Below are 48085 nucleotides of genomic sequence, written 5' to 3'. Positions count from 1 at the left end.
AAGCGAGGGAATAATCTCGTTGAGTTCGTTTGCTATTTGATTTCATTACACTCTCCAAATTAAGTTTGAAAAGTGTCAACGCTATTTAGGACGGGTCATGAAGCTAAAAAAAGCGGCCTAAGAGCCGCTTTTTTATTGTTTATAACAACATTAGGTTACAATACATCCATTCAGGCTTTATCGAGTAATTCTATGCTTTCACAAGATACAATCGTTGCTCAAGCCACCGCGCCAGGTCGTGGTGGTGTGGGTATTATTCGTGTTTCTGGCAGCCAAGCAAAGCTGGTCGCAGAGCGCATTTTAGGACGCTGCCCACGTACCCGCTACGCCGAATACCTGCCTTTTAATGACCTGCAGCAACAACAGTTGGACCAGGGCATAGCGCTGTTCTTCCAAGGCCCACATTCTTTCACCGGCGAAGACGTGCTAGAACTACAAGGCCATGGCGGCCCTGTGATTCTCGACATGTTGTTAAAAGAGATTAGCCAACTTGAGGGCGTACGCTTAGCCAAGCCCGGTGAGTTCTCAGAGCGCGCTTTTCTCAATGACAAGCTTGATTTAACCCAAGCCGAAGCCATTGCCGATTTAATTAATGCAACCTCAGAACAAGCGGCTAAAAGTGCCCTGCACTCACTACAAGGCGAGTTTTCAAAGCATATTGAAGAGCTGGTGGAGCAGGTTATCCACTTGCGCATGTATGTGGAAGCGGCCATTGACTTCCCTGATGAAGAAATTGATTTTCTTAGTGATGGTAAGGTCGGCAACGACTTGCAAGCTATTCTCGATAAAGTCGCGGCAGTAAGCAAACAAGCGAAGCAAGGCAGCATTATTCGTGATGGTATGCGCGTGGTCATTGCTGGTCGCCCTAATGCCGGTAAATCAAGCTTGCTTAACGCCCTTGCTGGGCGTGATGCCGCCATTGTCACTGATATCGCAGGCACCACTCGTGATGTATTAAAAGAGCATATCCATATTGATGGGATGCCTTTGCATATTATTGATACCGCAGGACTACGTGAAAGCCCAGATAAGGTCGAGCAAATAGGAATAGAACGCGCTTGGGAAGAAATCAACCAAGCCGATCGTGTGCTGTTTATGGTTGATGCCACGGAAACGGATGCAACCACTCCAGAGCAAATTTGGCCAGAGTTTACCGCTAAGCTGCCCGCCAATATGGGCATTACCGTGATCAGGAATAAGGTCGATCTCAGTGGCGAGCAACCAGGGTTTGATGACCACCCTACTCATCCGGTTATTCGCCTCAGCGCCAAACAAGCACAAGGCATTGACCATGTGCGAGAGCACCTTAAATCATGCATTGGCTTTGAGGGCACCCAAGAAGGCAGCTTTATGGCTCGCCGCCGTCATTTAGATGCATTAGAGCGAGCGCAGCAACACTTGTATACCGGTCAAGAGCAACTTGAAGCCCATGTTGCCGGGGAGATCTTGGCAGAAGAGCTGCGTTTAACCCAGCAGTATTTAAGCGAGATCACCGGCGAATTCACCTCTGACGATCTACTCGGCAAGATCTTCAGCTCCTTTTGTATCGGTAAATAGATTAATAACGTCTAGCGAGCCCACCTTTGTGTGGGCTTTTTTTCAGCTCCCTCTCAGTAACCCAACACTCCAAAAAAACGCTTATCATTAGAAAAGCAAAGCTCGGATCACCTAATAGTCAACAACTCAATCCAAAAATGACAGCTATCAGGGCAAAACGAACGCATAAGTGAGCTCGTCGCTCCCTAATTTATAGGCAATAAGCAACGCTAACCTAGCGTTAAATAAGCTCTCACCGATGCTAGGTGCCCACAGCAACAACATGGTGATGATGCATATTTGCGACAAATATCGGCGCTATTTTGTGTGAATATTGGCTACCAGCGACTCGTTACTAAGCAATTTTTATAGCGATCAATTAAAAACTGACATGTATATCTGCACCAAAAATAGTGATTAACAGTGAAAATATCTGTCACACATAGCTAGTTTGGGTAGCAGTCATTCATGCGTTTTAACATTAACAAAGCATTTGAGGCTGGAGACTTGGCACATTAAGGGCATCAGATCCAAAAATACGGGCACTCACAAAAGAAATGAAGGCAATAAACAGAAAATTTATAGAAGTATTGGATCTATTAAATGAGTTTTATAGATCCAAAAATACGCCGAGATAATCTCTATTGATCATTATCCACAAGCAAAGCATACACACCCATGCAATTTTTCTTTATCAGTAGAAAATAGTGTGAAATTACCCAGTTATGATGAACGGGTATGGCTTTTTAACCTAAGCTTATCGACTTTTTATCAACAGCTTTAAAAATAAAAAAATCTAAATTTATCATGACTATATATTTATTTTAAACAGCTATTGATGTTCAGAACTACACACAGGGATTAAGATCAATTGAGCCTAACCACAGATCAGGTATCATGGGCGCAACAACATTTAGGCGTAGTAACAATGAGCCAGCTCGAAATTATTATTGGTAGTCAAATGGGCGGCACTGAATATGTGGCCGAACAGTTAAGTGACTTAATGGAAGATCAAGGCATAAGCTGTACTTTACATGAGCAACCTGATCTTAAGGATATGAAAATGGAGGCTGCGTGGTTGATTTGCACATCAACCCATGGCGCTGGCGACTATCCTGATAATTTGCAGCCTTTTGTTGAAGATCTCAATGCCCTCACTAATCTCGACAATATTCGCTTTGCGATCATTGGTATAGGAGATTCTAGTTACGATACCTATAACTATGCGGCCAAAAACATCGAGCAATTGTTGCTGTCAAAACAAGCTCAGCCACTCTTACCTCGCTTGGAGATAGATGTTCTTGGCGAAGATCTACCTGAAGATACGGCTGAACGGTGGTTACCAGAACTATTAAAACACTTGTAAGAAAACGATCTTACTAAAAAAGTTATACACATATTTATTGTTTTTTCGATCGGTATGTGGATAAAAGCTTGGTATCTTGCGATCTTAACCATGATTATACACTTGATAAGATCGAAGCGAATCTTGCCTGTGTATAAAAGGGCCTTTTGATCAGATGTTCTCCCCTACTAGATCCGATCATACTCACAATAACTTAGATCACTTAATTTATTGTTAATCATACGTTTTATAGGGTTATCAACAGAAAAGTAGGATCCTAATAGTAAGATCAATAAAAGATCTCTTTAAAAGATCCTTTTATATATAAGATCTCTTTACCTTGAGTGAACATTATTTAACCATTTCCCTTAAGCTAATTTCTAGGTAGAATACGCCTCCTCTTAATATTTCACTGGTTGTAGGAAGCATTAAATGATTTTTCATGAGCACTTTGATGTCATTGTCGTTGGCGGCGGTCACGCTGGTACAGAAGCCGCTTTGGCCTCTGCACGGATGGGCATGAATACGCTATTGCTAACGCATAATATGGACACCTTAGGGCAAATGTCATGCAACCCTGCAATCGGTGGGATCGGCAAAGGCCATTTGGTAAAAGAGATCGATGCCCTTGGCGGTGCCATGGCAAAAGCGATCGACAAAGGCGGGATCCAATTTCGAACATTAAACTCATCGAAGGGCCCTGCTGTACGTGCAACTCGTGCCCAAGCTGATAGAGCGTTGTACAAAGCGGAAATACAAGCGATTCTGCAGCGCCAAGAAAACTTAAAGATCTTCCAGCAATCCTGTGATGATCTGATTGTAGAGGGTGACAAAGTTACAGGTGTTGTCACCCAGATGGGATTGAAGTTCAGTGCGCCATCCGTGGTACTTACCGTAGGAACCTTTTTAGGCGGCCAAATCCATATTGGCTTAGAAAACTTTAAAGGTGGCCGCGCTGGGGATCCGCCTTCAATTGCGTTAGCACAGCGCTTACGTGAATTACCTTTTCGCGTTGATCGTCTAAAAACAGGCACGCCTCCACGAATTGATGCTCGCACCGTCGACTTCAGCAAAATGCAAACACAACCTGGTGATACGCCTACACCTGTGTTTTCGTTTATGGGTAAGGTGGAAGATCATCCGCAGCAGATCCCCTGTTATATCACCTACACAAACGACAAAACGCACGAGATTATCAATGAGAATCTGCACCGATCGCCTATGTATTCAGGCGTGATTGAGGGGATCGGTCCGCGTTACTGCCCATCGATTGAAGATAAAATAGTTCGTTTTGCTGATAAAGATAAACACCAGATCTTTGTTGAACCAGAAGGGTTAACCTCTTATGAGCTATACCCAAATGGTATTTCCACGAGTTTGCCATTTGACGTACAGATGCAAATAGTCAACAGCATCGCTGGATTTGAGCAAGCCCACATCTGTCGCCCTGGTTATGCCATTGAGTATGACTTTTTCGACCCTCGGGATCTTAAGCCGTCATTAGAAACCAAGTTTATTCAAGGGCTTTTCTTTGCTGGGCAAATAAACGGCACCACAGGCTATGAAGAAGCCGGAGCACAAGGGCTTATTGCTGGTATGAATGCCGCGTTGCAAGTACAAGGTAAAGAGGCTTGGACTCCACGCCGTGATGAAGCATACACAGGGGTATTAATTGATGACTTAGCCACGCTAGGTACCAAAGAGCCCTATCGCATGTTTACTTCACGTGCCGAATACCGATTACTACTTCGCGAAGATAATGCTGACTTGCGCCTTACCGAGAAAGGTCGAGAACTGGGCTTGGTCGATGACCAGCGTTGGGCTGCATTTAATGAAAAATTAGAAGTGATGGAACAAGAAACACAGCGTATTCGTTCCACCTGGATCCATAAAGATCACCCAGCACAGGAAGCAGTGAACGCGTTATTAAAATCACCGATGACCCGTGAAGCCAGTTTAGAAGAGTTGATCCGTCGTCCTGAGATCAATTATCGCGATCTTACCGCTATCGAAGGTTTAGCGAGTGAATCAGACAACCAGCAAGCACTCGAACAGGTAGCGATTCAAACAAAGTATGCTGGGTACATTGCTCGTCAACAAGACGAGATCGCAAAGCAGTTGCGCCATGAGCAAACTATTTTGCCAACGGAGTTTGATTACAGCCAAGTATCTGGCTTATCAAATGAGGTTGTTGCCAAGCTTAGCGAAGCTCGCCCGGACACCATTGGCCAAGCGTCGCGTATTTCTGGTATTACTCCAGCGGCGATTTCGCTATTATTGGTGTATCTGAAAAAGCAGGGCATGTTACGCAAATCAGCGTAACCACAAAACACATCCATGTTAGAAAAAAAATTTACGCAGTTATTGGCCGCAGCCAATATCTCTCTAAGCGAGCAACAAATTAATCAGTTGCTCGCTTATGTTGCTTTATTAAACAAGTGGAACAAAGCATACAATTTAACGTCTGTTCGCGACCCTAATGAGATGCTGGTAAAGCATATTATGGATAGTTTGGTGGTAGCTGAACATTTAGAGGGTAAACACTACATTGATGTTGGCACCGGCCCAGGTTTACCGGGTATGGTATTAGCCATTGCCCTACCCGACACGGAATTTGTACTACTGGATAGCCTTGGCAAGCGTGTGACTTTTCTTAAGCAAGTAAAACATGAGCTTGGCCTAAAAAATGTAACCGCCGTACAGAGTCGAGTTGAAGATTATCAGCCAAGTGTTAAATTAGATGGAGTGCTTTCTCGTGCCTTTGCCTCCATTGATGATATGTTGCATTGGTGCGCACATTTAATTGATCAAGATGGACGTTTTATAGCTTTGAAAGGCCAATATCCTGAGCAGGAACTTGCCAACCTCCCTGCTGGATTTTCGTTTACCCAGGACATTGAGTTATCAGTTCCAGAGCTTCAGGGCGAACGTCATCTTATAATTCTAAAAAAAGCTTAATTGGCAGAGGATCACCGTGGCTAAAGTCATTGCAATTGCAAACCAAAAAGGAGGCGTGGGTAAAACCACCACAGCCGTGAATTTGGCGGCCTCTATGGCTGCGACCAAGCGTAAAGTTTTACTTATCGATCTCGATCCTCAAGGCAATGCGACCATGGGTAGCGGCGTTGATAAGTACGATGATGTCGCTACTATTTATGACTTACTCATTGAAGAGCAGCCTTTTGATGACGTTGTCATCCAGCAAACCTCGGGTGAATACCACTTAATCGCCGCTAATGGCGATGTGACTGCCGCTGAAGTTAAGCTTATGGAATTGTTCGCACGCGAAGTGCGCCTGCGCAACGCGTTGGAGAAAATTCTAGAGCAATATGATTATATCTTCATCGATTGCCCACCCTCACTGAACATGCTGACCGTCAATGCCATGGCCGCCGCTGATTCGGTACTTGTGCCTATGCAGTGTGAGTACTATGCCCTTGAAGGAATTACAGCGCTGATGGGAACCATCGAGCAATTGGCGCAGTTAGTGAACCCGAAATTACAGATTGAAGGCATCTTGCGAACCATGTACGATCCGCGCAACCGCCTTGCCAATGATGTTTCTGAGCAATTGAAACAGCACTTTGGCGATAAGGTCTACCGAACCGTTATTCCGCGCAATGTTCGTCTCGCAGAAGCCCCTAGCTTTGGTGCGCCGGCCATGTATTATGACCGAGCCTCTGCAGGCGCCAAAGCCTACCTTGCCTTGGCCGGTGAAATACTGCGCAGAAAAGAAAAACAAACACCTGCAGTCGCCTAAACGTAGAGGTAAGCCAACCAATGTCTGCTAAAAAACGTGGATTAGGACGGGGTCTAGACGCCCTACTGACGTCATCTAAGCCAGCTCCTGGCCCAGCGCCAAGCGCAGATGCACCTGTTGAAGAACACTCACAAGCGCAAGCGAATGCGCAAAGTGGTGAGTTGCAAAAGTTAGCGATCGAATTTTTACGTCCTGGAAAGTATCAGCCGCGAAAAGATATGTCGGAGGAAGCGTTAGAAGAACTTGCTTCCTCCATTCGTGCACAAGGTATTATTCAGCCCATCGTGGTGCGCCAAGTTGCACCTGACAGCTATGAAATCATCGCCGGTGAACGCCGTTGGCGCGCCGCCCAGTTAGCTAAACTTGATGTGGTGCCTTGCCTTATCAAGGCAGTTCCGGATGAAGCCGCAGTTGCTATTGCGTTGATTGAAAATATTCAACGTGAAGATTTAAATGCTATGGAAGAAGCCATCGCTTTGGGTCGACTGGTTGATGAATTTGAGTTAACGCACCAGCAAGTGGCTGATGCCGTTGGCAAGTCACGCACCACTGTCACCAACTTATTACGGCTCAATAACCTTAACGATGATGTTAAAATAATGTTAGAGCATGGCGATATTGAAATGGGTCATGCTCGGTGTTTATTAGCGTTAAGTGGCGAGTTGCAGTCTGAAGCGGCACGCACTGCCGTAGCTAAAGCGCTAACCGTGCGTGAAACCGAAAAACTCGTGCGTTCTATTCTAGAGCCTGTAGAAAAGCCGCAGAAGAAAGAAAAAGATCCAGATGTCATACAGTTAGAGCAAAAGCTCGAAGATAATCTCGGCGCTAAGGTAGAAATTAACTACAACCAAAAAGGTAAAGGTAAGTTGGTGATTTCTTATACAAATCTCGAAGAGTTAGACGGAATTCTTCACCGTATTGACCCACAGTTTAAAGATTAGTCGCTAAGGCGCTCTCACCCCCGTTTCGCGGGGGTGAAATTCCCCCAAATCGCACTGACTCAAGTTGCAAATCAGCCAAAAACAAGTATAATTTCGCCAGTTTTCACACCCTAATAAAATTTAACGTTATTAAGGTTAATAAAAAGTGACGCAAAGGTTAGCAGGCCCGTATCGCCGCGCCGCATTTAAGGGCGTTCTTTTTCAGGGTGTCGTAGCAACAATCGCTGCAGTAATAGTTTTAGTAGGTTGGGGAGTAGAAGCCGGTCTCTCAGCATGGCTTGGAGGCTTGACTGTTGTACTCCCTAATTTTGTATTTGCCGCTTATGCATTTAGATATATGGGCGCAAGCAAATCAGAACAAGTCCTAAGCTCGTTGAAACGAGGAAAGGCGTTAAAGTTTTTGCTCACTGTGTGTATGTTCGTACTGGCTTTTAAACATTTTTTATTGCTTCCAGTACCTTTTTTTAGCGCTTATGTGCTGATATTTGCCACACAGTGGATAGCACCGATTTTTTTTAATCATTAACTTTTGGGATAAAACATGGCTGCAGAAGAAGTGACTCTATCGAGCCATATTCAGCACCACTTGACCAATGCAAAGATGTGCTCAACCGATGCCGGTATTGAGTTCAACAAAGCATGTGCGGACAGTGGCTTCTGGACATGGCATGTAGATACCCTCGCATGGTCAATCGGATTAGGTCTTATATTCTTATGGATCTTCCGTGGCGCCGCTAAAAAAGCACACACAGGTGTACCTGGTAAGTTTCAATGTTTCATTGAGATGATTGTTGAGTTTGTTGGTGACAACGTACGCGACACTTACCACGGTAAAAGTAAGTTAATTGCCCCCCTTGCCTTAACGATTTTCGTTTGGGTATTCCTAATGAACCTTATGGATTTGATCCCGGTTGATTTCCTTCCTGCATTTGCAGGCTGGGTGGGTGAAACAGCATTTGGTATGGACTCTCATGACGTATACATGAAAATCGTACCAACCACTGACTTGAACATGACTGCAGGTCTTGCCATTGGCGTATTCTTGCTAATGATTGGTTACTCAATTCGCATTAAAGGCATCGGTGGTTTCCTTGCTGAGTTAACGCTGCACCCGTTTAGCACTAAGAACAAACTAGCAATGGTGTTCTTAATTCCATGTAACTTATTACTAGAAACAATCGCTTTGGTTGCTAAGCCTTTCTCTTTAGCACTGCGTTTGTTCGGTAACCTGTATGCAGGTGAGATGATCTTCATCCTCATCGGTGCGATTGGCCTTATGCAGTTGCCATTGCACTTTGTTTGGGCGGTATTCCATATCTTGGTTATCGTATTACAGGCATTCGTATTTATGATGCTGACCATTGTTTATCTAAGCATGGCTAGCTCAGACAATCATTAATTTATTGTTTTTAAGAAATATTTTTTAACTTTAACTTACTATTTAAACTTTGGAGATAAAAATGGAAATCGCAGTTGCTATTAAACTAATCGCTGTTGCTCTACTAATCGGCTTCGGTGCTATCGGCACAGCAATCGGCTTTGGTAACATGGGTGGTAAATTCCTAGAAGCGTGCGCGCGTCAGCCTGAGCTTGCACCTTCACTACAGGTTAAAATGTTCATCCTTGCCGGTCTTATCGATGCCGTAGCTATGATCGGTGTTGGTATCGCTATGTACATGTTGTTCGCACTTTAATTCGCTAGTAGCTCTTAGAACAACTGTCAATAAGGAGGAGCGGTCGTGAATATTAACGCCACTCTTATCGGTGAATTAATCGCATTTACGGTGTTCGTGCTGTTCTGTATGAAGTACGTATGGCCACCGCTAAATAGTGCGATTGAAGCTCGCCAAAAGAAAATTGAAGATGGTTTAGCTGCCTCTGATAAAGCTGAGAAAGACTTGGAACTGGCTCGTCAAAAAGCCACGGAACAGTTGAAAGAAGCGAAAGCTCAAGCTGCTGAAATCATTGAGCAAGCTAAAAAGCGTGCCTCGCTTATTGTTGACGAAGAGACAACTCGTGGTCAGCAAGAGCGTGAAAACATCATAGCTCAAGGTCACTCTGAGATTGAAGCAGAGCGTAACCGTGTGAAAGAAGACTTACGTAAGCAAGTTGCTACTCTAGCAGTAGTCGGTGCTGAGCGTATTCTTGAGCGCGAGATTGACCAAGCCGCACACAGCGACATCGTTGAAAAACTTGTCGCAGAGCTGTAACTAGGAGGGTATGAGCATGTCTGAATTGACTACCATCGCTCGCCCATACGCTAAAGCGGCTTTTGAGCTTGCCGTTGAGAAAAGCGCGGTTGCCCAATGGCATGAAATGCTGCACTTCGCTGGCCAAGTGGCCAGCGATGAGCAGGTTAATGCAGTCATTGGCAGCCTGCCGTCTGTGTCTGACCAAGCCGATGTAATCATCAAGGTTTGTGCTGACCAACTCAACGAACAGGGTCAAAATCTTATCAAGCTAATGGCCGAAAATGAACGTTTAGCCGCCCTGCCTGACGTTGCCGAACTATTTGCCGAGTTTAAGGCTGAGTTCGACAAAGAAATCGAAGTCACAGTGATTTCTGCAACGGAGCTTGCTGCAGCGCAGCAAGAGAAACTAGGCGCGGCACTCGAACAACGTTTCGCACGCAAAGTTAAGCTGAATTGTAGTGTTGATGCCTCCGTCGTTGGCGGGTTGGTAATTCGTGCCGGTGACACCGTAATCGACGGGTCTATACGTGGCCAAGTTGACCGCTTAGCGGCCACACTACAATCGTAATTGGGAAAAAGAGCATGCAACTTAATTCCACAGAAATTTCTGCGCTGATCAAGCAACGCATTGAGCAGTTTGAAGTTGTAAGTGAAGCACGTAACGAAGGTACTATCGTATCTGTTACTGACGGTATCATCCGCATCCACGGTCTAGCTGACTGTATGCAAGGTGAGATGATCGAGCTTCCTGGCAACCGTTATGCTATCGCATTGAACCTTGAGCGTGACTCAGTAGGTGCAGTAGTAATGGGTCCTTACGCTGACCTTAAAGAAGGCGTAAAAGTTAAATCAACAGGTCGTATTCTTGAAGTACCAGTCGGTAATGGTCTTCTAGGTCGTGTAGTAAACACCCTAGGTCAGCCTATCGATGGTAAAGGTGCACTGGACAGCGAAGGTTTCGAGCCAATCGAAAAAATCGCCCCAGGTGTAATCGACCGTCAATCAGTAGATGAGCCAGTTCAAACTGGTTATAAGTCTATCGATGCCATGATTCCAGTTGGTCGCGGCCAGCGTGAATTGGTTATCGGTGACCGTCAAACTGGTAAAACTGCATTAGCAATCGACGCTATCATCAACCAAAAAGACACAGGCATTAAGTGTGTGTACGTAGCGGTTGGTCAAAAAGCATCGACTATTGCTAACGTGGTACGTAAATTAGAAGAGCACGGTGCCCTAGAGAACACGATTGTTGTTGTAGCATCTGCTTCTGAATCTGCAGCCCTACAGTACTTAGCACCGTTTGCTGGTTGTACTATGGGTGAATTCTTCCGTGACCGTGGTGAAGACGCGCTTATCGTATACGATGACCTGTCTAAGCAAGCGGTAGCGTATCGTCAGATTTCACTTCTACTTAAGCGTCCACCGGGCCGTGAAGCATACCCAGGTGACGTTTTCTACCTTCACTCACGTCTTCTAGAGCGTGCAGCACGTGTAAACGCTGACTACGTTGAGAAGTTCACCAATGGTGAAGTGAAAGGTCAAACAGGTTCATTGACGGCATTGCCAATCATTGAAACTCAAGGTGGTGACGTTTCTGCCTTCGTACCAACCAACGTGATTTCAATCACCGATGGTCAGATTTTCTTGGAAACTGACTTGTTTAACTCAGGTATTCGCCCTGCAGTTAACGCCGGTATTTCTGTATCGCGTGTAGGTGGTGCTGCGCAAACTAAGATCGTTAAGAAACTAGGTGGTGGTATCCGTCTAGCGCTTGCTCAGTATCGTGAACTTGCGGCGTTCTCGCAGTTCGCTTCTGACCTTGACGAAGCAACACGTGCTCAACTTGAGCATGGTGAGCGCGTAACCGAGCTAATGAAGCAGAAACAGTACACGCCAATGTCTGTTGCGGAAATGTCTCTATCACTTTTCGCTGCTGAAAAAGGCTTCCTTGCTGACATCGAAGTAAGCAAAATCATGGACTTCGAAGCAAGCCTAATCGGCTTCGCTAAAAGCGAGTACGCAGAGCTAATGGCGCAAATCAATGAAACTGGTAACTACAACGCCGAGATTGAAGCACAGTTGAAAGAACTTCTTGAGAAGTTCAAGTCAACGCAAACTTGGTAATTTAGTTATCTAAGGTGAGTGCATTGCACTCACCGAGATTCGGAGAGAGAGTCATGGCCAGCGGAAAAGAGATTAAAAGCAAGATCGGGAGTATTAAAAATACTCAGAAGATCACCAGCGCAATGGAAATGGTTGCCGCTTCAAAAATGAAGCGTGCACAGGAGCGTGTTGCTTCTAGCCGTCCATACGCTGAGAACTTACGCAAAGTGATCGGTCGTATTGCTCAAGCGAATCTTGACTTTAGTCACGCTTATTTAGAAGAGCGTGATGTAAAGCGAGTTGGTTATATTGTTATCTCTACAGACCGTGGTCTGTGTGGCGGCTTGAACACTAATGAGTTCAAGAAAGTCTCACAAGACGTAAAGGCTTGGAAAGAAAAGGGCGTTGACGCTACTTACGCAACCCTAGGCAGCAAAGCTGCTGGGTTCTTCCAAAGCTTTGGTGGTCAGCTTGCCGCGAAAAAGGCAGGCCTTGGAGATGCCCCTTCAGTTCAGGACGTAATTGGTCCTGTGAAAGTAATGCTCGATGAGTTCGCTGAAGGCAAAATTGACCGTTTGTTCGTGGTATATAACCATTTCGTTAATACCATGAAGCAAGAGCCAGTAATCGATCAGTTATTACCTTTGCCAAAAGCTGAAGAAGAAGTATCAGCCCACGCTTGGGACTACTTGTACGAGCCAACACCAGAGGCCATTTTGGAAACTCTGTTGGTGCGTTTCATTGAGTCACAAGTTTATCAAGGTGTGGTTGAGAATGCTGCCTCTGAGCAGGCCGCCCGTATGGTTGCAATGAAAGCTGCAACTGATAATGCCGGCGACCTGATGGATCAGTTGCAATTGCAGTACAACAAAGCGCGTCAAGCAGCAATCACACAAGAGATCAGTGAGATTGTGAGCGGTTCGGCAGCGGTTTAACGCTTCGGCAAAGTTTAACGAGAGGAATTGACATGAGTTTAGGTAAGGTCGTCCAAATTATCGGCGCCGTTGTGGACATCGAGTTTCCACAAGACAACGTGCCAGCCGTATATGACGCACTAAAAATTACAGAAGGCGACCTAGCAGGTTTGACACTAGAAGTGCAACAGCAGCTAGGTGGCGGTGTGGTACGTGCTATCGCACTAGGTACTACTGACGGTCTACGTCGTAGTACAGCAGTAGAGAATACTGGCGAGCCAATCATGGTTCCAGTTGGTACTAAGACCCTAGGTCGTATCATGGACGTATTGGGTAACCCAATTGATGAAGCTGGCCCAATCGGTGAAGAAGACCGTATGTCTATCCACCGAGCTGCACCTTCATACGAAGAGCAGAGCAACTCAGTTGAACTTTTAGAGACTGGTATCAAGGTAATCGACCTTGTATGTCCATTCGCTAAAGGTGGTAAAGTTGGTCTATTCGGTGGTGCCGGTGTAGGTAAAACCGTAAACATGATGGAGCTTATCCGTAACATCGCAATCGAGCACAGCGGCTTCTCAGTATTCGCTGGTGTTGGTGAGCGTACGCGTGAGGGTAATGACTTCTATCACGAAATGAACGACTCAAACGTACTCGATAAAGTATCGCTAGTATATGGTCAGATGAACGAGCCACCAGGTAACCGTCTACGTGTTGCATTGACTGGTCTAACTATGGCTGAGAAGTTCCGTGACGAAGGTCGTGACGTACTATTCTTCGTAGATAACATCTATCGTTATACCCTAGCCGGTACTGAAGTATCAGCACTACTAGGTCGTATGCCATCAGCAGTAGGTTATCAGCCTACACTTGCTGAAGAGATGGGTGTACTACAGGAGCGTATCGCGTCAACCAAAACCGGTTCAATCACTTCAATCCAAGCGGTATACGTACCAGCGGATGACTTGACTGACCCGTCACCAGCAACGACGTTCGCGCACTTGGATGCAACAGTTGTACTATCTCGTGATATCGCATCACTAGGTATCTACCCAGCGGTTGACCCACTTGACTCATCTTCACGTCAGCTAGATCCGCTTGTTATCGGTCAAGAGCACTACGACATCGCGCGTGGCGTTCAAACCGTACTACAGCGCTATAAAGAGCTGAAAGACATCATCGCCATCCTAGGTATGGACGAGCTGTCTGATGAAGATAAGCAAGTAGTATCACGTGCACGTAAGATCCAGCGTTTCCTATCTCAGCCGTTCTTCGTTGCTGAGGTATTTACAGGTGCGCCAGGTAAATACGTTTCATTGAAAGACACTATCGCAGGCTTTAAAGGCATTCTTGACGGCGAATACGATGAGCTACCAGAGCAAGCGTTCTACATGGTAGGTTCAATCGAAGAAGCTGTTGAAAAAGCGAAAAGCATGTAACTAGGAGGGGAGTATGGCAGCTATGACCGTACATCTTGATGTTGTAAGCGCTGAAGAGATGATTTTCTCTGGCCGCGTAGAATCACTTCAAGTGACAGGTAGTGAAGGTGAGCTTGGTATTATGCCTGGCCACGCACCGCTACTAACTGCCCTCAAACCTGGAATGGTCCGTTTAGTAAAGCAACTAGGTGGTGAAGAAATCATCTATGTTGCTGGCGGTACATTAGAGGTACAACCTCATAATGTAACTGTCCTTGCAGATACCGCTTTACGAGCTGAAGAGCTTGATGAACAAGCGGCAGAGCAGGCTAAGCGTGAAGCGCAAGAGCAAATGGATAAAGCTGGCAGTGGCGAGCTTGATTACCATAAAGCTGCGATTCAACTCGAAGAGGCGCTTGCGCAGCTTCGTGTTATTCGTCAATTGCGTAACAGCTAAACGCTTCCAACCTCATAGGTTTGTAAAAACCCGCGCTTAAAGCGCGGGTTTTTTTATGTCTGTTCTTTCTATGTTCACACTGTTGCAGATACAATGGTCGGTATTGTCGATAGCCATACCAGAACATCGCTGGCGGCTTTTTAGTCAGCTGTGTTCGGACACAGGATGTGCCAACTTAAAGCGTGAGCTGAGTGTGCGCTGTCACGTCGCGAAAAAAGGATATTAGAATGAATTTAACGACTGTAATTTTAGCTGCGGGTAAAGGTACACGCATGCGTTCTAAGTTGCCTAAGGTGCTGCATCCGGTTGCTGGCAGGCCGATGGTTCAACACGTCATTGATAATGCTAAGGCCTTAGGGGCCACCAGCACCAACCTAGTTTATGGCCATGGTGGCGAGTTGCTTAAACAACAACTCGGTCATAATGAGGTCAATTGGGTGCTACAAGAGCAGCAGCTAGGCACGGGCCATGCTGTCGCGGTAGCCAAAGAACATATTGGCGATGACGATAGAGTACTGATCTTATATGGTGACGTGCCACTGACCAAGCAAGAAACCTTAGAAGGGTTATTAAAAGCCACTCCTGAGCGTGGCCTAGCAGTGCTTACCGTGGATTTGGCCGACCCTAATGGCTATGGGCGTATGCTGCGCGATAATGGCAAACTGGTGGGCATTGTCGAGCAAAAAGATGCCAGTGAAGAGCAACTGAAAATTACCGAAATTAATACCGGTATCATGGCCTGTCATGGCGGGTTGTTGAAAAAGTGGTTGGGCAATCTATCGAACAGTAATGCTCAAGGCGAATACTACCTTACCGATATTGTCGCTATGGCCCACTCAGAAGGCGTTGAAATCAGTTCAAGCCAACCATCGCACCCTATGGAAGTTGAAGGCGCTAACAATCGCGTACAGCTCGCTCAGTTAGAGCGTGCCTATCAAGGTTGGCAAGCCGAACAGTTGATGATTAACGGTGCGAGTCTAGCCGACCCGGCCCGCATCGATGTACGTGGCACAGTGACCACAGGTCAGGATGTACACATTGATGTTAATGTCATCTTTGAAGGTCAGGTAGAGCTCGGCGACGGTGTTGTTATCGGCCCGAACTGCGTATTAAAAGACTGCAAAATTGGTGATGGTGTGGTGATTAAGGCCAATACCTTGATTGAAGATGCTAGTGTCGCGGCGAAGTGCACATTAGGCCCGTATGCGCGCCTACGCCCCGGGGCAGTTATGGAAGAAGACTCTCATATCGGCAATTTTGTGGAAATGAAAAAGTCCCGTCTAGGAAAAGGCTCAAAAGCCAATCACCTGACCTACTTGGGCGATGCACAGATAGGCGAAAAGGTGAATATAGGCGCCGGCACAATCACCTGTAATTACGATGGCGTTAATAAGTCGCAAACTATTATCGGCGATCATGCCTTTATTGGCTCTAACTCTTCGCTGGTGGCTCCGGTAGAAATTGGCGCCACTGCCACAGTGGGTGCTGGCTCAGTCGTGACCACCAATGTGGGCGATAAGCAGCTGGCGGTAGCGCGGGGCAAGCAGCGTAATTTAGACGGCTGGCAACGGCCTACAAAAAAGAGCTAAGCTGTTAAGCACTCGCCAAGTGATAATAAAACAAGCCGCGCTATGCGGCTTGTTTTATTTTTACGCAGCCCCATGAACTAAATCGTCGTATCTGCAGTCCTTATAAGGTGATGTTATTTATGTAGCATAGGGATATGTTTTTACGCGCCTTACTCATTTCAATTACTTGCCATATGCTAATTCTTGGGTATGTGTTGAGCACCGCCACTCCGGCGGTAATGCGAGCGCATCAGGAAGAGCCACCGGCAACAATGCAGGTGGTGATGATTCGCTTGCCTGCGCCAGAAAATAAGAACCAGCAGCCCGTGCATGCGCCAGAGCCGATTAAGCCGCAGCGCTCAGTAAATAATGACTCACACTCAGCCGCGCCCGTTCAAAAAGAGGAAGGTGAAGGAAAAGCTAATCAGCACAGTGAAGCTCTAAAAAGCCGAGCTGCTGCTGAAAAAGCAGACAAAACCCCGGTGAGAATAAACCCTTATGCGCACTTTGAGCAACGCGTCACTCGTGCGTTTGCAAAAACGCAGTCATCAGCTGGGATGGGCAAGGTACAGCTTGATGAGCTTCCTCGTTACTCCGGTCCAGATATCACATCAATGCAGCAATCAACAGGCGCGATGCAGGTGCTCGCCGGTGACAAGGTGACGGGTAACTATCTGTTACGCCAAGATGGCCGCTGTTTTGTCATGGATGCTTCTTCACCGATGGCGCAAGCGGATATGCCCACAGGTGAGGTCACTTGCCCGCATCTCAACCAAAGAAAGCAGGCCGCCTTTGATGCGGCCATGAGTAAATGGTTGCAGGATTAACTGCGTGATAGAAACACAGTGAGGGTGTCGCCAACCTGTAATATATTGCTTGAAAGGTTGTTCCACTGTTTTAATTTGGCAATGCTCACTTGGTAATGGCGGGCAATTTTCCATAAGCTTTCACCCGAGCTGACCTTATGTTCGATTTGCTCATCGGCTAATACTGGTAAAATCAGCTTATCACCAATGCGAATACGATCGGAGCTAAGGTTATTAAACGTCTTTAGCTGTTTAACACTAAGGGCATAACGCTCGGCAATAACACTTAAACTATCCCCCTTGGCAATGGTGTAATGCTGCCATTGGCTGTAATCACTACTTTGTTGTTTGGCAATGGCCTGCTGCCAGTGTTGCTGTTTAGCCTTGGGTACGACTAAATGCGGAGCATCGATGATCGCAGGAAAGCGGATTACGCCATGATTGAGATCTTGCACATCTTGCCATTGCGACTTATCAGCTAAAATAACCGCGCCTTTGATGGGGAGAGGCGAAATGGCTGGGCTGTTATCAATTGCTGGGAAGTCCATTTTTTCATGTTTTAGCAAATGCACTGCAGCAAGCAGTTTGGGCACATATTTACGTGTTTGTTTGGGCAGTTTGAGCGCGAAAAAGTCCGTGCTTTTCCCAGCTTTTTTATTGGCCGCAATAGCATTGCGCACTCGGCCTTCACCAACATTGTATGCAGCAATAGTATGATACCAGTTGCCATCAAAACGCTTATACAGGTACTCAATAAAGTCCAGCGCCGCCGCTGTGCTGTCGAATACATCTTGACGGCCGTCGTACCAAGGCGTGATTTTAACGCCAAAGTATTGAGCAAGTGAAGGCGTTAACTGCCATAGGCCGCTAGCATGCTTGTGAGAGTAGGCGCTGGCATCAAAGTCACTCTCAATCAGCGGCATTAGCGCTAATTCTATTGGCAGGTTTCGCGCTTCCACCTCTGTCACTATATGATACAAGTAAGGCTCGGCACGACGGCTTATTTCATCCATATAATTAGGATGTGATAAATACCAGTCAACGCGTTTCATCACATCCGGGTGAGTCGAGTCTGCAAAGCTCAATTGTATACGGATACGTTGCCATACATCGTCCACTTGTTGCGGTGTTTGTTGAGGTTGTTGCGGCTGTTTCGGTTGCACTGACGGCGGTACCGCCTTTTCACTTACACTTGGGGACTGAGCCTCGGTTTTTATGGTGTCATTGTTTACAGGGGGCTGGGGCTTCGAGCTCATGCTCTGGCAACCCGCGAGGAACAAAAAAACTAATAGCGCTGAAATTCGATACATAAATGCTACTTAAATAATAAACTGAATTCGGTCATTTTCGGCGAATCAGCTTAGCGTTGGCACCTTAACATAAGGTGAGCTAAATCTGAGCGGCCGCTGAAGCGAGGGCTTGCTAACTGCGCCCTCAGAGCCCATTGGCGTTAGCCAAAGACGCAGCGTAAACATGCCCCTTGGGGTTGTTCATGGTAGGTTAGGTCGCCACCATGGCTAACCATAATTTGTTTGCTTAGCGCTAAACCTATCCCTGAACCTTGCTGTTTAGTGGTGAAAAAAGGCACAAACATCATTTCTTGAGCTTGTTTACTGATGCCACCACCGGTATCACACACGGCAATGTATAACTGCCCTTGGCTATTTTTATCAACAACCATAGACAAGGTTTTTTCGGCACAGTTCACACTCATCGCTTCTATGGCATTTTTGATCAGGTTAATTAATACCTGCTCAATTTGCTGGGCATCACACATCACTAAAGTGTCGCTGTGGGTTTGTAGCTTTAGAGCAATACGCTGCTGCTCCAAGTCTGTTTTGAATAGCGCGCAACAACGTGTTACCACATCTGCAAGAGATTGCGCCTTGAGATCTGGCTTGGGCAGATTACTGATGGATCGAAAACGTGCGATAAAGGCGCTTAACCCTTCAGTGCGGCTATGCAGGGTTTGTAAGGCGAGTGCTAAGTCTTCTTTATCTTCGCTATCGGTAAAACTCAGTCCTTGTGGCAACAGACCGGTGCAGGTGTGTGCTAATGATGACAGTGGGGTAATCGAGTTGGCAATTTCGTGCGTGAGAACGCGCGTTAAGCGCTTATAGGCTTGTTGTTCTTTCAGTAGTAATTGCTCATGAATCGACTGCAAAGTCACAATTTTTAGCTCTTGCCCTTGGATGGTGGCCAAACTTATTTGTATAGACAAGGTGTCCTGCTGTTCTCCTCGCTGCCATAGAGCTGTTGATTGACACTGACTTTGTGCTTCGCTAATAAACTCACCGAGCTGCGCTAACGATTGCAGGTCTTTCACGGGAGCCCCGAGCAGCCTTGCGACAGCCGGGTTTTGTTCAATAATATTGCCCTGCGCATCGAACACTAACACCGCCATATCAATATGGATTAGCAGGGTTTGCATAAACTGGGCTTGTTGCTCCGCAGCCAACCGGGCTTGCAATATTTGCTCTTTAACTTCGTTATACTGTACCCGCATAGGATGGTTGCGAGGCAACCCTAGGCTACTATCCCCGTTAGCCAGGGCTTTAAGTGCTAATTGCGCTTGGCGGCTTTGGCGTTTAAACAGCACTAAAATACTGCAGATGCAGGCCAGTGCGACCAATACCATGCCTGTGGTTAGCGCCGGTAATTGTAAGCTGTACCAACTATATTGGGCGCCTAATGCCGTGAGTATAACGCCAGCTAACAATAACGACAGTTTTGTATTTGCAGACATCAGTGTTAAAGCCCGTATTTTTCTAAGCGTCGATACATGGCACCACGAGTCAGCCCTAATGCTTTAGCGGCGTGGCTCACATTACCTTGGAAGTGAGTGAGTGCAGCGCGAATTGCGCGATGTTCCAGCTCTTCTAGGTTGAAGGTATCATAATGCTCACCTTGCTGTGGTGCTACGCTACCGGTGTTCGCAGGTGCGCTAATAACTGAGCCAATATCTAGCTCAGTGCCGGTAGAGAGGATCACCGCTCGTTCTATTGCATGCGCTAGTTCGCGTACATTGCCTGGCCATTGATAGCTACTTAACGCCTGCATGCTGGAGTTGCTAACGCTAAGTTCGCGTTTGTATTTTTGGCCAAAATGGTTGAGGTAGTAGTCAACCAGTAAAGGAATGTCCTGATGACGCTCGCGCAGCGGCGGCAGGGCGATTTCCACGGTATTGATTCGATACAGTAAATCTTGGCGAAAACGGCCTTCGCCGACCGCCTCATGTAAATTATCATTGGTGGCGCTGATTAAACGAATGTCGACATCGATGGTTTTGCTGCCGCCAATGGGCGTGATTTGCCGATTTTGCAATGCTGCCAACAGCTTCACTTGTTGCTCCAGCGGCAAATTGCCCAGTTCATCCAAGAATAAACTGCCACCGCCAGCGAGTTCGAAGCGGCCAACGCGGTCTTCTTTGGCATCAGTGAAAGCGCCTTTTTTATGGCCAAATAATTCGCTCTCCATCAGTGATGCGCTCATGGCTCCCATATCAACGCTAATAAAAGGGCCGCTATGACGTAGGCTTTGCTGGTGGATAGCATGGGCGGTGAGTTCTTTACCGGTACCACTTTCACCGGTGATAAGAATATTGGCGTCGGTTTGGGCTGCTCGTTCGATGGTATCGAATACTTTTAACATCGCATCGCTTTGCCCTAAAAAGGCAAACTTATTGCTATTTAATGCATCGTTTAAGCCTTGGGTTTGGCGTTTGAGCTGACCCACTTGGCGCTTATCTTTGGCGTGGCTAAAAGCAGCAGCGACACTGGCTAACAGCTGGTCGTTTTGCCATGGCTTGGCGATAAAATCTGCGGCACCAGCCTTTATTGCATCTACAGCCAGTTGAATGTCGCTGTATGCGGTCATAAGCAGCACCACGATAGTGGGGTCTTGCGCGGCGATTTTTTTTAGCCAGTAGAATCCCTCTTGGCCACTGATGGAGTCTTGGGTAAAGTTCATATCCAATAAAATCACATCAATGGGCTGGTCAGCCTGTTGTTGCTCGTTAACAATCCCTTCTATATCAAAAGGGTTGTCCGTGGTTTTAACGCTTTGATAATGCTGTTTAAGTAATAAACGCGCGGCGATAAGAATATCGGGGTTGTCATCAACCACTAATATAGAGCCTGCCTGTTTCATATCCCTGCCTTGGCTTTTTCTTTTAAGCCTACCCCAGTTATTCATTCCCTGTCCACAAATGGGCACTGTAAAGAATTGAGGTGTTCTATAAGCGGACACCTCATTGCTCAGAACAATTTCGAACTTAATCTAAGTGGCTGAAATTTATGGGAATTAAATTTTGGCACGGAGCTTGATAGTTACCCCTTATATAGCGAACACATATATTGGGTGACTGAGATGGATAGAAAAATAGAATCATCAGGCTTAAAAAAGCACGCGAAGAAAGTCGCAATGTCGGTTATTGCTCTTAGTGTTGCGGCCGCTGCTTACGGGTTTAGTCAAAGCTCTTCACAAGGTCGTAGCCAAACGGTTAATGCCAGTAATTTAACGGTAAGCACCGTGAACCAAGGCGAATTTGTCGATGCATTAAGTTTACGTGGACAAGTAGTACCAAAAACCACCATCTACCTCGACACTATTGCCGGTGGTCAGGTGGAAGAGCGTCTTGTAGAGCAGGGTGAGTTTGTCAAAAAAGGTCAGCCTCTGGTGCGTTTAAGTAACACCAATTTGCAACTTGATGTAATGAGCCGGGAAGCACAAGTTACTGAGCAACTTAACTTTCTGCGTAACACCCAGATGAATATGGAGACCAGCCGCTTAAACTTACGTCGAGATTTATTAGAAATTGAACTGAAAATCACTCATCTAACTCGCCGCCTTAAGCAAACTGCGCCCTTGGTAGAAAAAGGCATGCTTTCTCAAGAGCAGCTCTCTGAGCTAAAAGAAGACTTAGCTTATTATCAAGCGCGTAAAGAGCTCACCATTGAGCGTCAACAGCAAGAGAAAAGCATTCGTGAAGTGCAGTTGGCACAGCTACAAGATAGTGCTGAAATGCTCGAGAAAAACCTTCAGTTTGCGCGCCGCAACCTCGATAACTTGCTGATCACTGCCCCGGTGGACGGGTATTTGAGTGAGTTGGATGTTGAAATTGGCGCATCAAAGAGCCGTGGTGCGCGTTTAGGTCAGATTGATATACCCAACGAGTACAAGCTAGTGATCCGCTTAGATGAGTTTTATCTCAGCCAAGTACGCTCTGGTATGGAGGTCATTATTGAGCTTGAACAAGGGGATGTCAGCGCCACAGTCACCAAAATAGACAGTCGCGTGCAGCAATCACAATTTCAAATTGAAGTCGAACTGCCAGAGCAAGCGAGCAACATAAAGCGGGGACAGAGCTTGGATGTCGAGCTGATGCTTGGCGGCAGTCAAGATAATGCGCTGTTGTTGTCGCGAGGCGCATTCTTTAGCAGCTCAGGCGGTAACTGGGTGTATGTCATGAATGATGATAACAGTGGCGCCGTTCGCCGCGATATTCGCCTAGGTCGAAAAAACCAAGATTATTACGAAGTGCTCAGCGGTCTTGAGCCCGGTGACAAAGTGATCACCTCAAGCTACAGCAACTTCGATAAAGCACAACAATTACAATTTTAAAGGAACAATGATGATCAAGCTAACTAACTTATCGCGCGTATTTCGTACTCAAGACGTTGAAACAACTGCACTTAATGATATTAACCTCAGCGTTAAAGAGGGTGATTTTTTGGCCATTATGGGCCCTTCAGGGTGTGGTAAATCTACCTTGTTATCTATCCTTGGCATGCTTGATTCGCCAACTAGCGGACAGTTTGAGTTTCTGGGTGAGGACATTGCTGGCTACAACGAAAAGCAATTAGCACAGCTGAGAAAAGCCAGCATCGGCTTTGTGTTCCAAAGCTTTAACCTTATTGATGAGCTCACCGTGTATGAAAACGTTGAGCTGCCGCTGCAATATCAAAAAATAGATAAAGCTGAGCGCAAGCAACGTGTTGAAGCTATTTTAAAGCGCGTAGGCATCGATCACCGTGGCGACCACTTACCGCAACAGCTTTCCGGTGGTCAGCAGCAGCGCGTTGCCGTCGCGCGAGCACTGGTAATTAATCCTAAGCTGATCCTCGCCGATGAGCCCACCGGTAATTTGGACTCTAAAAACGGGGATGAAGTCATGACCATGCTGCGTGAACTTAATCGCGAGGGCACCACAGTGATCATGGTGACGCACTCAGAGAAAGAAGGAAACTATGCCGACCGCCTAGTTCGCCTGCTTGATGGCCAAATCATGGTAGATAAAGCCAATGCCGCTAATCCTGCGGTTAATACAGAGGTGGCATAGCCATGATCTTAAGTTACATAATTACGGCGCTGCGTGCTTTTAAGCTACAAAAGCAGCACTTCGCGCTCAACGTGTTTGGTTTGAGCGTGGGCTTAGCCGCAGCTATTTTGGTAGCGCTTTTTGCCGTCAATGAGCTTTCCTATGACGCGCAGCAGCCTGACGCTGAGCGGGTTTATCGCGTGGGCCAAGACTTTAGCAAACTTGGCTTGGCGGTGATCCCTATCTCTAACTACACGCAGGCGAAAAATGCGCAAAGTTACAGTCAAATCGAGGATGTGTTTGCCCTAACTTTGTCAGAACAAACTCAGGCTACCCCTGCCAATGTGACCTATCGCTCTCAAGGTTATAAGTTGGATGGCTTGTTTGGCGCCACCGCTAATATTGAGCGTTTTATTGCCTTGCGCACCTTAGATGGCTCATTAAGTCAGGCGTTGAATACGCCAAATGGCTTGGCATTGAGCGAATCCGAGGCACTGCGTATCTTCGGGAAGGTGAATGCGGTGGGCGAAACCTTGATGCACGAGCATGGCCAGTACACCGTGCGAGCCGTGTTCGCCGATTTGGCCGACAACACCCATTTTGCCTTTAAGTCCCTGGCCTATTTTGAACATAACCCGGAAAACCTGCGTGCCAACCACAGCTATGTGTATTTAAAGCTGGCTCCTAACACCGACACCCAGGCTCTGGCGAAAACGCTCACAGAGCAGTACTTCGCTAACGATGAAAGCTATCAGGTGAGCATTGAGTTACACCCACTGCGTGATCTGCATTTAACTGCCAAATCACCGTTTGAAATGAAAACGGGGGGTGCTAAACAGGTGGTAGTGATTTGTGCAGGGCTGAGTGTATTGCTGATACTTATCGCTGGCTTTAACTTTATTAACATGACCGTGGCGCAATCGGCTAAACGCGCCAAAGAAGTGGGCGTGCGCAAGGCCCTAGGTGCAAGTAAAGCTCAGCTTGTGACGCAGTTCTTATCAGAGTCGGTGTTGGTATCGTTGCTGTCTATGGTGCTCGCATGCATTGCCGTTGAGCTTATTCTCCCTAGTTTTAATGCCTTGGTAGATAGAGAGCTGGTGGTTAACTACGCCTCTATGTTTAGCGTTGTGGTGCTGGCAGTGGCCGTAGCGGTGGGCTTACTTGCAGGGCTGTATCCTGCCTTCTTTATTTCGTCATTTAGCGCGAAACGGGTGTTAAGTGGCGATTTACAGCGAGGTAATACAGCAATATTTGTTCGTAAGAGCTTACTTACCTTACAGGCCTCGTTATCTATAGCTTTAATTATCGCCACTGTGACTTTGCAGCAGCAATTAGCCTACTTACAAAGCTTACCTTTGGGGTATGAAACGCAACAGCGCTTAGTTATCTCTGAGTTGCCGCGCAAAATGGTGCTGACCAAAGAGCGCAGTGCCTTAGTTAAAAATCTCGCTGCAATTGAAGGCGTAAACAATGTCAGTGTGGTGGATACTCAGCTCACTGTCTCAATCAATAATACCGTGGCACCGGTGTGGCCTAATGGTGAGAGCACCGAAGGCTTAACGCCAATTATAGGTACCGATTTTAACGTTGTTGAAACCTTAGGCCTTAAGCTCTTTGCTGGTCGTGGTTTTAGCGCCGAGTATGCTGGTGACTGGGCGCAACGAATTAACGGTACCACTCAGGTTGGCACCTTGGTAACCGAATCTATTGCTAAGCAAGCAGGGTATTCACAGCCGAGTGAAATGGTGGGTAAAACTATTACCACTCAAGGGCAAGGGATAGCAATGCGAGTGGTCGGCGTGGTAGCCGATGTAAAAGTGGGCAATGCCCAAGATGCCAACTCGAACATCATGTTCCTATGTGGGCTGAGTTATGGCCCTGTGGCTGAGGTGATAATGAATATCGATCAGCAAAACTTGCCATACATTCAGCAGCAATTAACAACGGTATTAGCCAATCATGCCAAGATTTATGAGCCTAAAATCAGTTTACTTTCAGAGGACTATAAAAACTTACTGCGTGGCGATGAGCGCGTGTCGCAAGTGGTGTTTATATTCACTGCGTTGGCCGTGTTCTTAACCTGCTTGGGTACCTTTGGTTTAGCGTCATTCGCAACCATTCGTCGACAAAAGGAAATTGCTGTACGCAAAGTTCTTGGCGCCTCTCGAACCAGTATTATCAACATTTTAGCTAAAGAATTCTTACTGCTAGTGACGCTGAGTATTGCTATAGCCTATCCAGTGACCTACTGGCTGGTGGGTGATTGGTTAGCAAATTTCAACGACCGTATTGAGCAGGCTATCTGGGTGTATGGCATCGCCGCTCTCGCTGTTGCCGGTATTACCTGGCTGACGGTTGCGGGGCTAGCCTTTAAAGCGGCCAGTACGCGCCCTTCGTTAACACTGAGATACGAATAGGGCATCGCCGCAAAAAATCACAATGATAAAAAACATATGCAATATGCTGGCGAACAACAATAACGACTTCGAAGTGGCGAACAATAGCGCGCGAAGCAGACAGATATTGGCATTACTCAGCTTGTATATACATCAGCAGGAGTGCTCCTATGCTCACTAGTTACTTATCGGCTGCGCTACGCGCATTCGTAACCCATAAACAACATTTTCTATTAAACGTATTTGGCTTGGCGGTGGGCTTGGCTGCGGCTATTTTAATGGCACTGTTTGCCCGTTTTGAGGCCAGTGTAGACGCGCATCAGCCCCACTTTGAGCACACTTATCGGTTATCGCAACACTTTCGTGAAATGGGAGTGAATGCGCCGATTACTAATTACTACGCAGCGCAAGAAGTGGCAAAAAATGGTGCGGTAGAGGATATCTTTGCCTTGAAAATGCACCCTCGGCTATCTGGAGATTTTAGTGCCCATGGCAACTATTACAAAATGAAAGATTTATTTGCTACAGGCACCAATATCACCGACTTTGTTACCCTCGATGTGCTTTTTGGTGATTTGCAGCGCACGCTGAGCGCACCGAACAGAATCGCGTTGAGCGAACATGAAGCCATACGTATTTTTGGCCAGGCTAATGCCATTGGTGAGACCTTAAGCAAAGGGCAAACGACCTACACAGTTACCGCCGTATTCGCCGATTTGCAAGATAATACCCACTTTGCTTTTTCCGGGTTAGTGGCAATGCAGGACGAAAACCCCAATTACCAGCTCAATAACTTTTATGTGTATGTACGCTTTGCTGCCGACGCTGATATCAAAGCCGAGCAAGCACGTTTTGCCGAGGCTTACCCTGAACTTGTTTACCCAGATCAGCCGCTCGGTTTCGTGACCTTATCCTTTGAGCACCTACCTGGCATTCACCTGCATTCCGATAGCCGTTATGAGCTTAAAGAAAATGGCTCGTACACCGTGGTGTTGATCAGCTTTTCGCTGAGTATTCTATTAATCGTGTTGGCGGCTTTTAATTTCATTAATATGAGCATCGCGCAGTCGGCTAAACGAGCCAAAGAAGTGGGTGTGCGTAAGGCGCTGGGGGCGAGCAAGGCGCAAATTATTAATCAATTCCTAGTGGAATCCTTATTGGTAACTAGCGTGGCAGCGGTGCTTGCGTGCGCGCTACTGGAATTAGCATTACCAGCGTTTAACCAATTGGTAGGACGCACCTTGGTGATCAACTATTTTTCAGAGTTTGGCATTATTTTAGTCGCGGTCGTGGTATCGGTGGGCGTGTTAGCTGGCGCGTACCCCGCATTTTTTATGTCGGCCTTTAGCGCGAAACGCGTGCTCAGCGGTGATATTCAGCGCGGTCGTACTGCTATTTTGGTGCGCAAGTTGTTGCTGACTTTGCAAGCCTCTTTATCTATTGCCCTGATCATCGGTGCATTCTCCTTGCATCAGCAACTTAGTCACTTGCAGTCACTGGCGGTTGGCTATGAAAAACAATACCGTTTAGAAGTGGATGATATCCCGGCTAGGCAATTGTACTTCAAGCACAACAATGTCTTGAGTCAGCGCATCAATGCTGTACCTGGCGTGATCTCTAGCAGCATTACCGATGCCTCTTTTACCTCGTCATTCAACACCAGCTTTACTGTGACTTCGGATAACGGTGAGTTAAATGATGCTGTGATCCCTTTTATTGGCGTGGGCTTTAATATTGCTGAAACCGCTGGGCTAGAGGTTATCGCTGGGCGCGACCTGAGCGCCGACTATGGCAGTGATTGGCATAGCCTGGGCGACGATGGCAACGGCCGGGCTGGGGTGCTGGTATCGCAATCATTCGTTAAAGTGGCCGGTTATGACAGTGCTGAGCAAGCCATTGGCAAAGAGCTTTACAGCAACTCCGGAGACAACCAGGAAGTGCTCAAAATTGTGGGCGTGATTAATGATGTCACCATTGGTTCAGCACGTGAGGCTTCGGCATCGCCTTTAATCTTGGTGTGCGGCTTTAGCTGGGCCAACGAGGGCAAGTTGATTATCAACTTTGAGCCGAGCCAGCTTAACGCAGTAAAAACGCAGGTGCAGCAGATCGTCAGTGACCAGTTAAATGTGCACAATGCTGATATTGAGCTGGTAGCAGATAACTACCGCGCGTTATATAAAAACGATGAACGTGTTTCTACCTTAGTTGCCATCTTCTGTATTTTGGCAATCTTATTAACCTGCCTAGGTACCTTTGGATTAGCTGCGTTCTCTACCTTACGCCGTCAAAAAGAAGTGGCTGTGCGCAAAGTGCTCGGTGCATCTAGGTTAAGTATCGTTAACTTGCTCGCTAAAGAATTCCTACTGCTGGTGGCCATAAGTACTGCCATTGCCTTTCCGTTAACCTACTGGCTAGTGGGTGACTGGCTGGCCAACTTTAACGAGCGTATTGATCAGGCTATGTGGTTTTACGTTGTCGCCGCCGCTTTGGTGGCCATGATCACCTGGTTAACTGTGGCTAGCCTCGCCTTTAGAGCGGCTAGCACCCGGCCTTCGTTAACGCTGCGCTATGAATAATTAACCCAACCCTACTCAAAGCGCACGAAAGTGCGCTTTTTTAATCCATTCCCGCTGTTGCTGCGTTTAACAGTTAATAGAGTGAGGAGTGCAACCTATGCAAGCAAATCAACTTAAAGCCGCGTTAGCCGATAGCCAATATCGCGCCATCATCCTTAGTTATGCCGATGCTAATCATTATTTAGCCGGAGCCCTTGATACCGACGGTAATTATCATATTCTGAGCGATAACAACGACGCATTGAAACCCTTTAATTCCTTGCGCGAGGCTGAGTGTGCGCTGGTTGAACTCGGCGCGACTCAAGCATTATTGAAAATGCAGTCTGCGTATGAAGAAATAGGACCCAGTGATTTTTGTGGTGATGGCATCAGCAATATGGAAATTCGTCAGCTCAAGCGAGCCGGCTCAACGGTGTAGCGCTGCTACACACGGCAGTAGCAGCCAGACACCTTGCTTACTAACATCGAGCTGTGAAAGCCATTTTCGTAGTTGCTTATAACAGTATCAATAATGCCATCTTCGATGGCACACCCGAGCCCAACAGAGAGGGGGCCAGCGTAAAGCACGCTGCCCTGCGCTAACATAATGGCTGCGGGCACAGCAGGTAGCAGGCCTGTGGGCAGTGATGATGCATCGACCTGGCGAACCTTTATTCCTGCTCGGCGAGCATCAGCTATGACCTTACTTTGGTGAGGCGCAGCGACTCGTTGGCAACGACATTGCTCATTGCCCACCAATAGCAAAGTGGTGCTGTACTTTTCACTATCAATATCCGCCAATACCGGCAGTAACGAGCGTTGCCACTGTGGCTGCTGCAACATGTTGTTTGGATCAAATACAGTGGCCCGTTTGTCGGCCACAAACCACAAAGCCACTGCACTACATAGCAGCCACAGGCCGCTGATAACCAACTTCAATATTTGTTTGTTAGCGCTGGACAAAACGAGATACCTGAGCCTTCAAACTATCTAAAGCATTGAGCATATTGGCCACCTGCTCATCAAGTTGATGGATGTTGATGCTGTCTTTTTCTGATAGTTCGCGTACATGAACACTTTGCTGGGCTATTTGCTGAGTACTGCTGGCTTGCTGCAAAACAATTTCTTTAACATTATCAGAATCATCCTTAATCACTATCATGGTTTGTTCCACCGCTGAGATAGCCTCCAAGACTGAGGAACTCAGTTGCTCGACAATATTCACTTTATCAATACAGTGCCCCATGGAGGTGGTCGACTTATCGCTGTTAGCGACCAGCTCTTTAAGCGTATGCGCTATTTTGTCGGTGGCTTGTTTTGAGGTATTGGCAAGCGACCTCACTTCGTCGGCGACTACCGCGAAGCCCCGGCCTTGCTCGCCCGCCCGGGCTGCCTCTATAGCGGCATTCAATGCTAATAGATTGGTTTGCTCGGCAATGGCATTTATGTCATTGAGCAGGTTAGAGATAAGCGCACAGCTAGACTCCAAATCCTTTAACTGCTGCTGCGTGGTGTCGAGCATTTGCGCTAAAGCATGGCTTTGTGCATCGGTCTCATGGACTTCTTTCATGGCACCTTGCAGTTGCGTTGAGATCATCGCGTATTGGTCGGCCACGTGCTCGCTTTGGCTTTGAACTTGGCTAAAGCCATCACTCACTTGCTCTCCTGCTTGAGAAATCAGATTATTTTGCGTTTGCTTATGTTCGGCGTTTTGGGTGAGTAATTGTTGTAGCTCAGCCACCTTGGTGGCGCCTTGAATAAGCGCTTGCTGCTCTTTATGGACCGAATCAACAACGCTACTGAGTTGATTGAGTAGGGTATTGAATTGTGCCAGTGCACTGCTACCTTTCGCATCAACACGCACAGAAAGGTCTAGCTTCATTGGATCGCGGGCTATCTTCTCTATGGCAGACTCCAGCGCTTTTCCACCTTGATATTCCTGATACAACATGTGTGCGATATAAGCAGCAATGAGTGCTTCTGCTGTGGCGTATACAGCGTGGATAAGCACGGTACTAAAGGCGAGTCTTTGTGGGTCGAATACGTAAACGCCCACATCGCCCGTTTGCATAAAGTAAAAACTGATGTGATGCGCAGCGACTAATAAAAGTGCGGTGATAAAAATGCGCCAGTTTTTAAAAATGACCAAAATCGCCATAAAGATAAAAATCTCAAAATGCACTTCAATCAGGCCGTAGGCTTGATGAATATGCAAAAATGAGAACATCATCAATGCGGCAGCACTCACATGGTGTGTCAGCCGACTTTGCGGGGCGCTTTTTAGTAGGTATATGGGTAAAGAAGCGATAATAAAGCTGATGACTAAGCCTTGCCCGATATTGTCGTAATACAAACCCAGTGCGAGCGACTCAATGGTGAGAATAATAAACAGCGATATGAACAATGATGAGGATTTAACCAAGTTGAATTTCCTTTATTAAACACTCCGTTGTTTTAGGCTAGGCGCTGGCGAGAGCAAGCGCAAATTAAGTAATGAAATTATTACGTTGCTCGTATCAGTGTTGATCACTAACTGATTGTGCTTAAGCCGTAATTAAGCGTTTTGCGACTATTTTTATGCGCATACCATTTGTGCATTGAGCTTGACATAAAGTTTCGACTATAATGGTTTATCTTTCGAATCGAAACTTAAGTGTAACTGAATGACTAAGCGCAATACCCAGCAACGCCGCCACACTATTCTTAGCCAAGTTAATGAAGTGGGTGAAGTCTCAGTAGAGGCGTTAGCGGAGCAGCTGCAAACATCAGAAGTTACGATTCGAAAGGACTTAGCAACACTTGAAAAAAACGGCCTCTTGCTACGCCGATACGGTGGCGCGATTGCTTTACCCAATGAAATCGTTGCCAGTGAAGAGCCGCAAGACTCAGCCCGTAAACGCGCTATTGCCAAGGCAGCTGCTCAGCTTATTAAAGATCATCACCGCATTATCATCGATAGCGGGCGCACCACCGCCGCCTTGATCCCTGAACTGGCGAGCAAACGAGGCCTAGTGGTGATGACCAATGCCATTAATGTTGCTAATCGCTTGCTGGCGTTAGAGAACGAGCCGACCTTATTGATGACCGGTGGCACCTGGGACCCACATTCAGAGTCTTTTCAAGGGCAAGTAGCAGAGCAGGTATTGCGCTCATATGATTTCGATACTTTATTTATCGGTGCTGATGGTATCGATGTTTCCCGTGGAACCACTACTTTCAACGAACTTATCGGCCTAAGCCAAGTGATGGCTGAAGCGGCCCGTGAAGTGGTGGTGATGGTGGAGTCTGACAAGATAGGCCGCCGTATCCCAAATTTAGAACTGCCTTGGCACAAGGTCAGCACTTTGATCACCGACAACACCTTGGCTGCAGACTTGCGCCAAGAGATCAGCGCGCATGGCGTACATTTAATTTGTGCCAAGGTATAAACACATAACCCGACCGACAACATCGGGCTTTTTAACAACACATACTGTGCAAATGGAGAATCTATGTGTGGAATAGTAGGGGCTGTCGCCGAACGCCCTGTGAACCGAATTTTAATTGAGGGCCTTAAGCGCCTTGAATATCGTGGCTACGACTCAGCAGGCGTAGCGCTATCGCAACAAAGCACCTTAAATTGCGTTAAAGCTGTGGGTAAGGTGGCGGCGTTGGAAAGTGCGCTCAATGAAGCCAATGTTTCCGGCACAACGGGCATTGCCCACACTCGCTGGGCGACTCATGGTGGCGTTACCGAAGCCAATGCCCATCCACATGTCTCTAACAGTGAATTAGCACTGGTTCATAACGGCATTATCGAAAACCATGCCAGTTTGCGCGAAGCGCTACAAGGCGATGGCTACGAGTTTGTATCGCAAACAGATACCGAAGTTATGGTGCACCTTATCCATCAATTGCGCCAACAGCACAATTCCTTACTCAGTGCCGTACAAGCGGCGGTGAAGCAACTAGAAGGTGCCTATGGCACGGTGGTATTTGATAAAGCTAACGATAATGAAGTGATTGTTGCGCGCTCAGGAAGCCCGCTGGTTATCGGCTTAGGACTTGGCGAGAACTTTATTGCCTCTGATCAGCTTGCACTATTGCCTGTAACTCGCAGCTTTATCTTCCTAGAAGAGGGCGATGTGGCACGTATTACCCGCGATAGCGTGGAAATATTCGATAGCAACGGTCACAGTGTTGAGCGTGAAGTGGTGGAATCTAACATTACCCAAGACGCCTCTGGCAAGGGCGACTATCGCCATTATATGCTGAAGGAAATTTACGAGCAGCCATTGGCAGTGCGTAATACCTTGGATGGTCGTTTACACGATGAGCGCGTTAGTGTTGATGCCTTTGGTGAGGGCGCAACGCAAATTTTTAAAGACGTAAAACACGTGCAAATTATCGCCTGTGGTACCTCGTATCACTCGGGAATGGTCGCGCGTTACTGGCTCGAGCAGTTTGCCGGCGTTAGCTGTAATGTCGAAATTGCCTCAGAATTCCGCTATCGCGAGTCGTTCGTGCACGAAAATAGCCTATTAGTAACGATTTCCCAATCGGGTGAAACGGCTGATACCTTAGCTGCCTTGCGTTTGGCTAAAGAGCAAGGGTACATGGCGTCGATGACCATTTGTAATGTGCCGGGCTCATCGCTGGTACGCGAGTCTGATTTAGCCTTTATGACCAAAGCAGGGGCCGAAATTGGTGTGGCTTCAACAAAAGCCTTTACCACACAATTGGTTGGCTTGTTGATGCTAACGGCGTCTATCGCCCAAGAAAAAGGCCTTAATCAACGTGCAATTGTAAGTGCAATTAAGACCTTGCCTAACAAGCTCGAAGAAGCGTTGACCCTAGCCGAGGGCATTGAGGAGTTAGCGGAAGAGTTTGCCGACAAACATCACTCGTTATTCCTTGGCCGTGGGTCGCAGTACCCTATTGCTATGGAAGGGGCGTTGAAACTCAAAGAGATCTCTTACATTCACGCCGAAGCCTATGCTGCGGGTGAGCTCAAACATGGCCCATTAGCCTTGATTGACGCCGATATGCCGATCATCGTCGTGGCACCAAATAACGAGTTGCTCGAAAAGCTGAAATCGAATGTAGAGGAAGTGCGTGCCCGTGGCGGTATCATTTACGTGTTTGCTGATAAAGATTCCCACTTTGCATCGGACGAGACCATGCGCGTAATCAATGTAAATCATGTGGAAAACATCATTGCCCCAGTGGTTTATACCATTCCACTGCAATTGCTTTCGTACTACGTTGCGGTTATTAAAGGCACTGACGTTGACCAGCCCCGAAACCTAGCCAAATCGGTAACGGTGGAATAAGAAGAAATTGAAAAAGGCGCGCAAGCGCCTTTTTTGTTGCAATGGCATAAAGTGTTAGACCGAACGTTTATTAGTAGCTGGCCCGACGGTCAGCGCAGTGCCATTAACCGCCATTCAACTATTAGTCACCCATGCTTTATGTTATGAGAAAACAGATGCTGGTCTAACGCCGCATTGAGGGGTGAACAACGCATTCCACCCAAACTAAACCATTGTGCCGTAAACACTAAAGCCGATTCAAACCAAAACTGCCAAGCGTTGTGAATCCCTCTTGAATGCTTTGTTAGCACTATTGTTACAAAACCCAAGATATGTATTCATCATCACAATAAAACTTACAACCCATTGAATTGAATAAAGTCTGCCCCCAACTAATAACTTGTCATGAGAGGAATATTGGAGGCTACTATGACAACTTTTAGTAAATACGAGCTACAAGATATCGCAAAAAAAGGAGCTAGTATCATTCTGGATGCGAGCAAATTTTCAAAATATGATTTGCAAGATATCGTAAAGTATATTGACCCAAAAGCAACAATTGAACTTCTTAACGCAAGCAAGTTCTCTAAATACGATCTTCAAGATATCGCTAGCAAAGCAAAGGCTCCAGGTGTAGTAATTTTAAGACTATCTTAGATACAAACTTACCGAAAAGTACGACAAGGGTGCTATGACATAATAGTATGCACCCTTTTTGAGATAAATAGTGCTAACAATTTAATATCGAGCGATTGGGTCGTTTTTCTGCCGCAACCTGTCTCGTTTTAGTCCTTAGACCATTGATAGCAAATTTAGGAAATACTTACCAGCGTTGAAGTTACGTGACATAGCTCCAAACGAGGACTCGACAAAAACGACCCAGAGGGTCGTTTTCCTGACTATGGGAGAAACTCAACGATTATGGGTGTATCACTGTGGTTTTGGTGGGAGTGGCCGTCTAACGCTCGCTTTAAGCTACCGTAGACTACGGTCTAGAGGTGCGAGCTAATTCAGCATGATTTTTTAACTTTTTCACGCAACGTATAAATACTGATATTGCTGTGATCCCCCCACAAATAATGCCGATTTGCAGAATTGATAACTCAACCGTTGCGGTGATAAATAGACTGCCAATAAGCGAACCAATTATATATGTTGCAGCAATAAATACAGCGAATGAAATCACTAACATTAACCATGTTGTAACCTTTTCCCGTTGAGACATATGACCTCCGTGACTTTCAAAACTGCGCACAAAACCTCCACTGACTAAAATGATGATAAGTTTACTTTGGTCGCTGATTTATTAATATCAAATAATGTAAGTTATTGCCATTATGGGTTTTTATTGCGCTTAATTATCATAGTAAGCCTTTGATTCTTTTATCTGGCGCTGCACATTATTTGTGCTTTTTTACTGTTGCAGTTGCCTACTAATGTGTGTATTTTCGAAAAGAATCATATATCTATCGTCTATGCGCTTTTGCGCAATGTAACAGGGAGGTGATCATGTCGATAAAACCTTTAGCGATATCCTTCATAGCCTTTATAGGGCTAAACCTAACGGCCTGTGGCTCTGGCACAAAAAATGATGAGCCGAAGCAACTGACACCAACACCGACAGGTAACATCGTTGATAATAGTGCGGTTGCTGACTATCGGTTGGTTATTTATGGTAACAGTCATAGCTCACAATTAGGTTCAATCATTGAAACACTGATCAGTGACCAACTTCCAAATAAGACGATTGAAACGGTAACAATTAGTGGGCGGTTTCTAGATGAAATTGCTGCGGTTACTGCAAACGTAGAGCAATTAGAAAAAAGCACTTGGAGCCACGCCATATTTCAAGGGCAAAAGTACTCTCAGTCCGGCGCAACCGACTATCCAACGCACGCAACTGAGCGTTTAATTGCAAAGGCTAAATCAAACAACATCACACCGATATTATTTCCAGAGCACCCACAACGTGGTGACCCCTCTGAGGCAGAGCGGGTATACAATTTACATCAATCAATTAGCCAACAAGAGCTTAGCTGTGTCGCGCCCGTAGGCTTGGTTTGGAACCGTGTATTAGACGTTATGCCAACGGTTGAGCTACATCATGCAGATGGTAATCATGCATCTTATGCAGGGAAGGTGCTCACGGCAATGACCTTTTATGAGATCATTACTGGCGAATTGGCGGACGCCATTCCCTATAATCCGGCGCTTGAGCTAGATCAGCAGCAGCAAGCGCTGTTTGGGCAAATAGTGACACAAGTGCTTTTAGAACACCCTGCGTGCCCACAGAGTTAACAATCATTGCCCTAGTTACCTAGGGCGACGTTAAAGCCAGAGAGTACCTGCTGGTAACAATGGCTGTAGTGTAGCGGGCAGAAGCGTTGGCGTGTTGCACCTGCATTACCCGGGCAGGACCTAATTTCAGCGCACACCATATCAAAGGGTAACAGTTGTGCGTTTATCGTACAGGTTAAGGTGCGTATTCTGGCGTTCGCAAGAAAAACAGGATGATTAACTCGGCGAGGCTAATGGAGGCCAATTGCGCCGTTACGCCCAGCATAACGCCGATACCTGACTGTGGGTCTGATTGAATCCCAAACACTAATCCCAGCATGATGAAAAAGCTGAATATCGCTGGCGTGGCTCGCATCGCGGCTAATTTTGTATTGCGATAGCTGTGACTGTTGGCCAAAAAATATAAGATAGCAGTAATAACAGAGCCAGACCGGCTCCCCAATATGTAAAAGCAATGGCAGCAAAAGATAAAACAGCGAGTGCCTTAATTACATAATATGTTTTCTTATATTGCATAGGTTGTCCTTAACTAAGGTGTTCAATGATTAGAGAGTCGGTTTGCTCGCATTCGCGATTTACACTAAGGTCCACAGCAAGTAGCCGTTGTAGGCGAGATAACCGCTGAGCAATAGGCCACCTTCTGCCCGGTTGATACGGCCTTGACGGCCGATGCCATAGGCCATGACCAGCAAAGCAAGCGTTAACACCAGCATCACTCCCCAATCACGATAAAAAATATCTGCGCCAAGGCCGAAGGGTTCAATCGCTCCAGCAATACCAATAACGGCAAGAATATTAAACATGTTCGAGCCTACCACGTTGCCAATGGCGATATCATGCTCGCCTTTTTTCGCCGCAATAATAGACGCAGCTAACTCTGGTAGTGAAGTGCCCAAAGCGACAATAGTCAGGCCAATGACTAAATCACTGACTCCCAATGCGGAGGCGACTTGCACCGCACCCCACACTAATATGCGTGAACTAAGCACCAATACCACTAAGCCACAAACTAACCAAAACAGTGCGCTTTTTAACCCCATGGTTTGGCTGGTAACACCCTGCTCAGTATCGCTTGCCAGTGGGTCGTTGTGGTGGCGTAGGCCTGAATATATTGACCATGCCACCACGCTAACAAAGCCACCAAGCAGCAAGGAGGCGTCGAATGTGGTCAATTGACCATCGTAGAGCAAATAGCCACACAGCAACACCACAGCCAAAAGCAGTGGTAGCTCTTTGCGAACAATATTCGAGTGCACTGTGATGGGGGCAATCAGTGCGGTGACCCCTAAAATAAGGCCAATATTGACAATGTTTGAGCCAAGAGCGTTGCCTAGTGCTAGCGCCGGATTGCCATCACTCGCAGCCATCGCCGAGACAACCATTTCCGGTGCTGATGTGCCAAACCCGACAATAAGCATACCGATCAAAATAGTGGGTAACCCCGCGTGTGCCGCTGTCGCCGCAGCGCCGTCTACAAAGCGTCCGGCACTGTAAACCAGTAGTATAAAACCAGCTACAATCGCTGTTATTGCAAGCAACATTGTTCCTCCGCCATCTTGGCTTTTATGGCCTTAATATGGGCGCATTAGTTGCCCTTGTAAAGCATTTACTTTCATCTACTTAGTGCTAATAAAGCGCTTTATAACGCACTATCGAATTGTTCTTTGGCTTGCCCTTGTGGCCTGCTCGTGGTCGCCTCAAAAACCTAGGGCGAAGGATGGCTGTAGAGGTTATTAGTGCATGGCTAGGCTGGCTATCTAGATGACGGGTGCACGGAAGTGGTGTAGCATTGCCACCCAAAGATGAGGCCCAGTTAACTGAGCAGAAATGCGATATATAGTGCCTGTGAAACGCCTTGGCGAGCGAAAATTAATGTATTGGACAGAAACACGGAAATGAAGTCAGTAGAGTTATTTGCGGGCGGGGGGGGACTCGCCATCGGGTTGAGCCGTGCTGGCTTTGAGCATGTTAGCGTGGTTGAGTACAACAAAGATGCATGTAATACCTTACGTCTTAATCAATGCACTGGATTTGGTGCGCGTTTGTATGAAGGTGATATCCGAGGATTTGATTACAGCACAATCGCAGAGCCTGTTGACCTTGTATCGGGTGGCCCGCCCTGTCAGCCTTTTTCGCTTGGTGGAAAGCACCAAGCCCATCAAGATAACCGTGATATGTTCCCCGAAGCGGTTAAAGCCATTCGCATACTTAATCCAAAAGCCTTTATATTGGAGAACGTAAAAGGTTTACTGCGTAAAAGCTTTGCCGAATATTTTCAGTATATATTGCTGCAACTACAATACCCCTCTTTACCAGCACAACCGCACGAAAGCTGGCAAGCTCACCTCAGCAGACTGCAGCAGCAACACGAAGCAACAGAGGGCGAGAGCGAGTATCAAGTATCCTTTAAGCTGGTCAATGCCGCTGATTATGGTGTGCCGCAAAAGCGTGAGCGGGTGTTTATTATAGGCTTTCGTAATGATATTAAGGTGCAATGGTCGTTCCCTGAACCAACACACAGCCAAGATGCCTTGCTATGGCGCCAACTTGTCGATTTTAGTTACTGGGATAACCATAAACTACCTTCCCCTGTTTTGAGTGATAAAGAACGTGCTAAGGCCAAAAAGCTACAAAAGCAGTACGATTTGAGTACCTTTAAGCACCAGCCTTGGGTAACGGTAAGAGACGCTTTGCAAGATTTGCCTGATCCGAGGGACGAGAAACATAGTGGCTTATTGGATCACCATGACTACAAGCCCGGAGCACGGACCTACCCAGGTCACACCGGCAGTTATATCGATGCCCCGTCGAAAACCCTAAAGGCGGGTGCCCATGGGGTGCCTGGGGGAGAAAATATGATCCGCTACCATGATGGCTCGGTACGCTATTATACCGTGCGCGAGAGTGCTCGTATTCAAACCTTCCCTGACGACTTTGTGTTCTCAGGTTCTTGGGGCGAAGTGATGCGTCAGCTGGGCAATGCGGTGCCCTCTCAATTGGCTGAAACTGTTGGCACCAGTGTGTTTCGGGCAATTAACCAAAGCCAGGGCTAGGCTGGCTTTGGTGACGCTGTATTTAGCTTTGTAGTTTGTCGGCCCATTTTCGACCTGGGTGTTTACGGTCCCAAGCAGAACGGGCTTGCTCATACCGCCCTTTGCCGGGATCATGATTACCAAAGCCGTCAATTTGAGTGTTCCAAATAGGCCGATACTTGTTAATCAGCATTGATTCAACAACGGGAATAATGGCACTCATATCTACCGGGATAATCATAAACTGACATTTAAAGTCAGCGATCTTTAAATTACTTGCTTGCTGGATACTGCGCGCATGCTCATTGAGACGCGACTTTAATTTCGGCTCTTCTTTTCTGACCATGGAGCCAGTTCTAGCGCCAGTGGGTACCGCCTTGCCTACATAGATAGGTACATTGCCGATGCCTGCATAGTCTTTGTCGGCGCCATTATAATAGAGCGCATACACTCCCGAACCCATAAACTGGCTTGCGATGGGCAAGGTGTGTTTAGGAGTGGCTTCTAAAAAGCGTGCAGCCTCGTTGGCGAGTTGTATTAATTGGTGGGACTGGAATGTTTGCGCGATTACATTAATGGTCATAAGTATCATCCTTGAAGTGTGTTTATTTCGTTCCTAAATATAGAACGTCATATATAACTTGGCAATATAATTGTAATTGCAGCTTTTAGGCTGTCTTAGCTGTTATTCCTTATCCGCAATTCAATGTACGAACCAGTTAACAATACCTGAGGTAAAGCGATTACTTTCATTCACTTAGAAAAAGAAAGTACTATAAAAAACAGCATAAATTTGATCTTCAACTAGCATTAAAGTGATAGCAACAACAATTATAAGGAATCACCGTGCGCATAAATAAAACCATGATTGATGAAATGGAGCTGTTGGCAAAGTTTCCACGTGCTAGCCACATGCAGGGCATAAAGGTACACAGTGATGCTGATGCAACGTTGCGTGATGCCGCGCAGCGGTTGTTCGATAAAGGCATTACCGATAGTCCCGATGGGGGGTATTTAACCGATTTAGGCCTCGACTTAGTGAAACATTTAGACACTCTCTACGCGGCATTAAGCTCAAAAGCCGGGTAATGGCCTGTAATAGCACGCGTGAGTGTCGCCGCTGTAAGCTGCAAGTAGCACAACAGCTGACGAGGTGATCATGGTGCACACTCACTTGCCTGCTATTTTGCAGTTCTTCGATGATATCGAGCTGCCTTATCGCTTTGCTCCAGTGGCTGAAGAGAGCTTTCTTCCGGGTATCAATATTCATCAAGGGATATTAGTGATTGATAAAAAGCGCTTAGCCCATGAAGGGGATTTACTCCATGAGGCTGGGCATTTAGCGGTTACAGACCGACATCACCGAGCCTCACTCAGCGGTGATGTTAAAAAATGGGGTCACCAAGGCGGCGAAGAAATGGCGGCAATGGCGTGGTCGTGGGCAGCACTCCAAGCGATAGGTCTGCCGCCTAGTGTAGTGTTTCACGAACACGGCTATCGCGGCGCTGCCGCTAACTTAATTACTGCCTTTAGCACTAACCTAGGTCCTGGTGTGCCGCTACTTTATAGTTGGTTTATGTGTCTTGCACCCGAGCAACCACAGGGGTTTCCCGTTATGCAACAGTGGTTTCGCGATGACGCTTATACCCACAGGCAATTAGCACTTTTATAAACTTGGTGAGTAAGCCAGGCGTTACTTTGGCAGTCGATCACCACATTGATGCGGTCTTCAGTACTGCGGTTGTGCACGCTATGTGTCATGTTGGCATTGAGATACCAAAGCTCTCCGCACTGCATCGGCACACGATGATCAGCTACGTTGAATATAAGGTGCTCGTCGCTACGCAATGGCAAGTGTAATCTGGCCTCGCCGAATTCCAGTGCGAGCCCTGGGTCTTGATGGGGTTTTATTTCCGCGCCGGCTCGTAAGCGCATGAGTCGCACAGCTTTTACCGGACAAGGCAGACTCGCCAACACCTCAACAAGCGCATGACTGTTTTGTAATAACGGTAAGTTGGCCCAATGTTCGCCTTGGTCAATACTAAAGCTTTGTAAGATCTCATGGGCGCTTTTATGGTGGGCTTGGCAACGTAACGGAACAACATCCCACTGGCCCTGATAATGTTGGGTATTTACATGAGGAACCCAAGGCAGAGTTGTTAACTCAGGCAATGAATTGAGAATATCCAACGGCGAAAAACAGAGCGAGAGCTGCGCAAATGCGGCTACTTGGCCGCTGAGTTGATGGTTCTGACACATAGTAAAAAAAGCCGAAAAAGCATGCCATTAGTACAACACCCTCAAAATTATTAACCATTACGGGTCATTACAGCGCCTTACTAGCCGAGCGCTGATATTTTCGCTAAGTTACTGGCTGATATCAGCCATTTATTATCATGATGACCCCAGTCTTAGTGAGTGCCTGCCTGTTGGGCAGTAAAGTGCGTTATAACGCCACCTGCGTAAGTGCAGAGTGCGAACATATGCAATGGCTGCGTAGCCATTGTCATATCATGCCATTGTGCCCAGAGGTTGCTGCGGGCTTGCCGATTCCCAGAGCGGCAGCAGAAATTGTAGGGGGTGATGGCGATGATGTGCTCGCAGGGCGCGCTAAAATAGTGACCGCAGATGGTGAGGATGTCACAGCGGTGTTTTTGCAAGGCGCTCGTCAGGCACTCGCATTGTGCAAACAGCACGACATTCGCTATGCGGTGTTAACAGAATCGAGCCCTTCCTGTGGTAGCAATACCATTTACAATGGCGAGTTTGGTGCTCGCAAGGTGCCGGGGCAAGGGGTCGTGAGTGCACTGCTACGAGCAAATCACGTGAGTGTGTTTAGCCAACATACCTTAAAACAATTGCGAGTACAGCTCAGCGATTAAGAAGTCACCATTTAATGCTTGCCTTGGAGCTAACTCTAAGTAGTATGCTAGGTGAAAGTTTGTTCACTTTTAAGAGCGTCCATGACCTTTAGTCAAGCCATTAGGTTTAGTGTGTTACGTGAGTTGGTGTATGCACGCCAAGCCCAGCATGCCAACGACCCCAATAAACAGTTTTTTCATTTGCAAAATGCCCATGTATTGGGGCAAGAGTCCACCTATTGGCATACTTATGTGCATATGTTGATGCTCCGTTGGGCGTGGTGTAACCGCGTTTTACCAGAATTCACAGGGCAATTGGTAAGAGTTCTCGGGGCCGCTAGCAAAACAGCCTTGGGTTGGGTGCCTAGGGGGAATACTGGTGGCGCTAATGTCAGCCCATTTAAAGTGATGCCCATCCCTGCAAATTACGCTCAAACTATCGCCAACGCTAAAAAGAGGGTCGCAACATGGGAGCAATAAGTTTGTCGTTGCGCGCGATTACTAAAGGAAACTATGAGGCCGTAGGTGACCTTGATGTAAGTGAGCAGCAACAAGATTATGTGGCCTGTAATATGTGGTCCTTAGTTGAAGCGCAGTTTAATAGCGGCTATAGCACCCGGGCAATTTACTTGGGTGAGCAGCCCATCGGATTCTTTATGTGGGTACAGGAGAGCACACACAAAGTATCAATCTGGCGGTTTATGATTGACGAGCGCTATCAGCGCCAAGGGTATGGCCGTTATGCCTTAACCTTGGCCATTGCCGAAATTAAAGAACAGCCACAGATCACCGAAATTGAAATTTGTTATAACCCTTCCAACCCTGTTGCGAAGCAGTTTTACAGCCAATTTGGATTCATTGAACAGGGCATGGATGACGATGAAGAAGACATGTTGGCCCTGTTGTATATAGAAAACCAAACTCCCTGGCACTAGCTATCTGATGGGTAGCGTAGAGCCGCTTTAACCTATCCATAAGAATTAGCCCATCACAGAATCAGTCGGTCGTGGTAAGTCATATTTATCATACAAGTGTTTTGTTACCTTATATCATTTGCTATGATATAACAAATTCTACTTGGGTAATGTTATGAAGTATCCACTTTCGCTTTTAGTGCTGGCTTTGCCGAGTTGGGCATTTGCACAGCAAAACAATGATATAGAAACGATTACTGTTGAGCACAAGCAAGCTTTTCGCGGTGATATTCCCGCACAAGAGTTGCCACAATCAATTACCACACTGGGCAAAGACTTAATTTCAGATAACGGCATTACACGTTTTCGTGATGCTCTTGATTTCTCTGCCAGTATCTCGCGCAAAAATAATGGTGGCGCGCTGTGGGATAGCTATTCGATTCGTGGCCTGTCGGGCAACGAAAATATGCCCTCGGGCTATCTTATCAATGGTTTTAGCGGTGGCCGTGGCTTTGCTGGGCCGCGAGACGTATCAAATATTGAATATATTGAGGTACTTAAAGGGCCTGGCTCGGCATTATATGGGCGCTCTGAGCCGGGCGGTACAGTTAATATTATTACTAAAAAGCCACAGTTTTATCAGCAAGGACAGTTACAAGCTGAAATAGGCAGTGACAATCACACGCGTGTGCAAGGAGATTACACCAACGCAGTTAACGACGATGTTGCTTTTCGTATCAATGGGGCTTGGCAAGACAGTGATAGTTATCGTGATTATGTACACCATGACAAGTTCGCAATTACGCCGTCTCTGTACTACCAAGTGGGGGATGACTCTTCACTGACCTATGAGTTTGAGTATGTTGATCAGCAGCAAATGTACGATCGCGGTATTGTGGTTTTAAATGGCGATATTGAAACCCTGCCTGAGTCGCGATTTTTAGGAAACCCTAACGATGCGCCTACCAAGGTACATTCGCGCGGCCACCAGCTGCAATATCATAACGATTTAAATAGCGATTGGTCACTGCTTGTCGGTGCTAGTTATCGAACGGGTACATTAACGGGTTATTCTTCTGATGCGGAATTGTCGCCGTCAAGACAGTCTGTATACGATGATGGTCGTACCCTCACGCGTCAGCATCGTTATCGCGACTATAAGTCTGATGATCTATCGGCACGTATCGAGCTAAGCGGCCACTTTGATGTTGCCGGCATTACTAACCATGTGTTGCTCGGTGTGGATGGTTATGACTATGAGTTGCGCACGGGCCTATATCGCTATCGGGGTGGCTACGGCACCTATACCCTAGATATATTCGAGCCTGATTATAACTTTATGCCGGGCCCAGATGTGAGCATGCAATATGAGAATAATGAACAGCAAGATGCCTATGGTATCTATGTACAAGATCAGCTCGACCTAGGTGATTCACTCAAAGTGATGCTCGGGCTCAGGTTTGATGAAATAGCCCAAGATATTTTCGAAACCAAGTCTGGAGTGGCCTCAAAAAGCACTAAAAATCGCGTAAGCCCGCGCTTTGGTGTGGTTTACGACGTTAATAGCGCTATTAATTTATATGCCAGCTATTCAGAAGGCTTTTTACCGCTCAGTGGCACCGATGCCAACGGCAAGCCGTTTGGCTTTGAGGAAAGTGACTCGTTTGAGGTCGGAATAAAATTTAGTATCGAACACCTTAGCGGCACGCTGGCGTGGTTTGATGCGACCAAGAGTAACATGCTGGTGTCTGATCCAATCAATGTCGGTTACTCAGCGCCGGTCGGCGAGGCGAATAGCCGAGGCGTTGAGCTTGATTTATCCGGCTCGTTCGGTAGTAACACCGATTACACCTTGTCTTATGCCTATGTTGATGCGAAAACGGCCAACGATGTAATTAACGCTGACTGGTTAGTACCGATACCCAAAGGCAGCCCGCTGGTGAACGTACCTAAGCATAATGCTGCTGTGGCTATAAACCATGCCCTGACACTGTGGCAGCAAGACATAAAAGTAGGGGCTCATTACAAGTATAACTCCGACCGCCTGGGCGACCCCGCCGATCTCAGCTTTCGTATTCCCAGCTACCAACTTGTTGGTCTATACGCAAAATGGTTTGCATCACAGCAGCTATCGGTGGCGCTGAATGTCGATAACATTTTTAATGAGCACTATATTGCCAGTAGTTACAATGCTATGTGGGCATATCCAGGTGCGCCAACACAGTTTAAGCTGAGTGTCGGTTATGACTTCTGAGCAGCTAAAGAAGCGTATTCATAGCATTGATATTATGCGCGGAGTGGTGATTCTGCTGATGCTGGTGGATCACGTGCGTGAGCGTTTCTTTTTACACATGCAAGTGAGCGACCCTATGGTCATAGAAACGACTTCGCCGGGGTTATTTTGGAGTCGTTTCGCCGCTCATTTTTGCGCGCCTGCATTTATCTTTTTAACTGGCATGTCGGCGTGGTTATATCAGCACGCTAGGCAAGGCCAACCACGCAGTGCCACCGGTTTTTTGCTCAAACGTGGGCTTTTTATTATAGCCCTTGAAGTAACCCTGATTAGCTACTCGTGGATGGGCAGTTACCACACCCTATGGCTACAGGTTATGTGGGCGATTGGCCTGTGTATGCTGGTGCTGGCGATATTGCACAAGCTACCTATGCCGGTGTTGCTGACCTTAGGTTTAACCATTGTATTTACTCATAACATGCTCACCCCCATCGAGTTTAATGAAAATGAGTGGGGGTATACGCTGTGGCGTATTCTGCATGATCGCGGATACATCTTGGAAACAAGTTGGCTCAATGTGAAGGTCAGCTATCCAGTGCTACCATGGATTGGCGTAATCTTGCTTGGTTATTGTGCCGGACCGCTGTATGGCAAAGGTATCGCGATGCCAAGACGTCAGGCTTGGCTATTAGGGCTTGCGTTAATCTGTGTATTGCTCTTTGCTTTGTTACGCGGTGGCAATATTTATGGTGAAACATTGCCTTGGCACTCTTTCGACTCGGTGATGCAAACGACCATGTCGATTTTCAATATCACTAAGTACCCCCCCTCTTTGAGCTTTTTACTCATTACTCTGGCGGGTATGTTTGTCGGCCTCTATGTCTTTGAAAAGCCGCTGGGAAGCGTCACCAACATGTTGCGTACCTTTGGTTCGGTACCCATGTTCTTTTACGTCGTCCATTTGTACGTGTTACTGGCATTGTACCAAGCTGCTTATTGGCTGGTGGGAAATAACCAGGGCGAGTATGTGGGTGTTAATCACATTGCTTGGATATGGCTTATCGCTGTGGTGCTTGCCGTGGCTCTTTACTTGCCTGTGAAGTGGTTTAGCGATTACAAGCGCACGCATCATCAGTGGTGGCTAAAGTATCTATAACATTAGGCCACAGCATTGCTGTGGCTTTGTTAATTGAGCATGAGCTTAATAAATAACACGGCGGCCAGTAACAGCAGTAACCCATTCATCATCCGCACAAAACGCTGGGCGTCGAACTTTTGCCGAATTTTGACCCCCAGCCAATTACCCACTAGCGCCAAAGGGGAGAAAGCCAGGGCGAGCAGCAGGATATCGAGGGTTAACAACCCTTGGCTGCTAAAGGCAATCAGTTTTACGCCATTCATCAGTGCAAACAGGGCGGCGGCGGTGGCAACATAGTGGCGGGGCGGCAGTGCTTTAGCATTAAAGTACATAATCAGTGGTGGGCCGCCGGCATGAACCAAGGTGCTGGCTAAACCAGAGAGCAGGCCCATTGCTTTCGCTCCCCAATGACTGGCCAACAACGCATAACGAGTATTAGCAAAAAATAGGCTGCGAATCGCAAACCCTGCACTAAAAGTGGCGATGGCCGCGCTTAACCAGCGTCCATCGATTGCAGTAATAAGCCACTGCGCGACAATCACACCCACTATCACCGCAGGTAATAGCTGGGTAATTAAATCCCCCCGCCACTGACGCCAGTAGCTTTTTAAGCTCAATACATCAGCAACAATTAAAATTGGCAGCATCAGGGCGATAGCATCCACCGCCGGCATCACCAGCAGTAACAGAGGCACAGCGAACGCCCCGAGGGCGCCAGCAAATCCGGATTTGGAAATGCCGGTCAGCACCACCACCAAAGCGATAACTGTAAAAGTGAGTAAGGCCATTAAGGCAGCTCGAAATACAATGCTTCTAGCGCGCTTTCAGCCTGTAGCTCTATGCTTTGCTCACGCTCCAAGGCAAACCCATCGCCGCCGGAAAAATGCGCGCCACCGACTGTTAATGCACCTTTGACAATGTGTACATAGCCAAGGTTGGCACCGCTTTGTAAGCGAAACTTTTGCTGCGCGGTGAGCATCAGCCGCGATAAGCGCGTTTGCTGGTTAATGCTTAGGGTGTTGCCTTCACCTTGCGGCGTCACTAGCGGGGTCATCGCCCCCTGCTGTGGTATGCGCCGTTGCTCATAACTGGGGGTGATCCCTTTAAACTTTGGCAGAATCCAAATTTGTAGGAAATGCGCATGTTCGCTTTGCGAGGCGTTATATTCGCTGTGCATAATGCCGCTGCCAGCACTCATTCGTTGTACTTCGCCGGCAGTGAGGGTAAAAGTATTGCCCTGGCTATCTTGATGGGTTAAAGCGCCCTCAATGACATAGGAAATGATTTCCATATCGCGGTGTCCATGGGTGGCAAAGCCTTGGCCCGGTTCCACCTTATCCTCGTTAATAACGCGTAAGGCGGACAGGCCCATATGCTGGGGATCATAGTAATGGCCGAATGAAAAGCTATGCTGGCTTTGCAACCAACCCAGATCAACCTGACCTCGCTGCTCAGCGTGACGAATATAGTTCATAGTAGACTCCAAAAGTATGTTGATAGAGCCAGTTTAAGAGCATACAAAAGTGAATAAAATGAGTTAAAAAAGCACTTAGCGTTCGTTTTTAACGAATGTGTTTGCTTTAGAGCTCGAGCTTATTCGTCTGCCATCAGTCGGTAGCGCAGCTCACCAATAAATGTTCGCGCGGCGGGGCCGAGATTATCGCCATCTTTAAAGAGCAGATATAACAACGCCGTACGGGTGTCTGCGCCGGCAATATTAAGCGCCTTAAGGGAGCCCTGCTCAAACTGCTCGGTAATAGCGATGCGGGGCAGCCAGGCAAAGCCCAACCCTTTGCTGATCATATTGATAGAGGTGTGTAAATGGCTGACCGTCCAGCGCTGCTCAGCGCCGAGCCAACCGGAACTTTGCTGCGCATTTAGCGCTGAATCGCGCACCACGATTTGCCGATGTGCTTTGAGGTCTTCAAAGGTGAGGGCGCGGGGGATTTGCTGTAACGCGTGCTGCGGATGCGCAACCGCGATAAACTCAAAGTGGCCAAGCTCCTCA

At 47.0% G+C, this 48085-nt stretch carries 48 protein-coding genes (1 of these 48 running past the window's edge); 34 read left to right on the top strand and 14 right to left on the bottom strand.

The genetic code is table 11. From position 1 onward, the window contains the following. Positions 1-192: 192 nt before the first annotated feature. The 17 genes from mnmE to MHM93_RS07380 all read left to right on the top strand — a co-directional run bounded on the left by mnmE (position 193) and on the right by MHM93_RS07380 (position 17061). Positions 193-1557, top strand: coding sequence for a tRNA uridine-5-carboxymethylaminomethyl(34) synthesis GTPase MnmE (gene mnmE, locus MHM93_RS07460; RefSeq protein ID WP_239448535.1), 1365 nt, complete (start codon positions 193-195; stop codon positions 1555-1557). A 907-nt stretch (positions 1558-2464) separates the two neighbouring features. Further along, positions 2465-2902: an FMN-binding protein MioC gene (mioC, locus tag MHM93_RS07455; protein WP_053911005.1), complete on the top strand. Its 438-nt coding sequence runs from the start codon at positions 2465-2467 to the stop codon at positions 2900-2902. Positions 2903-3313: 411 nt separating this feature from the next. After that, on the top strand, positions 3314-5203 hold the full coding sequence (mnmG, locus tag MHM93_RS07450) for a tRNA uridine-5-carboxymethylaminomethyl(34) synthesis enzyme MnmG (protein WP_239448534.1): 1890 nt from the start codon (positions 3314-3316) through the stop codon (positions 5201-5203). 15 nt (positions 5204-5218) lie between these two features. After that, complete coding sequence (rsmG, locus tag MHM93_RS07445) at positions 5219-5839, top strand: 16S rRNA (guanine(527)-N(7))-methyltransferase RsmG (RefSeq protein ID WP_130146647.1); 621 nt, start codon at positions 5219-5221, stop codon at positions 5837-5839. Positions 5840-5855: 16 nt separating this feature from the next. Then, a complete protein-coding gene (locus MHM93_RS07440; protein ID WP_022944881.1) occupies positions 5856-6641 on the top strand; it encodes a ParA family protein in 786 nt (261 codons plus the stop codon). Positions 6642-6661: 20 nt separating this feature from the next. Beyond that, positions 6662-7582, top strand: a complete 921-nt coding sequence (locus tag MHM93_RS07435) for a ParB/RepB/Spo0J family partition protein (RefSeq protein ID WP_239448533.1) — start codon at positions 6662-6664, stop codon at positions 7580-7582. Positions 7583-7727: 145 nt separating this feature from the next. Further along, complete coding sequence (locus MHM93_RS07430) at positions 7728-8108, top strand: ATP synthase subunit I (protein WP_045979460.1); 381 nt, start codon at positions 7728-7730, stop codon at positions 8106-8108. Positions 8109-8123: 15 nt separating this feature from the next. Then, the gene (gene atpB / locus MHM93_RS07425) at positions 8124-8981 is read left to right on the top strand and encodes a F0F1 ATP synthase subunit A (RefSeq protein WP_130146649.1); all 858 of its coding nucleotides are present in this window, start codon (positions 8124-8126) and stop codon (positions 8979-8981) included. A gap of 61 nt (positions 8982-9042) precedes the next feature. Beyond that, a complete protein-coding gene (gene atpE, locus MHM93_RS07420) occupies positions 9043-9276 on the top strand; it encodes a F0F1 ATP synthase subunit C (RefSeq protein WP_130146651.1) in 234 nt (77 codons plus the stop codon). Between the two features lie 45 nt (positions 9277-9321). Beyond that, a complete protein-coding gene (gene atpF / locus MHM93_RS07415; protein ID WP_022944886.1) occupies positions 9322-9792 on the top strand; it encodes a F0F1 ATP synthase subunit B in 471 nt (156 codons plus the stop codon). 16 nt (positions 9793-9808) lie between these two features. Continuing rightward, positions 9809-10342, top strand: coding sequence for a F0F1 ATP synthase subunit delta (gene atpH, locus MHM93_RS07410; RefSeq protein WP_053911012.1), 534 nt, complete (start codon positions 9809-9811; stop codon positions 10340-10342). Between the two features lie 14 nt (positions 10343-10356). Beyond that, positions 10357-11898 (top strand): F0F1 ATP synthase subunit alpha, encoded by a 1542-nt coding sequence (atpA, locus tag MHM93_RS07405; RefSeq protein WP_022944888.1) that lies wholly within the window; start codon positions 10357-10359, stop codon positions 11896-11898. A gap of 53 nt (positions 11899-11951) precedes the next feature. Further along, the gene (gene atpG / locus MHM93_RS07400) at positions 11952-12812 is read left to right on the top strand and encodes a F0F1 ATP synthase subunit gamma (RefSeq protein WP_022944889.1); all 861 of its coding nucleotides are present in this window, start codon (positions 11952-11954) and stop codon (positions 12810-12812) included. Between the two features lie 32 nt (positions 12813-12844). Further along, positions 12845-14230 carry a F0F1 ATP synthase subunit beta gene (gene atpD / locus MHM93_RS07395; protein ID WP_022944890.1) on the top strand — a complete coding sequence of 462 codons (1386 nt, stop codon included), beginning with the start codon at positions 12845-12847 and terminating at the stop codon, positions 14228-14230. Positions 14231-14243: 13 nt separating this feature from the next. After that, on the top strand, positions 14244-14666 hold the full coding sequence (locus MHM93_RS07390; RefSeq protein ID WP_130146653.1) for a F0F1 ATP synthase subunit epsilon: 423 nt from the start codon (positions 14244-14246) through the stop codon (positions 14664-14666). Between the two features lie 227 nt (positions 14667-14893). Continuing rightward, entirely contained in the window at positions 14894-16255 is a 1362-nt protein-coding gene (gene glmU / locus MHM93_RS07385) for a bifunctional UDP-N-acetylglucosamine diphosphorylase/glucosamine-1-phosphate N-acetyltransferase GlmU (protein WP_239448532.1), read from the top strand. A gap of 134 nt (positions 16256-16389) precedes the next feature. Then, positions 16390-17061 carry a hypothetical protein gene (locus tag MHM93_RS07380; protein WP_239448531.1) on the top strand — a complete coding sequence of 224 codons (672 nt, stop codon included), beginning with the start codon at positions 16390-16392 and terminating at the stop codon, positions 17059-17061. Here the strand turns inward: MHM93_RS07380 and MHM93_RS07375 are convergent. From MHM93_RS07375 to MHM93_RS07365, 3 genes are all read right to left on the bottom strand, one after another. After that, positions 17058-18296: a LysM peptidoglycan-binding domain-containing protein gene (locus MHM93_RS07375; RefSeq protein ID WP_239448530.1), complete on the bottom strand. Its 1239-nt coding sequence runs from the start codon at positions 18294-18296 to the stop codon at positions 17058-17060. The two genes, MHM93_RS07380 and MHM93_RS07375, sit on opposite strands and share 4 nt — an antisense overlap. Before the next feature lie 194 nt (positions 18297-18490). Beyond that, positions 18491-19786, bottom strand: a complete 1296-nt coding sequence (locus MHM93_RS07370; RefSeq protein WP_239448529.1) for an ATP-binding protein — start codon at positions 19784-19786, stop codon at positions 18491-18493. Between the two features lie 5 nt (positions 19787-19791). After that, positions 19792-21189 (bottom strand): sigma-54 dependent transcriptional regulator, encoded by a 1398-nt coding sequence (locus MHM93_RS07365; protein WP_239448528.1) that lies wholly within the window; start codon positions 21187-21189, stop codon positions 19792-19794. Positions 21190-21408: 219 nt separating this feature from the next. Here MHM93_RS07365 and MHM93_RS07360 point away from each other — a divergent pair, with 219 nt between their 5' ends. The 5 genes from MHM93_RS07360 to MHM93_RS07340 all read left to right on the top strand — a co-directional run bounded on the left by MHM93_RS07360 (position 21409) and on the right by MHM93_RS07340 (position 28749). Continuing rightward, positions 21409-22662, top strand: a complete 1254-nt coding sequence (locus MHM93_RS07360) for an efflux RND transporter periplasmic adaptor subunit (protein WP_239448527.1) — start codon at positions 21409-21411, stop codon at positions 22660-22662. A 10-nt stretch (positions 22663-22672) separates the two neighbouring features. Beyond that, complete coding sequence (locus MHM93_RS07355; RefSeq protein ID WP_022944901.1) at positions 22673-23380, top strand: ABC transporter ATP-binding protein; 708 nt, start codon at positions 22673-22675, stop codon at positions 23378-23380. A gap of 2 nt (positions 23381-23382) precedes the next feature. After that, entirely contained in the window at positions 23383-25776 is a 2394-nt protein-coding gene (locus MHM93_RS07350) for an FtsX-like permease family protein (protein WP_239448526.1), read from the top strand. Positions 25777-25925: 149 nt separating this feature from the next. After that, positions 25926-28331: an ABC transporter permease gene (locus tag MHM93_RS07345; RefSeq protein ID WP_239448525.1), complete on the top strand. Its 2406-nt coding sequence runs from the start codon at positions 25926-25928 to the stop codon at positions 28329-28331. 97 nt (positions 28332-28428) lie between these two features. Next, the gene (locus tag MHM93_RS07340) at positions 28429-28749 is read left to right on the top strand and encodes a DUF6482 family protein (protein WP_138507928.1); all 321 of its coding nucleotides are present in this window, start codon (positions 28429-28431) and stop codon (positions 28747-28749) included. 5 nt (positions 28750-28754) lie between these two features. Here MHM93_RS07340 and MHM93_RS07335 read toward each other — a convergent pair whose 3' ends face one another. Together MHM93_RS07335 and MHM93_RS07330 are read right to left on the bottom strand one after the other, a co-directional pair. Beyond that, positions 28755-29207 (bottom strand): DUF6436 domain-containing protein, encoded by a 453-nt coding sequence (locus MHM93_RS07335; RefSeq protein WP_239448524.1) that lies wholly within the window; start codon positions 29205-29207, stop codon positions 28755-28757. Between the two features lie 52 nt (positions 29208-29259). Then, a complete protein-coding gene (locus tag MHM93_RS07330; RefSeq protein WP_239448523.1) occupies positions 29260-30732 on the bottom strand; it encodes a methyl-accepting chemotaxis protein in 1473 nt (490 codons plus the stop codon). A gap of 241 nt (positions 30733-30973) precedes the next feature. Here MHM93_RS07330 and MHM93_RS07325 point away from each other — a divergent pair, with 241 nt between their 5' ends. The 3 genes from MHM93_RS07325 (at position 30974) to MHM93_RS07315 (ending at position 34258) form a co-directional block, all read left to right on the top strand. Further along, positions 30974-31738 carry a DeoR family transcriptional regulator gene (locus tag MHM93_RS07325; protein WP_022944907.1) on the top strand — a complete coding sequence of 255 codons (765 nt, stop codon included), beginning with the start codon at positions 30974-30976 and terminating at the stop codon, positions 31736-31738. 63 nt (positions 31739-31801) lie between these two features. Beyond that, positions 31802-33622 (top strand): glutamine--fructose-6-phosphate transaminase (isomerizing), encoded by a 1821-nt coding sequence (glmS, locus tag MHM93_RS07320; protein WP_022944908.1) that lies wholly within the window; start codon positions 31802-31804, stop codon positions 33620-33622. A gap of 408 nt (positions 33623-34030) precedes the next feature. Beyond that, positions 34031-34258 (top strand): hypothetical protein, encoded by a 228-nt coding sequence (locus tag MHM93_RS07315; protein WP_239448522.1) that lies wholly within the window; start codon positions 34031-34033, stop codon positions 34256-34258. A gap of 328 nt (positions 34259-34586) precedes the next feature. Here the strand turns inward: MHM93_RS07315 and MHM93_RS07310 are convergent, their stop codons facing one another. Then, positions 34587-34826: a hypothetical protein gene (locus MHM93_RS07310; RefSeq protein ID WP_045979442.1), complete on the bottom strand. Its 240-nt coding sequence runs from the start codon at positions 34824-34826 to the stop codon at positions 34587-34589. A 284-nt stretch (positions 34827-35110) separates the two neighbouring features. Between MHM93_RS07310 and MHM93_RS07305 the strand changes: the two genes are divergently transcribed. Further along, positions 35111-35899 carry a hypothetical protein gene (locus MHM93_RS07305; protein ID WP_239448521.1) on the top strand — a complete coding sequence of 263 codons (789 nt, stop codon included), beginning with the start codon at positions 35111-35113 and terminating at the stop codon, positions 35897-35899. Between the two features lie 175 nt (positions 35900-36074). On the opposite strand, the gene MHM93_RS07300 is transcribed toward MHM93_RS07305, so the two are convergent. Genes MHM93_RS07300 through MHM93_RS07290 form a run of 3 tightly spaced genes read right to left on the bottom strand, consistent with a single transcriptional unit; the run spans position 36075 to position 37440 of the window. Next, a complete protein-coding gene (locus MHM93_RS07300; protein WP_239448520.1) occupies positions 36075-36254 on the bottom strand; it encodes a hypothetical protein in 180 nt (59 codons plus the stop codon). 5 nt (positions 36255-36259) lie between these two features. Next, positions 36260-36415 carry a hypothetical protein gene (locus tag MHM93_RS07295; protein ID WP_239448519.1) on the bottom strand — a complete coding sequence of 52 codons (156 nt, stop codon included), beginning with the start codon at positions 36413-36415 and terminating at the stop codon, positions 36260-36262. A gap of 59 nt (positions 36416-36474) precedes the next feature. After that, positions 36475-37440, bottom strand: coding sequence for a calcium/sodium antiporter (locus tag MHM93_RS07290; protein ID WP_239448518.1), 966 nt, complete (start codon positions 37438-37440; stop codon positions 36475-36477). Positions 37441-37794: 354 nt separating this feature from the next. Here MHM93_RS07290 and MHM93_RS07285 point away from each other — a divergent pair, with 354 nt between their 5' ends. Then, positions 37795-38952: a DNA cytosine methyltransferase gene (locus MHM93_RS07285; protein ID WP_239448517.1), complete on the top strand. Its 1158-nt coding sequence runs from the start codon at positions 37795-37797 to the stop codon at positions 38950-38952. 22 nt (positions 38953-38974) lie between these two features. Here MHM93_RS07285 and MHM93_RS07280 read toward each other — a convergent pair whose 3' ends face one another. Beyond that, positions 38975-39514: an Eco29kI family restriction endonuclease gene (locus MHM93_RS07280; protein ID WP_239448516.1), complete on the bottom strand. Its 540-nt coding sequence runs from the start codon at positions 39512-39514 to the stop codon at positions 38975-38977. 263 nt (positions 39515-39777) lie between these two features. Here MHM93_RS07280 and MHM93_RS07275 point away from each other — a divergent pair, with 263 nt between their 5' ends. Further along, entirely contained in the window at positions 39778-40020 is a 243-nt protein-coding gene (locus tag MHM93_RS07275; RefSeq protein ID WP_022944921.1) for a TIGR02647 family protein, read from the top strand. Between the two features lie 70 nt (positions 40021-40090). Beyond that, complete coding sequence (locus MHM93_RS07270) at positions 40091-40603, top strand: hypothetical protein (protein WP_239448515.1); 513 nt, start codon at positions 40091-40093, stop codon at positions 40601-40603. Here MHM93_RS07270 and MHM93_RS07265 read toward each other — a convergent pair. After that, positions 40573-41190: an aspartyl/asparaginyl beta-hydroxylase domain-containing protein gene (locus MHM93_RS07265; protein ID WP_239448514.1), complete on the bottom strand. Its 618-nt coding sequence runs from the start codon at positions 41188-41190 to the stop codon at positions 40573-40575. The genes MHM93_RS07270 and MHM93_RS07265 overlap by 31 nt on opposite strands. 137 nt (positions 41191-41327) lie before the next feature. On the opposite strand from MHM93_RS07265, the gene MHM93_RS07260 reads away from it, so the two are divergent. The 5 genes from MHM93_RS07260 (at position 41328) to MHM93_RS07240 (ending at position 46095) form a co-directional block, all read left to right on the top strand. Further along, entirely contained in the window at positions 41328-41813 is a 486-nt protein-coding gene (locus MHM93_RS07260; protein WP_239448513.1) for a DUF523 domain-containing protein, read from the top strand. Between the two features lie 81 nt (positions 41814-41894). Continuing rightward, positions 41895-42272 carry a DUF3703 domain-containing protein gene (locus MHM93_RS07255; protein ID WP_235420021.1) on the top strand — a complete coding sequence of 126 codons (378 nt, stop codon included), beginning with the start codon at positions 41895-41897 and terminating at the stop codon, positions 42270-42272. Next, a complete protein-coding gene (locus MHM93_RS07250; protein WP_239448541.1) occupies positions 42269-42727 on the top strand; it encodes a GNAT family N-acetyltransferase in 459 nt (152 codons plus the stop codon). The genes MHM93_RS07255 and MHM93_RS07250 overlap by 4 nt, the downstream gene beginning before the upstream one ends. Positions 42728-42881: 154 nt before the next feature. Then, positions 42882-44960, top strand: coding sequence for a TonB-dependent siderophore receptor (locus tag MHM93_RS07245; protein ID WP_239448512.1), 2079 nt, complete (start codon positions 42882-42884; stop codon positions 44958-44960). Beyond that, complete coding sequence (locus tag MHM93_RS07240; protein ID WP_239448511.1) at positions 44950-46095, top strand: heparan-alpha-glucosaminide N-acetyltransferase domain-containing protein; 1146 nt, start codon at positions 44950-44952, stop codon at positions 46093-46095. Before MHM93_RS07245 ends, MHM93_RS07240 begins: the two co-directional genes overlap by 11 nt. A 29-nt stretch (positions 46096-46124) precedes the next feature. Here the strand turns inward: MHM93_RS07240 and MHM93_RS07235 are convergent, their stop codons facing one another. The 3 genes from MHM93_RS07235 to MHM93_RS07225 form a co-directional block, all read right to left on the bottom strand. Beyond that, positions 46125-46865 (bottom strand): sulfite exporter TauE/SafE family protein, encoded by a 741-nt coding sequence (locus MHM93_RS07235; RefSeq protein ID WP_239448510.1) that lies wholly within the window; start codon positions 46863-46865, stop codon positions 46125-46127. Beyond that, the gene (locus MHM93_RS07230) at positions 46865-47551 is read right to left on the bottom strand and encodes a pirin family protein (RefSeq protein WP_239448509.1); all 687 of its coding nucleotides are present in this window, start codon (positions 47549-47551) and stop codon (positions 46865-46867) included. Before MHM93_RS07230 ends, MHM93_RS07235 begins: the two co-directional genes overlap by 1 nt. A 119-nt stretch (positions 47552-47670) precedes the next feature. Beyond that, positions 47671-48085: the 3' end of a LysR family transcriptional regulator gene (locus tag MHM93_RS07225; RefSeq protein WP_239448508.1), read on the bottom strand. 470 nt of this gene lie beyond the right edge of the window; only the last 415 of its 885 coding nucleotides appear in the window; its start codon lies off the right edge, out of view; it ends in the stop codon at positions 47671-47673.

This window comes from Pseudoalteromonas sp. MM17-2 (assembly GCF_022347945.1).
Classification (GTDB): domain Bacteria; phylum Pseudomonadota; class Gammaproteobacteria; order Enterobacterales; family Alteromonadaceae; genus Pseudoalteromonas; species Pseudoalteromonas ruthenica.
This window is presented reverse-complemented; position numbering and strand designations above follow the sequence as displayed.

Bases quoted from the DNA above. Each gene is read 5' to 3' on its own strand.
- mnmE (WP_239448535.1), top strand. From the start codon at position 193: ATGCTTTCACAAGATACAATCGTTGCTCAAGCCACCGCGCCAGGTCGT.
- mioC (WP_053911005.1), top strand. From the start codon at position 2,465: ATGAGCCAGCTCGAAATTATTATTGGTAGTCAAATGGGCGGCACTGAA.
- mnmG (WP_239448534.1), top strand. From the start codon at position 3,314: ATGATTTTTCATGAGCACTTTGATGTCATTGTCGTTGGCGGCGGTCAC.
- rsmG (WP_130146647.1), top strand. From the start codon at position 5,219: ATGTTAGAAAAAAAATTTACGCAGTTATTGGCCGCAGCCAATATCTCT.
- MHM93_RS07435 (WP_239448533.1), top strand. From the start codon at position 6,662: ATGTCTGCTAAAAAACGTGGATTAGGACGGGGTCTAGACGCCCTACTG.
- atpB (WP_130146649.1), top strand. From the start codon at position 8,124: ATGGCTGCAGAAGAAGTGACTCTATCGAGCCATATTCAGCACCACTTG.
- atpE (WP_130146651.1), top strand. From the start codon at position 9,043: ATGGAAATCGCAGTTGCTATTAAACTAATCGCTGTTGCTCTACTAATC.
- atpH (WP_053911012.1), top strand. From the start codon at position 9,809: ATGTCTGAATTGACTACCATCGCTCGCCCATACGCTAAAGCGGCTTTT.
- atpA (WP_022944888.1), top strand. From the start codon at position 10,357: ATGCAACTTAATTCCACAGAAATTTCTGCGCTGATCAAGCAACGCATT.
- atpG (WP_022944889.1), top strand. From the start codon at position 11,952: ATGGCCAGCGGAAAAGAGATTAAAAGCAAGATCGGGAGTATTAAAAAT.
- atpD (WP_022944890.1), top strand. From the start codon at position 12,845: ATGAGTTTAGGTAAGGTCGTCCAAATTATCGGCGCCGTTGTGGACATC.
- MHM93_RS07390 (WP_130146653.1), top strand. From the start codon at position 14,244: ATGGCAGCTATGACCGTACATCTTGATGTTGTAAGCGCTGAAGAGATG.
- glmU (WP_239448532.1), top strand. From the start codon at position 14,894: ATGAATTTAACGACTGTAATTTTAGCTGCGGGTAAAGGTACACGCATG.
- MHM93_RS07380 (WP_239448531.1), top strand. From the start codon at position 16,390: ATGTTTTTACGCGCCTTACTCATTTCAATTACTTGCCATATGCTAATT.
- MHM93_RS07375 (WP_239448530.1), bottom strand. From the start codon at position 18,296: ATGAGCTCGAAGCCCCAGCCCCCTGTAAACAATGACACCATAAAAACC.
- MHM93_RS07370 (WP_239448529.1), bottom strand. From the start codon at position 19,786: ATGTCTGCAAATACAAAACTGTCGTTATTGTTAGCTGGCGTTATACTC.
- MHM93_RS07365 (WP_239448528.1), bottom strand. From the start codon at position 21,189: ATGAAACAGGCAGGCTCTATATTAGTGGTTGATGACAACCCCGATATT.
- MHM93_RS07360 (WP_239448527.1), top strand. From the start codon at position 21,409: ATGGATAGAAAAATAGAATCATCAGGCTTAAAAAAGCACGCGAAGAAA.
- MHM93_RS07355 (WP_022944901.1), top strand. From the start codon at position 22,673: ATGATCAAGCTAACTAACTTATCGCGCGTATTTCGTACTCAAGACGTT.
- MHM93_RS07350 (WP_239448526.1), top strand. From the start codon at position 23,383: ATGATCTTAAGTTACATAATTACGGCGCTGCGTGCTTTTAAGCTACAA.
- MHM93_RS07345 (WP_239448525.1), top strand. From the start codon at position 25,926: ATGCTCACTAGTTACTTATCGGCTGCGCTACGCGCATTCGTAACCCAT.
- MHM93_RS07340 (WP_138507928.1), top strand. From the start codon at position 28,429: ATGCAAGCAAATCAACTTAAAGCCGCGTTAGCCGATAGCCAATATCGC.
- MHM93_RS07325 (WP_022944907.1), top strand. From the start codon at position 30,974: ATGACTAAGCGCAATACCCAGCAACGCCGCCACACTATTCTTAGCCAA.
- glmS (WP_022944908.1), top strand. From the start codon at position 31,802: ATGTGTGGAATAGTAGGGGCTGTCGCCGAACGCCCTGTGAACCGAATT.
- MHM93_RS07315 (WP_239448522.1), top strand. From the start codon at position 34,031: ATGACAACTTTTAGTAAATACGAGCTACAAGATATCGCAAAAAAAGGA.
- MHM93_RS07310 (WP_045979442.1), bottom strand. From the start codon at position 34,826: ATGTCTCAACGGGAAAAGGTTACAACATGGTTAATGTTAGTGATTTCA.
- MHM93_RS07305 (WP_239448521.1), top strand. From the start codon at position 35,111: ATGTCGATAAAACCTTTAGCGATATCCTTCATAGCCTTTATAGGGCTA.
- MHM93_RS07300 (WP_239448520.1), bottom strand. From the start codon at position 36,254: ATGCGAGCCACGCCAGCGATATTCAGCTTTTTCATCATGCTGGGATTA.
- MHM93_RS07295 (WP_239448519.1), bottom strand. From the start codon at position 36,415: ATGCAATATAAGAAAACATATTATGTAATTAAGGCACTCGCTGTTTTA.
- MHM93_RS07290 (WP_239448518.1), bottom strand. From the start codon at position 37,440: ATGTTGCTTGCAATAACAGCGATTGTAGCTGGTTTTATACTACTGGTT.
- MHM93_RS07285 (WP_239448517.1), top strand. From the start codon at position 37,795: ATGAAGTCAGTAGAGTTATTTGCGGGCGGGGGGGGACTCGCCATCGGG.
- MHM93_RS07280 (WP_239448516.1), bottom strand. From the start codon at position 39,514: ATGACCATTAATGTAATCGCGCAAACATTCCAGTCCCACCAATTAATA.
- MHM93_RS07270 (WP_239448515.1), top strand. From the start codon at position 40,091: ATGGTGCACACTCACTTGCCTGCTATTTTGCAGTTCTTCGATGATATC.
- MHM93_RS07265 (WP_239448514.1), bottom strand. From the start codon at position 41,190: ATGTGTCAGAACCATCAACTCAGCGGCCAAGTAGCCGCATTTGCGCAG.
- MHM93_RS07260 (WP_239448513.1), top strand. From the start codon at position 41,328: ATGATGACCCCAGTCTTAGTGAGTGCCTGCCTGTTGGGCAGTAAAGTG.
- MHM93_RS07255 (WP_235420021.1), top strand. From the start codon at position 41,895: ATGACCTTTAGTCAAGCCATTAGGTTTAGTGTGTTACGTGAGTTGGTG.
- MHM93_RS07245 (WP_239448512.1), top strand. From the start codon at position 42,882: ATGAAGTATCCACTTTCGCTTTTAGTGCTGGCTTTGCCGAGTTGGGCA.
- MHM93_RS07240 (WP_239448511.1), top strand. From the start codon at position 44,950: ATGACTTCTGAGCAGCTAAAGAAGCGTATTCATAGCATTGATATTATG.
- MHM93_RS07235 (WP_239448510.1), bottom strand. From the start codon at position 46,865: ATGGCCTTACTCACTTTTACAGTTATCGCTTTGGTGGTGGTGCTGACC.
- MHM93_RS07230 (WP_239448509.1), bottom strand. From the start codon at position 47,551: ATGAACTATATTCGTCACGCTGAGCAGCGAGGTCAGGTTGATCTGGGT.